Source organism: Amycolatopsis dongchuanensis, from assembly GCF_039542405.1.
Lineage (GTDB): Bacteria > Actinomycetota > Actinomycetes > Mycobacteriales > Pseudonocardiaceae > Amycolatopsis_E > Amycolatopsis_E sacchari.
The window spans coordinates 1-57,671 of the sequence record NZ_BAABIB010000152.1 but is presented as its reverse complement, the minus strand read 5'-3'; the positions used below and the strand labels follow the sequence as shown (position 1 = coordinate 57,671).

General features: G+C 70.1%; 43 protein-coding genes and 1 pseudogene (1 of these 44 running past the window's edge). 20 read left to right on the top strand and 24 right to left on the bottom strand.

Features of this window, described 5'->3' with window-relative positions:
* The 3 genes from ABFX51_RS35630 to ABFX51_RS35620 all read left to right on the top strand — a co-directional run.
* Window positions 1–462, top strand: the 3' end of a protein-coding gene (locus ABFX51_RS35630) for an FAD-binding oxidoreductase (protein WP_346056403.1). 912 nt of this gene lie to the left of the window's left edge; only the last 462 of its 1,374 coding nucleotides appear in the window; the start codon falls outside the window, past its left edge; it ends in the stop codon at window positions 460–462.
* Between the two features lie 201 nt (window positions 463–663).
* Window positions 664–2,217 carry an acetolactate synthase large subunit gene (locus ABFX51_RS35625; RefSeq protein WP_346056402.1) on the top strand — a complete coding sequence of 518 codons (1,554 nt, stop codon included), beginning with the start codon at window positions 664–666 and terminating at the stop codon, window positions 2,215–2,217.
* A gap of 122 nt (window positions 2,218–2,339) precedes the next feature.
* On the top strand, window positions 2,340–2,744 hold the full coding sequence (locus tag ABFX51_RS35620) for a peptidase inhibitor family I36 protein (RefSeq protein WP_346056401.1): 405 nt from the start codon (window positions 2,340–2,342) through the stop codon (window positions 2,742–2,744).
* Between the two features lie 6 nt (window positions 2,745–2,750).
* Here ABFX51_RS35620 and ABFX51_RS35615 read toward each other — a convergent pair whose 3' ends face one another.
* Entirely contained in the window at window positions 2,751–3,374 is a 624-nt protein-coding gene (locus ABFX51_RS35615) for a TetR/AcrR family transcriptional regulator (protein ID WP_346056399.1), read from the bottom strand.
* An 89-nt stretch (window positions 3,375–3,463) separates the two neighbouring features.
* On the opposite strand from ABFX51_RS35615, the gene ABFX51_RS35610 reads away from it, so the two are divergent.
* Window positions 3,464–3,970 (top strand): nitroreductase/quinone reductase family protein, encoded by a 507-nt coding sequence (locus tag ABFX51_RS35610; RefSeq protein WP_346056398.1) that lies wholly within the window; start codon window positions 3,464–3,466, stop codon window positions 3,968–3,970.
* A 56-nt stretch (window positions 3,971–4,026) separates the two neighbouring features.
* Here ABFX51_RS35610 and ABFX51_RS35605 read toward each other — a convergent pair whose 3' ends face one another.
* Together ABFX51_RS35605 and ABFX51_RS35600 are read right to left on the bottom strand one after the other, a co-directional pair.
* The gene (locus ABFX51_RS35605) at window positions 4,027–6,189 is read right to left on the bottom strand and encodes a 3-hydroxyacyl-CoA dehydrogenase NAD-binding domain-containing protein (protein WP_428832528.1); all 2,163 of its coding nucleotides are present in this window, start codon (window positions 6,187–6,189) and stop codon (window positions 4,027–4,029) included.
* A gap of 2 nt (window positions 6,190–6,191) precedes the next feature.
* Window positions 6,192–7,403: an acetyl-CoA C-acetyltransferase gene (locus tag ABFX51_RS35600; RefSeq protein WP_346056394.1), complete on the bottom strand. Its 1,212-nt coding sequence runs from the start codon at window positions 7,401–7,403 to the stop codon at window positions 6,192–6,194.
* Between the two features lie 110 nt (window positions 7,404–7,513).
* Between ABFX51_RS35600 and ABFX51_RS35595 the strand changes: the two genes are divergently transcribed.
* Window positions 7,514–8,698, top strand: coding sequence for a TetR/AcrR family transcriptional regulator (locus tag ABFX51_RS35595; protein WP_346056392.1), 1,185 nt, complete (start codon window positions 7,514–7,516; stop codon window positions 8,696–8,698).
* Here the strand turns inward: ABFX51_RS35595 and ABFX51_RS35590 are convergent.
* The gene (locus ABFX51_RS35590; RefSeq protein WP_346056390.1) at window positions 8,691–9,590 is read right to left on the bottom strand and encodes a fumarylacetoacetate hydrolase family protein; all 900 of its coding nucleotides are present in this window, start codon (window positions 9,588–9,590) and stop codon (window positions 8,691–8,693) included. The two genes, ABFX51_RS35595 and ABFX51_RS35590, sit on opposite strands and share 8 nt — an antisense overlap.
* 111 nt (window positions 9,591–9,701) lie before the next feature.
* On the opposite strand from ABFX51_RS35590, the gene ABFX51_RS35585 reads away from it, so the two are divergent.
* Together ABFX51_RS35585 and ABFX51_RS35580 are read left to right on the top strand one after the other, a co-directional pair.
* Entirely contained in the window at window positions 9,702–10,991 is a 1,290-nt protein-coding gene (locus tag ABFX51_RS35585) for an acyl-CoA dehydrogenase family protein (RefSeq protein WP_346056449.1), read from the top strand.
* Between the two features lie 30 nt (window positions 10,992–11,021).
* Entirely contained in the window at window positions 11,022–12,233 is a 1,212-nt protein-coding gene (locus ABFX51_RS35580; RefSeq protein ID WP_346056388.1) for an acyl-CoA dehydrogenase family protein, read from the top strand.
* A 92-nt stretch (window positions 12,234–12,325) separates the two neighbouring features.
* Here ABFX51_RS35580 and ABFX51_RS35575 read toward each other — a convergent pair whose 3' ends face one another.
* Entirely contained in the window at window positions 12,326–12,535 is a 210-nt protein-coding gene (locus ABFX51_RS35575) for a site-specific integrase (RefSeq protein WP_428832527.1), read from the bottom strand.
* 76 nt (window positions 12,536–12,611) lie between these two features.
* On the opposite strand from ABFX51_RS35575, the pseudogene ABFX51_RS35570 reads away from it, so the two are divergent.
* Window positions 12,612–12,809 (top strand): annotated as a pseudogene (locus tag ABFX51_RS35570) (XRE family transcriptional regulator); the annotation flags it as partial.
* 8 nt (window positions 12,810–12,817) lie between these two features.
* Complete coding sequence (locus ABFX51_RS35565) at window positions 12,818–13,288, top strand: NUDIX hydrolase (protein WP_346056385.1); 471 nt, start codon at window positions 12,818–12,820, stop codon at window positions 13,286–13,288.
* A 27-nt stretch (window positions 13,289–13,315) separates the two neighbouring features.
* Here ABFX51_RS35565 and ABFX51_RS35560 read toward each other — a convergent pair whose 3' ends face one another.
* The 5 genes from ABFX51_RS35560 to ABFX51_RS35540 form a co-directional block, all read right to left on the bottom strand.
* Window positions 13,316–15,559 carry a protein kinase domain-containing protein gene (locus ABFX51_RS35560; RefSeq protein WP_346056384.1) on the bottom strand — a complete coding sequence of 748 codons (2,244 nt, stop codon included), beginning with the start codon at window positions 15,557–15,559 and terminating at the stop codon, window positions 13,316–13,318.
* A gap of 1,069 nt (window positions 15,560–16,628) precedes the next feature.
* Window positions 16,629–17,183, bottom strand: a complete 555-nt coding sequence (locus ABFX51_RS35555) for a DUF6924 domain-containing protein (protein ID WP_346056383.1) — start codon at window positions 17,181–17,183, stop codon at window positions 16,629–16,631.
* Between the two features lie 693 nt (window positions 17,184–17,876).
* Window positions 17,877–18,089: a hypothetical protein gene (locus ABFX51_RS35550; protein WP_346056382.1), complete on the bottom strand. Its 213-nt coding sequence runs from the start codon at window positions 18,087–18,089 to the stop codon at window positions 17,877–17,879.
* Window positions 18,089–19,126: an alpha/beta fold hydrolase gene (locus ABFX51_RS35545; RefSeq protein WP_245782939.1), complete on the bottom strand. Its 1,038-nt coding sequence runs from the start codon at window positions 19,124–19,126 to the stop codon at window positions 18,089–18,091. Before ABFX51_RS35545 ends, ABFX51_RS35550 begins: the two co-directional genes overlap by 1 nt.
* A gap of 2 nt (window positions 19,127–19,128) precedes the next feature.
* Window positions 19,129–19,965: an SDR family oxidoreductase gene (locus tag ABFX51_RS35540; protein WP_091504790.1), complete on the bottom strand. Its 837-nt coding sequence runs from the start codon at window positions 19,963–19,965 to the stop codon at window positions 19,129–19,131.
* 127 nt (window positions 19,966–20,092) lie between these two features.
* Between ABFX51_RS35540 and ABFX51_RS35535 the strand changes: the two genes are divergently transcribed.
* Entirely contained in the window at window positions 20,093–22,909 is a 2,817-nt protein-coding gene (locus ABFX51_RS35535) for an AfsR/SARP family transcriptional regulator (protein WP_177228556.1), read from the top strand.
* A 928-nt stretch (window positions 22,910–23,837) separates the two neighbouring features.
* Here the strand turns inward: ABFX51_RS35535 and ABFX51_RS35530 are convergent.
* The 5 genes from ABFX51_RS35530 to ABFX51_RS35510 all read right to left on the bottom strand — a co-directional run bounded on the left by ABFX51_RS35530 (window position 23,838) and on the right by ABFX51_RS35510 (window position 30,250).
* Complete coding sequence (locus ABFX51_RS35530; RefSeq protein ID WP_346056381.1) at window positions 23,838–24,992, bottom strand: acyl-CoA dehydrogenase family protein; 1,155 nt, start codon at window positions 24,990–24,992, stop codon at window positions 23,838–23,840.
* The gene (locus ABFX51_RS35525; protein WP_346056380.1) at window positions 24,989–26,920 is read right to left on the bottom strand and encodes an acetyl/propionyl/methylcrotonyl-CoA carboxylase subunit alpha; all 1,932 of its coding nucleotides are present in this window, start codon (window positions 26,918–26,920) and stop codon (window positions 24,989–24,991) included. Before ABFX51_RS35525 ends, ABFX51_RS35530 begins: the two co-directional genes overlap by 4 nt.
* Before the next feature lie 2 nt (window positions 26,921–26,922).
* Complete coding sequence (locus tag ABFX51_RS35520) at window positions 26,923–28,506, bottom strand: carboxyl transferase domain-containing protein (protein WP_091504794.1); 1,584 nt, start codon at window positions 28,504–28,506, stop codon at window positions 26,923–26,925.
* Between the two features lie 69 nt (window positions 28,507–28,575).
* Window positions 28,576–29,364 (bottom strand): SGNH/GDSL hydrolase family protein, encoded by a 789-nt coding sequence (locus ABFX51_RS35515; RefSeq protein ID WP_091504795.1) that lies wholly within the window; start codon window positions 29,362–29,364, stop codon window positions 28,576–28,578.
* A gap of 106 nt (window positions 29,365–29,470) precedes the next feature.
* Window positions 29,471–30,250: an SGNH/GDSL hydrolase family protein gene (locus ABFX51_RS35510; protein ID WP_346056379.1), complete on the bottom strand. Its 780-nt coding sequence runs from the start codon at window positions 30,248–30,250 to the stop codon at window positions 29,471–29,473.
* 135 nt (window positions 30,251–30,385) lie between these two features.
* Between ABFX51_RS35510 and ABFX51_RS35505 the strand changes: the two genes are divergently transcribed.
* Window positions 30,386–30,973 carry an SACE_7040 family transcriptional regulator gene (locus ABFX51_RS35505; RefSeq protein ID WP_091504797.1) on the top strand — a complete coding sequence of 196 codons (588 nt, stop codon included), beginning with the start codon at window positions 30,386–30,388 and terminating at the stop codon, window positions 30,971–30,973.
* 106 nt (window positions 30,974–31,079) lie between these two features.
* Window positions 31,080–31,493 carry a hypothetical protein gene (locus ABFX51_RS35500; RefSeq protein WP_245782940.1) on the top strand — a complete coding sequence of 138 codons (414 nt, stop codon included), beginning with the start codon at window positions 31,080–31,082 and terminating at the stop codon, window positions 31,491–31,493.
* 10 nt (window positions 31,494–31,503) lie between these two features.
* Here ABFX51_RS35500 and metX read toward each other — a convergent pair whose 3' ends face one another.
* Window positions 31,504–32,628 carry a homoserine O-acetyltransferase MetX gene (gene metX, locus ABFX51_RS35495; RefSeq protein WP_346056378.1) on the bottom strand — a complete coding sequence of 375 codons (1,125 nt, stop codon included), beginning with the start codon at window positions 32,626–32,628 and terminating at the stop codon, window positions 31,504–31,506.
* Window positions 32,625–33,929 (bottom strand): bifunctional o-acetylhomoserine/o-acetylserine sulfhydrylase, encoded by a 1,305-nt coding sequence (locus ABFX51_RS35490; protein WP_346056377.1) that lies wholly within the window; start codon window positions 33,927–33,929, stop codon window positions 32,625–32,627. The genes metX and ABFX51_RS35490 overlap by 4 nt, the downstream gene beginning before the upstream one ends.
* Window positions 33,930–34,061: 132 nt before the next feature.
* Between ABFX51_RS35490 and ABFX51_RS35485 the strand changes: the two genes are divergently transcribed.
* The 3 genes from ABFX51_RS35485 (at window position 34,062) to ABFX51_RS35475 (ending at window position 38,426) form a co-directional block, all read left to right on the top strand.
* Window positions 34,062–35,594, top strand: coding sequence for a PucR family transcriptional regulator (locus tag ABFX51_RS35485; protein ID WP_091504801.1), 1,533 nt, complete (start codon window positions 34,062–34,064; stop codon window positions 35,592–35,594).
* Window positions 35,595–35,613: 19 nt separating this feature from the next.
* Entirely contained in the window at window positions 35,614–36,327 is a 714-nt protein-coding gene (locus ABFX51_RS35480; RefSeq protein WP_091504802.1) for an MOSC domain-containing protein, read from the top strand.
* Between the two features lie 71 nt (window positions 36,328–36,398).
* A complete protein-coding gene (locus ABFX51_RS35475) occupies window positions 36,399–38,426 on the top strand; it encodes a hypothetical protein (RefSeq protein ID WP_091504803.1) in 2,028 nt (675 codons plus the stop codon).
* Window positions 38,427–38,428: 2 nt separating this feature from the next.
* Here the strand turns inward: ABFX51_RS35475 and ABFX51_RS35470 are convergent, their stop codons facing one another.
* A complete protein-coding gene (locus tag ABFX51_RS35470) occupies window positions 38,429–39,361 on the bottom strand; it encodes a zinc-binding dehydrogenase (RefSeq protein WP_346056376.1) in 933 nt (310 codons plus the stop codon).
* A 162-nt stretch (window positions 39,362–39,523) separates the two neighbouring features.
* On the opposite strand from ABFX51_RS35470, the gene ald reads away from it, so the two are divergent.
* The 4 genes from ald to ABFX51_RS35450 all read left to right on the top strand — a co-directional run bounded on the left by ald (window position 39,524) and on the right by ABFX51_RS35450 (window position 45,952).
* On the top strand, window positions 39,524–40,639 hold the full coding sequence (ald, locus tag ABFX51_RS35465; protein WP_346056375.1) for an alanine dehydrogenase: 1,116 nt from the start codon (window positions 39,524–39,526) through the stop codon (window positions 40,637–40,639).
* A gap of 426 nt (window positions 40,640–41,065) precedes the next feature.
* Window positions 41,066–44,800 carry an ABC transporter ATP-binding protein gene (locus ABFX51_RS35460; protein ID WP_346056373.1) on the top strand — a complete coding sequence of 1,245 codons (3,735 nt, stop codon included), beginning with the start codon at window positions 41,066–41,068 and terminating at the stop codon, window positions 44,798–44,800.
* A 74-nt stretch (window positions 44,801–44,874) separates the two neighbouring features.
* Complete coding sequence (locus tag ABFX51_RS35455; protein WP_091504805.1) at window positions 44,875–45,387, top strand: SigE family RNA polymerase sigma factor; 513 nt, start codon at window positions 44,875–44,877, stop codon at window positions 45,385–45,387.
* Complete coding sequence (locus ABFX51_RS35450; RefSeq protein WP_346056372.1) at window positions 45,377–45,952, top strand: hypothetical protein; 576 nt, start codon at window positions 45,377–45,379, stop codon at window positions 45,950–45,952. The genes ABFX51_RS35455 and ABFX51_RS35450 overlap by 11 nt, the downstream gene beginning before the upstream one ends.
* Here ABFX51_RS35450 and ABFX51_RS35445 read toward each other — a convergent pair.
* The 6 genes from ABFX51_RS35445 to ABFX51_RS35420 are packed head-to-tail and all read right to left on the bottom strand — an operon-like array spanning window position 45,936 to window position 53,335.
* Window positions 45,936–47,315, bottom strand: a complete 1,380-nt coding sequence (locus ABFX51_RS35445) for an FAD-binding oxidoreductase (protein WP_346056371.1) — start codon at window positions 47,313–47,315, stop codon at window positions 45,936–45,938. The two genes, ABFX51_RS35450 and ABFX51_RS35445, sit on opposite strands and share 17 nt — an antisense overlap.
* 22 nt (window positions 47,316–47,337) lie before the next feature.
* The gene (locus ABFX51_RS35440) at window positions 47,338–47,670 is read right to left on the bottom strand and encodes a hypothetical protein (protein WP_346056370.1); all 333 of its coding nucleotides are present in this window, start codon (window positions 47,668–47,670) and stop codon (window positions 47,338–47,340) included.
* A complete protein-coding gene (locus ABFX51_RS35435; protein ID WP_346056369.1) occupies window positions 47,670–48,053 on the bottom strand; it encodes a hypothetical protein in 384 nt (127 codons plus the stop codon). The genes ABFX51_RS35440 and ABFX51_RS35435 overlap by 1 nt, the downstream gene beginning before the upstream one ends.
* Window positions 48,050–52,483 carry a DUF6531 domain-containing protein gene (locus ABFX51_RS35430; RefSeq protein WP_346056368.1) on the bottom strand — a complete coding sequence of 1,478 codons (4,434 nt, stop codon included), beginning with the start codon at window positions 52,481–52,483 and terminating at the stop codon, window positions 48,050–48,052. Before ABFX51_RS35430 ends, ABFX51_RS35435 begins: the two co-directional genes overlap by 4 nt.
* Window positions 52,476–52,796, bottom strand: a complete 321-nt coding sequence (locus ABFX51_RS35425) for a type VII secretion target (protein WP_346056367.1) — start codon at window positions 52,794–52,796, stop codon at window positions 52,476–52,478. Before ABFX51_RS35425 ends, ABFX51_RS35430 begins: the two co-directional genes overlap by 8 nt.
* A gap of 14 nt (window positions 52,797–52,810) precedes the next feature.
* Window positions 52,811–53,335 (bottom strand): YbaB/EbfC family nucleoid-associated protein, encoded by a 525-nt coding sequence (locus ABFX51_RS35420; RefSeq protein WP_091517263.1) that lies wholly within the window; start codon window positions 53,333–53,335, stop codon window positions 52,811–52,813.
* A 238-nt stretch (window positions 53,336–53,573) separates the two neighbouring features.
* On the opposite strand from ABFX51_RS35420, the gene ABFX51_RS35415 reads away from it, so the two are divergent.
* Window positions 53,574–57,269 carry a multifunctional oxoglutarate decarboxylase/oxoglutarate dehydrogenase thiamine pyrophosphate-binding subunit/dihydrolipoyllysine-residue succinyltransferase subunit gene (locus tag ABFX51_RS35415; RefSeq protein ID WP_346056366.1) on the top strand — a complete coding sequence of 1,232 codons (3,696 nt, stop codon included), beginning with the start codon at window positions 53,574–53,576 and terminating at the stop codon, window positions 57,267–57,269.
* Window positions 57,270–57,671 lie beyond the last annotated feature (402 nt).

Sequence of the window (57,671 nt, the reverse complement as noted above, 5' to 3'; positions counted from 1 at the left end):
GGCGAGCTCGGGGCGAGCGACGTGTACGTGCTGGAAGGCGGGTCGGCGCGCAAGCTGATCGAAGCGCGGGAAAAGGCTTTCTGGACGGCGAAGGCCGCCGGGGCCGACGAGATCATCGACGTGGTCGTGCCCCGCACGGAGATGCCCGGTTTCCTCGCGGAGGTGCGGGAACTGGCGACGGCGGCCGAGGCGGGCGCGGTCGGCTGCGGGCACGCCGGGGACGGGAACCTGCACCTGGGGATCTTCTGCAAGGACCAGGAGAAGCGGTACCGGCTGCTGCACGACGTCTTCGCGGCCGCGATAGCCCGCGGCGGCGCGATCTCCGGGGAACACGGCATCGGGCAGGCGAAGAAGCGGCACTACCTGGAGCTGGAGGACCCGGCGAAGGTCGCGCTGCTCCGGCGCCTCAAACAAGCCTTCGATCCCCAAGGCATCCTCAACCCCGGCGTCCTTTTCGATTAGGTTGTCCTTTCGGAGCGGCGGAGCCGCTTCCACCACCCGAGCAACCGGCACCGCCGCGGGTTCTGAGGCGGTTCCTCGCGAGGACAGCGCCTCCGTGGTGACCTGGCGGTCATGAGGAGGCGATCCCGGAGCGAGGGGCCGCCTCAGGTTCCGCCACCCGCACCGCTACGCAAGCCGCAACAAACAGGTTTTAGGAGCAACATGAACGGCGCGCAGTCACTGATCCGGACACTGGTCGACGCGGGTGTCGACGTGTGCTTCGCCAATCCCGGCACGTCCGAGATGCACTTCGTCGCGGCGCTGGATTCCGTGCCGGAGATGCGGGGCGTGCTCGGCCTGTTCGAAGGCGTCGTCACGGGGGCGGCGGACGGGTACGCGCGCATCGCGGGGAAGCCCGCCGCCACCTTGCTGCACCTCGGGCCGGGGCTGGGCAACGGCCTGGCGAACCTGCACAACGCGCGCCGCGCGCACACGCCGGTCGTCAACGTCGCCGGTGATCACGCCACGCACCACAAGAAGTACGACGCGCCGCTGGAGTCGGACATCCTCGCGGTCGCCGGCTCGCTCCAGGGCTGGGTCCGCGAGTCGCACAGCACCGCGGACGTCGGGGCGGACGCCGCGGCCGCCGTCGCCGCGTCGATGGACCCGCCGGGCCGGGTGGCGACGCTGATCCTGCCCGCGGACGTCTCGTGGGGCGACGGCGGGACAGCCGTGGCACCCATCCCGCCACGCAAGCCGCACGCCGTGGCGCCCGGCAAGGTGCAGGCCGTGGCCGAGGTGCTGCGGTCCGGTGAGCCGGTCGCCGTGCTGATCGGTGGTCCCGCGTGCCGTGAGGCCGGGTTGCGCGCGGTCAGCCGCATCACCGCGGCGACGGGGGCGAAGGCCTTCATCGAGACGTTCCCCGCGCGGCTGGAGCGGGGCGCGGGTCTGCCGACCATCGAGCGGCTGGGGTACCTCGCCGAGCAGGCGACCCACCAGCTCAGCGGCATCAAGCACCTGATCGTCGCCGGCACGAAGTCCCCGGTGTCGTTCTTCGCGTACCCGGGCAAGCCCAGCGACCTCGTGCCGGAGGGCGCGCAGGTGCACACGCTCGCCGAGCTGGACCACGACGTGGTCGGCGCGCTCGAAGCACTCGCGGACGAGGTCGCGGCCGGGGTCGAGCCCGTGCTGCAGGAGGCGCGGCGGCCGGAGCTCCCGTCCGGTCCGCTGACAGCGCAGAACTGGGTCGAGGTGATCGGCGCGCTGCTGCCGGAGAACGCGATCATCTCGGACGAAACGAACACTTCCGGCGTCCTGCTGCCGAACGCCACGGCGGGCGCGCCCCGGCACGACGTGCTCACCCTGACCGGTGGCGCGATCGGGCAGGGTCTCCCGGTCGCGACGGGTGCCGCGGTGGCCGCCCCGGACCGCCCGGTGATCGCACTGCAGGCCGACGGCAGTGCGCTGTACACGATTTCGGCGCTGTGGACGCACGCAAGGGAAAACCTCGATGTCACGACGGTCATCCTGAACAACAGCGCTTACGCCATCCTGCGCATGGAGCTGCAGCGGGTGGGCGCGGAAAGCAGTGGCCCCAAGGCGAACGCGCTGCTCGATCTGTCCAAACCGGACATGGACTTCGCGAAGATCGCCGAGGGCATGGGAGTCCCCGCCACCAGGGCGACGACCGCCGAGGAACTGGCGGAGCAGTTCCGGGCCGCGCAGGCGGAGCCGGGCCCGCACTTGATCGATGCGGTCGTGCCCCCGTTGTTGTGACGGGCAGAAAGCGCTTCCCCATCATTCCGACGAGCAATCGGACAGCTCATCCGCGTGCTCGCCGGAGGTACCGTCGTCGCGTCATCTCAGTAGCACTCCACGACGACGAACGGGAGTAACTGTTGAAGATCACGACGCGGACGAGACGGATGGCCTCGGCCGGTATCGCACTGGCAACCGCGGCGGCGGCGACGGTCGCGATGGCGACGCCTGCCTCCGCCAGCTACGACCAGTGCGCCGACGGCTGGTTCTGCATGTGGGAGAACAACGCCTACACCGGCTACTTCTACGGCCTGCTCAACGCGGACTCGCCGAACTTCGGCAACGATTTCAACGACAAGATGACCTCGTACTGGAACCGCTCGCAGGACAGGTGGCTCGTCTTCTCCGACTCCAACTACAGGGGCGTCTGCATGACGATCGAACCCGGTCAGTCGAGGTCCGCGGTGCCACCGGAGATCAACGACACGGCGACGTCGGCACGGCGCTGGGTGCCCTCCGACGCGAACATGTTCTGCCAGTTCTGACCGTCCTCAGTGGACTGACACGTCATCGCCGGGAAGTGGTTCCCCGCGATCGGCACGCAGGCCGTCGAGGGAGATGTGCAGCAGCCTGCGCCACATCCGCGGGCGGCACTCGTCGGTGACCTGGACGGCGTGCCCCAGTGAGACCAGCAGGAGCAGCAGGTCGTCGGTGGTCACGCCGGGGCGCAGCAGGCCAGCGGCCTGGGCGCGGGCGCACAGTTCCTCGATGACGAGGCGAAGCTGCTGGATGCCCTCCAGGTCGGGATCCGACCAGGTCAGCGCGAGGTTCTCCACGATGGCGCGGTGACGGGCGTAGCCGGTCAGGGCCTGCTCGTAGAAGTCGGCGATCGCCGCCCAGGGGTCCTCGGCGGCGATCGCCGCCTGCCGGGCGGACTCGGCCCACCTGGAGAAGTCCTGCCGCAGGACCGTCTGGACGAGGTCCTCCTTCTTCGGGAAGTGCCGGTAGAGGGTGCCCATCCCCACCCCGCTGCGCCGGGCGATCTCGCGCACGTCCACCGCGGCGCCCTGCTCGGCCAGCACTTCGGCGGCGGCCCGCACGATCGCTTCCCGGTTGCGGATCGCGTCCACGCGCGGCGCGCGCCGCGCGGCGTTGTCCGGTTCGGCCACTGCCATGGTGACCAGCATACCGCTTTATCCGGAGCACGTGCTCCACATCTGTGCTAACGTGCGGAGCACGTGCTCCGGTTAGCAGAGGAGATGACATGTCCGATCCATCCACGATTCCCGGGGACGAGACCAAGGCCGCCTGGAACGCCCGGATCATCGCCGAGTTCCGGGCGCACGGCGGGTACGTGCCGTGGAGCACCGAGGAGGAGTTCGCCGCGGGACGTCCCATCCCGCCCCGGTTCTCCGGGTTCGACGAGCGGGGGATGCCGCTGATCCTGGTGCACCACATCGGAGCCAGAACGGGGCGCGAACGGATCAGCCCGTTGTTCTACCAACCGGTCGACAACGGGTGGGCCGTCTTCGCGACTCACGGCGGCAGCCCGAAAAACCCGGCGTGGTACCGCAACCTCGTGGCGCGCCCGCGAACCACGGTCGAGGTGGGAGCGGAAACGGTGCCGGTCGTGGCCAGGGTCGCGGAGGGCGCGGAGCGCGAGCGGATCTGGGCGAAGGAGATAGCGCTCGTCCCGAAGTTCGCCGAGTTCGAGGCGGCCTCCGGCAGGCAGATCCCCGTCGTCGTGCTGGAACGCGTCCGGGAACCCTAGTGGCAAGGGAAAAGGCGCCCTCCCCCGACCGGGAGAGAGCGCCTTTTCCCTTGCCCTTACTCGAAGATCTCGCCGTTCTCGGCCTTCTTCACGAGGCTCTCCGGCGGCTGGAAGTGGTCACCGTACCGCTCGGCCAGCTCGCGGGCCCTGGCGACGAAGCCCTTCAGCCCGCCCTCGTACTGGTTGATGTACTGGATCACCCCACCGGTCCACGCCGGGAAACCGATGCCGAAGATCGACCCGATGTTGGCGTCCTGCACCGAGGTCAGCACGCCCTCGTCGAAGCACTTCACCGTCTCCAGCGCCTCGGCGAACAGCATCCGCTCCTGCAGGTCCTTGAACGGGACCTGCGCGCTGCCCGACTTGAACGCGTCCCGCAGGCCCGGCCACAGCCCCGCTCGCTTGCCGTTCTCGTCGTAGGAGTAGAAGCCCGCGCCCGACGAGCGGCCCTTGCGGTCGAACTCGTCGATCATGCGGTCGATCACGGCCTCCGACGCGTGCGGCGTCCAGGTGCCGCCCGCGGCCTCGATCGCCGAACGCGTCTCCTGCCGGATCTTCCTCGGCAGCGTCAGGGTCAGCTCGTCCATCAGCTGCAGCGGCGGCGCCGGGTACCCGGCCTGCGCACCCGCCTGCTCGATCGACGCCGGCTCGACGCCCTCACCGACCGCCGCGACCGCCTCGTTGATGAACGTGCCGATCACCCGCGAGGTGAAGAACCCGCGGCTGTCGTTCACCACGATGGGCGTCTTCTTGATCTGCAGCGTGAAGTCGAAGACCTTGGCGAGCGTCGCGTCCGACGTCTTCTCCCCGCGGATGATCTCCACGAGCGGCATCTTGTCCACCGGCGAGAAGAAGTGGATGCCGATGAAGTCCTCCTGTCGCCGCACGCCCTGCGCGAGACCGGTGATCGGCAGCGTCGAGGTGTTGGAGCCGAGCACCGCGTCCGGGTTGACGATGTTCTCGATCTCGCCGAACACCTTGTGCTTCAGTTCCTGGCTCTCGAACACGGCCTCGATCACGAAGTCGACGCCCTTGAAGTCCTCGGGGTCGGCCGTGGGCTTGATGCGGGCCAGCAACGCGTCCGAGCGCTCCTTCGTGGTCTTGCCGCGAGAAAGCGCTTTCTCCTCCAGCTTGACCGCGTAGCCCTTGCCCTTCTCGGCCGCCTCCAGCGAGACGTCCTTGAGCACCACGTCGATCCCGGCCTTCGCCGAGACGTACGCGATCGCGGCACCCATCATGCCGGCGCCGAGCACGCCGACCTTCTTCGCCGTGTACTTCTCGTAGCCGTCGGGCCGCGAGCCACCGGAGTTGATGTGCTGCAGGTCGAAGAAGAACGCCTTCGTCATGTTCTTCGCGACCTGGCCGGTCGCCAGGCTCACGAAGTAGCGCGTCTCGATCTTCGTCGCGGTGTCGATGTCCACCTGCGCGCCCTCGACCGCCGCGGCGAGGATCGCGCGCGGGGCGGGCATCGGCGCGCCCTTGAGCTGCTTGCGCAGGTTCGCCGGGAACGCGGGCAGGTTCGCCGCGAACGACGGGTTCGACGGCGTGCCACCGGGGATCTTGAAGCCCTTGACGTCCCACGGCTGCTGCGCCCCGGGGTTGGCCTTGATCCACTCCTTGGCCTTCGGCAGCAGTTCGTCCACAGAGGACACGACCTCGTGCGCGAGGCCCAGCTCGACGGCCTTGGCCGGCTTGTGCCGCTGGCCCTGCACGAGCCAGTTCATCACCGCGTTCTGGATGCCCACCAGCCGCACGGTGCGCGCCACGCCGCCACCGCCGGGCAGCAGACCCAGCGTCACCTCGGGGAACCCGAGCACGGTCCCCTTCACGTCGGCGACGATGCGGTGGTGCGCGGCGAGCGCGAGCTCCAGGCCACCACCGAGCGCGGCGCCGTTGATGGCGGCGACCACCGGCTTGCCCAGCGTCTCCAGCCGGCGCATCTGCGCCTTCATCTCGTCGGTGCTGCGGGTGAACTCCGCCGCGTGCTCCGGCGTCGCCTGGATCAGGTCCCTGAGGTCACCACCCGCGAAGAACGTCTTCTTCGCCGAGGTGAGCACGACACCGGTGATCGAGTCCTTTTCGGACTCCAGCCGGTCGACGGTCTTCGCGAAGGACTCGCGGAAGTCGGCGTTCATCGTGTTCGCCGACTGGTTCGGGTCGTCCAGGGTCAGCACGACGATGCCGTCGGAGTCCTGGTCCCACTGAATCGTGTTGGTCATGCTCACACCCGCTCGATGATCGTCGCGATACCCATGCCGCCGCCGATGCACAGCGACAGCAGCGCGCGGCGGGCCTGGCGCCGCTCCAGTTCGTCCACCATCGTGCCGAGGATCATGGCACCGGTCGCGCCCAGCGGGTGCCCCATCGCGATGGCGCCGCCGTTGACGTTGACCTTCTCCTCCGGCAGCTTCAGGTCCTTCATCCACTTCAGCACGACCGACGCGAACGCCTCGTTCAGCTCGAACAGGTCGATGTCGTCGGTGGTCAGGCCCGCCTTCGCGAGCACCTTCTGCGTCGCGGGCGTCGGCCCCGTCAGCATGATCGTCGGGTCGGAGCCGGTGATCGCGGTGGCCACGACGCGCGCCCGCGGCGTGAGCCCGAGGTCCTTGCCGACCTGCTCGTCACCGAGCAGCACCAGCGCGGCGCCGTCGACGATGCCCGACGAGTTGCCGCCGGTGTGCACGTGGTCGATCTTCTCCACCCAGTGGTACTTCTGCAGCGCCACCGCGTCGAACCCGCCGAACTCGCCGATGCCCTCGAACGCGGGCTTGAGCTTGGCGAGGCTCTCCAGCGTGGTCCCGGGGCGGCGGTGCTCGTCGTGGTCGAGGATCGTCACGCCGTTGATGTCCTTGACCGGTACGACGGACTTGGCGAAGTAGCCGCCCGACCACGCCGCCTCGGCCTTCTCCTGCGAGCGGACCGCGAACCGGTCGACGTCCTCGCGCGAGAAGCCCTCGATGGTGGCGATCAGGTCGGCGCCGATGCCCTGCGGCACGAAGTACGTGTCGTAGTTCGTGGCGGGGTCGGTGAACATCGGGCCGCCGTCGGACCCCATCGGCACGCGCGACATCGACTCGACGCCACCGGCGAGGATCAGGCTCTCCCAGCCCGAGCGCACGCGGGCCGCGGCCTGGTTGACGGCCTCCAGCCCGGACGAGCAGAACCGGTTGAGCTGCACGCCGGCGACCGTGTCGGGCAGGCCGGCGGCCATCGCCGCGGCCCGCGCGATGTCGGCGCCCTGGTCACCGACCGGGGACACGACGCCCAGGATGATGTCCTCGATCCTGGCCGGGTCCAGACCGGGGTGGCGCGCCTTGAGCTCGTCGATCAGACCGACCACCAGGTCGATCGGCTTGGTCCCGTGCAGGGACCCGCCCTTGTTCCTGCCACGAGGCGTGCGGATGGCCTCGTAGATGTATGCCTCGTTGCTCACGCGTGCGGCCTTTCCTCGGGTTCACGCTAATCCTCATTAACATAATCCGCCTGAATCCCCAGGTGTCAACCGGTTGCCGTGTGATCCGCGCGAGCTAGAGTGGTCTCACCATGACGACCCCCAGAAGCCGTCGCGCCGCCGACCGCCGCCACCAGCTCGCCGCCTGTGCGGCCGAGCTGTTCCGCGCCCGCGGCTACCACGGGGTGGGCATCAACGACATCGCCGCGGCGGCCGGCGTGACCGGCCCCGCGCTGTACCGGCACTTCGCCGACAAGCAGGCCGTGCTCGCGTACGTGCTCCTCTCCGCCGTACGCGACATGGAGACGGAGACCACCCGGGCCCTGAGCACGCTGGGCAAGCCGGACGCCGAGCAGGTGGACCGCCTGCTCGACGGCATCGCCGCCGCATCGGTCGAGCGGCGCGACGTGGCGGCCCTGTGGCGCTGGGAGGGCAAGCACCTCTCGCCCGAGGACCAGCGGGAGATCGGCCGCCGCTCCAGCGCGATCCTCACGTCCTGGGCGAAGGTGCTGATGGAGCAGCGGCCGGAGCTGTCCGCGTCGGACGCGGAGCTGCTGTGCTGGGCGGCGCTGAGCGTGTTCGGCAGTGTCTCCGTCCACCACACGACGGTGGCCAAACGCCGGTTCGTGCAGTTGCTCACCGAGCTCGCCAAACGCGTGCTGCAGGCCGATCTGCCCGAGGCGGGTGAGGCCGCGCCACCGGTTCCGGTGAGCAACCTCGGCACGTCCTCCCGCCGCGAGCAGCTGCTCGCCGCGGCCGCCGAGCTGTTCCACCGCCGCGGCTTCCACGACGTGAGCATGGAGGACATCGGCGCGGCCGCGGGCATCGCGGGACCGAGCGTGTACCGGCACTTCCCCAGCAAGGCGAGCCTGCTCCACGCGATCGCGCGCCGGGCGGCCGACCGCCTCGCGCTCGGCACGGAGGAGGCGCTGCGCGGGAGCTCGGACGAGGCGGAGGCACTACGCCGGCTGGTGGACTCCTACGTGCGCGTGCTCACCGGATCGGCGGAGCTGAGCGTGTCGTTCTCCATCGACGGCGTGAACCTGGCCGAGCAGGAACGCGCCGAGCTCGTGCGCGTGCAGCGGGACTACGTCGCCCAGTGGGTGAACCTGCTGTGTGCCGCCCGGCCGGAACTCCCCCCGCGCGAAGCCAAGATCACCGTGCACGCGGCCCTCACGATCGCCAACGACCTCGCGCGCACGCGCCGCCTCAACGCCCGGCCCAACCTGCCCGCGGAGCTGGAGGTCCTGATGAAGACGGTGCTCGCGGTCAGCTGATCGGGTGTTCGATGGCGCCGACTCCCTCGATTTCGAGCCGGAGGGTGTCGCCCGGTCGCAGCCAGTGCCCGTTCTCCATCCCGCTGCCGCCCGGCAGCGTGCCGGTGGCGAACAGCTCCCCGGCGTACAGGTTCTCGCCGCGTGACGCGTGCGCGAGCAACTCGCCCAGCGAATAGCGGGCATCCGCGCTGCGGGGCTCCGCCACGACCTCGCCGTTGATCCGGACGGCGCCGGTGAGCTCGCGCCAGCGCACGGCGTCCGCGGTGACGGCGGTGGCCGACAGCGAGTTGACGAAGTGCTTCGCCTTCTGCGGGCCGAAACCACTGCGCATCTCCGGGATCTGCACGTCCCTGGCGCTGAAGTCGCACAGCACGACGAACGCCGCGATGGCCTGCTCGGCCTCCTCCGGCGAGGCGTCCCGCAGCGGACGGCCGAGCACGAAGCCCAGTTCGAGCTCGTAGTCCAGTGCCTGCGAGTACGGCGGGCAGGAGACCGGCGTGCCGCTCGGCACGAACGTCAGCGCGTTGCTCATGTAGTAGACGGGCTGGCGGTACCAGAGCTTGTTCGGCTGGAACGCGGGGAAAACGCGCCTGGTCAACGCCTCGTACCCGCCCGCGAGGCGCGACACGGCGGGCAGGAAGCGGCGGGCGTAGCCGCGTCCGGCGTCGACCACGTGCTGTTCGTAGATCATGAAGTCGCGGAACGACAACGGCTGGAACGGCAGCAGGACCGCGCCGTCCGCCGGGCGGAGGCGCTCGATCTCCCATTCGTCGCCGAACGGTGGCGCGTACCCGAGTGGGTTCTCGCTGGTGGGCTGCCACTCGTCCGCCGGCCCCTGGCGGGTCTGGAACTCGATGCGGCCAGGGGCGCGGTGCAGTCGTCGGATCTCCATGCGGGCCAAGCTACCGGGATCCGTGCTAACCTACTCACGAGTAGGTAACGGCCGACCAAGGAGTGCCAGGTGGCAGCGCTCAACGGAACACCGCGGCGGAAGCGGGATGTCATGGGGGCGGGGCTCGCCGCGTTGACCAAGCTTGCGGGCAGCAGGACGCTCGAACGCGCGGGACTGCGCGTGCCCGTGCAGAACCTGGTGGGCGCGGCGACGAAGAACGGGTTCCGCGCCGCGGGCGCCGCATCGCGGGCGTTCAAGTCGGCACGGGTGACCGGGAAACCGGCACGTCCGGGCAAGCCCGAGGACAAGGGCCTGTTCGACGTCACGCCCACCGACGAGCAGCAGATGATCGCCGAGACGGTGCGCGAGTTCGCCGCCGAGCAGCTGCGGCCCGCCGCGGCGGAGGCGGACGCGAAGCTCGCCCCGCCGGACGGCCTGCTCGCGCGGGCCGCCGAACTGGGTGTGACGCTCATCGGCATCCCCGAGGAGCTGGGCGGCGCGGCCACGGAGCGTTCGGTCGTGACGAGCGCGCTGATCGCCGAAGCGCTCGCGCACGGCGACCTCGGGCTGGCGGTGGCGGTGCTGGCGCCGTCGGCGGTGAGCACGGCGCTCGTCCTGTGGGGCGACGCGCAGCAGCAGGCCGACTACCTGCCCGCGTTCGTCGGGGAGAACGTGCCGGCGGCGGCGCTCGCGTTGCAGGAGCCGCGCCCGCTGTTCGACCCGTTCAAGCCCGCCGTGAAGGCGCGCCGCACGCCGTCGGGGTACCAGCTGGATGGCGTGAAGTCCCTGGTGCCGCGTGCCGCGCAGGCTGAGTTGTTCATCGTGTCGGCCGACCTCGAAGGCCGTGGACCGGCGTTGTTCGTCGTCGAGTCCTCGTCGCAGGGGTTGACGGTCGAGGCCGAGCCCGCGATGGGCCTGCGCGGCGCGGCGACCGGAAAACTGTTCCTGGACAAGGTGAAGCTGCCCGCGGGCGCGTTGCTCGGCTCGCCCGAGGTGTTCGCCGACGTGGTGCGCCTGTCGCGGCTGGGCTGGGCGGCGCTGGCGACGGGGACCGCGAAGGCCGTGCTGGACTACGTGATCCCGTACGTCAACGAGCGCACGGCGTTCGGCGAACCGATCAGCCACCGGCAGGCGGTGGCGTTCTCGGTGGCCGACATCGCGATCGAGCTGGAGGGCATGCGGCTGGTGACGCTGCGGGCCGCCGCGCGGGCCGAGCAGGGCAAGCCGTACGCGCGTGAGGTCGCGCTGGCCCGGAAACTGGCCGCGGACAAGGGGATGCGGATCGGCAGCGCCGGTGTGCAGCTCCTCGGCGGCCACGGGTTCACGAAGGAACACCCCGTGGAGCGGTGGTATCGCGACCTGCGGGCGATCGGCATCGCCGAAGGCGTCGTCCTCCTCTAGCGCTCCTCCTGTTCCCAGAAAGGCTTTGCTGTGATCAACCTCGAGCCCCCGAAGAAGGCCGGCGCGCTGATCAACCAGGCGTACCAGGCCGCTTCCCAGGTGTTGCGCCCGATTTCGCGGAAGTACGACCGCGCGGAGCACGCCTACCCGAAAGAGCTGGACATGTTCGCCGCGGTCCTCGACGGTTTGAACTCTTCCGGCGAAGGTGGTGCCGGTGCAGCAGGCGTCCGGCGAGAATCTTCCGGGAAAGACTCTTCCGGTAACCGCAACGGCGGCAACCTGAGCACGGTCCTCGGCACGATCGAGATGTGCTGGGGCGATGTGGCGTTGCTGTTGTCGATGCCGCGGCAGGGCCTGGGCAACGCGGCGATCGCGTCGGTCGCGAACGAGGAGCAGCTGGCGCGGTTCGGGAAGCTGTGGGCGGCGATGGCGATCACGGAGCCCGACTGCGGTTCGGACTCGGCGGCCATCACGACGACGGCTGTCGAGGACGGCGATTCGTACGTGCTCAACGGCGAGAAGATCTTCGTGACGTCGGGCCAGCGCGCGGACGCCGTGGTCGTGTGGGCCACTTTGGACCGGTCGAAGGGTCGCGCGGCGATCAAGTCCTTCGTGGTGGAGAAGGGCACGCCGGGCTTCGAGGTCGTGCGCCTGGAGCACAAGCTGGGCATCCGGGCGTCGGACACGGCGGTGCTGCGGTTCGACAACTGCCGCGTGCCGAAGGAGAACCTGCTGGGCTCGCCGGAGATCGACACCAAGAAGGGTTTCGCGGGGGTCATGCAGACCTTCGACAACACCCGTCCCTTGGTGGCAGCCATGGCGGTCGGCCTCGCCCGCGCCGCGCTGGAGGAGACTGCGCGGATCCTGTCCGAGGCGGGCGTGGAGATCGACTACGACAAGCCGGCGAACCTCCAGCACGCCGCGGCGGCGGCGTACCTGGAGCTGGAGGCCGACTACGAGGCGGCGTACCTGCTGACGCTCGAATCGGCGTGGATGGCGGATAACCGCAAACCGAACTCACTGCAGGCCTCGATGGCGAAGGCCAAGGCGGGCCGTTCGGTCGTGGACATCACCCTGAAGTGCGTCGAACTGGCGGGGGCGTTCGGGTACACGGAGGAGTCCCTGCTGGAGAAGTGGGCCCGGGATTCGAAGATCCTGGACATTTTTGAGGGGACGCAGCAGATCCAGCAGTTGATCGTGGCGCGGCGGGTGCTGGGGAAGACGAGCGCGGAGCTGAAGTAGCTGGTGACGCAAGGGAAACCGCCCGGTCGCTTGCCCTTCTCGGGGCTGTGCGACCGGGCGGCTTTCGCGTCGGCGGGGGCGCGGTTTCATGATCAGGCCGCCTCGAGGCCGTCATCGAGGGCAGGCCGTCCGAACACCGCGTCGACGGTCTCACGCGCCCGCTGGTGGCTCGACGGGACGAGGTGCGTGTACGTCCGGAGCTTGAAGCCCGGGTCCGTGTGGCCAAGGTAGTCGGCCAGCTCCGTAATCGACACCGCACGGGCCAGGAGCGTCGAGGCGTAGAAGTGACGGAGCGCATGCATCCGTCCCCGCGGCCATCGGTACTTGATCGCGGCTGTCCGGAACGTTTCGCGCCAAACGACCTTCGTGAACAGGTCTCGGTTCCACAACACGACGCTCTACAACTCGATCTTCCGGTTCGACGACGAGATGATCATCAACACGCACGTGTACGGGTTCCAGGGAGCCCACGCCCCATCCCTCCACCTGCGGAGACTGTCCGCCGGGAACCTCTTCGAGACGTACTCGGAGAGCTTCGAGTCAGTCTGGAACCTCGCCAAGCCCGCCACCTTCTAGGAGGCAGCATGACCCGAGTCGACTACTACAACGACCCGAACGCCCCCAAGGCCAACAGCATCGCAGTAGCGGTCTCGTCGTTCATACAGGACGACCAAGACCGAATCCTGATGATCCGGCGCACCGACAACGATCTGTATTCCATCCCCGGGGGTCAACTGGAGCTGGGCGAGACGTTGGCCGAAGCAGTGGTCAGGGAAGTCCGCGAGGAGACAGGCATCGAGTGCGAGGTCCCGCGAGTGATCGGTTTGTACTCCAACCCTAAGCGTGTCATCGCCTACGACGACGGTGAGGTCCGCCAGGAGTTCTCCATCTGCTTCGAGGCCATCCCGACGAAGGGGCAACTGCGCACCAGCTCTGAAAGCAAGGAAGTCTCCTGGGTCGAGCAGGCAAGGCTAGAACACCTAAACGTCCACCAGTCGATTCGCTTGCGGATGCAGCACGCCGTGGAAGGACGTTCCACTCCGTACTTTACCTAACCGCCATCGGTTCTAAATTCGAACCAACTAGAGACTCTCTATCGCAGATACCGCCGTGAGGATCACTTCATGAACCTCTGCAGCCCCCTGCACCGTCATAGGAACGTCGGATACTCGGACAAAGACTTGATATCGTCCACTCGATCCAAAATGACGTGACGCCCGAGGGAAGCGCTTCAGAGCACGATCAAGCCGCGTATTTAGCGCCATCCTGCCGCTGACCCCTGATTTATAGTTCGACACCGGGAAGTTTCCAACGACTGAGAATTCGATTTCGATCTGGCCAACCTCTACGCCCTTTTTCAGATGCATTTCAGCCAAACGTACTATCAGCTCCAGTTGGCCCGACAGACTGTTGCAGCGCGCGGTCCTTCCCGTAGAAGAATACTTCCCCAAGCCGGCATACAGTCGGGCAACTCTCTCGCAGAACCGTTCTTCTTCTAGATTGTCATTAACAGATGAAGCCAAAATGTATGTCTCAGCACTCGACAGAGCGGCAGCAAACTCCACCATCGTCCCAGGACGCTCCGAGGGCTTTCGCTTTGTTGACGCCACGTACAAATCCATCAAGATAGTTGAAGCTCGCTCTTCTACCCATTCATTAAGGTGCCTCAGTAGTGTCTTCCGATTCCGATCAAAGTCATGACTACTGGGATCCTTCCCCGTGACAACATAGAATAAAAGCTGCCCCATGGAATAGATGTCCACGGTTTCAGCGCGGGCGGATGCCGCGTTGGGTTCATGCAGCTGCTCTGGAGCTGCATAATTGATCACTCCACCAACGCCAGCATTTGTAGTTATTGTCCGATTTGTTTCATGGTAAGCGAGGTCGAAGTCGGTTAGGTAGGGCTCCGCAACCATAGCTTCATTGACATGAATGATTATGTTCTCAGGTTTAATATCCCTATGTTTCACACCATTGACGTGAGCATGTTCAACCACTTCAGCGATATCCAGCAGAAGTCGAATGCATGCCTCTGAGTCTTCGCGATCAAGACCATGGCGTCGAAGATTTTTACCCTCAATATAATCCATTCCGAATGCGTACGGAGCAACAATAAGCTCGCGCACACGAACAATACGAGGATGCTCGAGGCGCTTCATTCCGAGATACCCGTTTCGGAATCGCTGGACCATAATCTCATCGTCAAGGTGATCATTATGGAATACCTTGAGCGCCCAGGGTTCACCATTTTCTTGGTCTACCCGGAATACCGTTCCATAACCCCCTCGTCCCAATGTGGCGACTACCCTCCCCCCAGCGATAACTTGGTTTTCCTCCACAACCGTGAGGTTTCGACGAAAGGCATCAAATCGCTCACTTAACTTTTTCCATTCTTCCCGACGCTCAATATCAGGCAAGCGGCGGCGGGTATCTTGAAACCATGCCAGCCGGGGCTCGAGCTGCTGAGCGCACTTGAGTGCCCCCCTCTCCAATCGATGTGACCTATCGGCAAATAGTTCACGTTGCTCGAGACTTGCGTATTCGTCTGCAAAAGCAGCCGCTTTCGCTATGTTGCGTTGGATTTCACTAACCGGTATCGGGGGGCCTTTTCTTGCCTCGAATCCACTACCGAGAATTACCGTGCCAGCCACATCACCCTTGAAAACAGGGACTTGCAGTGAAGCTGGTATACTCTTCGACACATACTCGTAAAGATTAAGCAAGCTCACGTTCCCGCTGAAGTCGACCGCATCTCCAAGAAGTCCTTCAACCAACGACCTAGTAAATACACCCTGAGCCGGAACGCCGTTCTCCTTGGCGGTCTCCTCAGGGCGACACGCCGCCAACACGCATCTACTTTCGTTGATTCCCGAAACTTCGCGGTCTATATCCTCGGCCATAATCGGACGCGAATTGGTCCACGTGAATGCCGATCCTGAATGACAACAGTCAAGCACCGCCAGTGCATGACTGTAGATCTTACTAGCCGATTCCATAAGTTGCGCAAGATGCGCGAGCGATATTCCAGGATCATACGGCTTACCGTCAATAGTGATCAGGTGACCTGAGTTTCCTAGAACTTGACCGTGCCCAGCGAAGTAAATGACTAAGAATTCGCGTGCAGCGGGGCCCTCTTCGACATAAGCGAGCTCCGAAATCGTTTCAAGAATATTGGAACGTGTCGCCGTCTCGTCGATTAACAGTTTGCAGTCGAATCCGTACTGCTCAAGACTCAAGCACTCCGCCACGTCCGTCGCATCATGCACGCAGCCACTGAGCGGACACTGGGGATACTTGTCTGTTCCGACAATGACAGCATGCCTCATCTGAACCCACCTACTCAGCCGACCGGAGGGGTGCAACTGGTTCGTACCGCCTGGAGTTGCCACAACGCGAGAGATGTCGCGACACGACAAAAGTACGTTACGAGTGCTTCACGGATGCAGGCAGAATGTAACTTTGCCGAGACCCACCAGAGAACACAGCCTAAGCTCGCGACGATTGCCAGCAAAAGACAGGTTTAACAAGAAGTTAGAACATTACGGGCAACTTGAAGGCAGAGGTAACGATCGGAGGCAAGCACATGACATTTCGTCGAAGGTTGACGGCTCAGAGACCGATCAACACATGCACATGATGTTACTTTATGTCCAATAGAAGCTACGGCCCGCCGCAGTTGCCCCGCTGCGGTAAAGACGTACAACTCGCTACGAGTTCCCAGAAAACTTGCCGAACTTAGCTCTATGGGATCAAGGGCGAGCCGCCGCTGGCGGCGGGCCTGTCGCCTACGTAGCCCCTCGCCTGGGCCGCCGCACCCGCTTCCGACACGGCGGGCTGCCGCTCCGCTCCGCCCGCCGGGCGGAGCGGCCGCCAGTGGGTCACCTGGCGCAGAGCCGCGCGGCGGCGGCACACGGGTCCCCAGAGCCAACGTTGGCCTCCTCTGCGAGCGGTCGTGACATACGGGTCGTTCGTGACTCGATCTCCGTTACGCCTCGTCGTGAGGGACGTCCATGTCGACGCCTGATCTTGACAACGGCCGGTAGTACCGCGTGAAGACGATGAAGCGTGTCTTGACCCGGCACCACGGGCTTCGTATCGGGATGCAGGGTTGGGTGTGGCTGGTCCACCAGGCTTTCTGCAGGCCGTCAGAAGCCAGGGAGCAGCGACAGATGAGGAGAACTAACGAGACGCATCAGTGCAGCTCAGAGGCCGTTTACGACGAAGTGAGCGAGGTCGACGAAACTCGGCTGAGAAATCTTGGACATTTTTGAGGGGACGCAGCAGATCCAGCAGCTGATCGTGGCTCGGCGGGTGCTGGGGAAGACGTCGGCGGAGCTGAAGTAGCTGGTGCGCCGCTTGGTCGCTGCGAACAACGGCGGCCGGGCGGTGCCGCGTTCATGCCTCCGGCGGCACGCTCCGCTGCGCCGGCTCCGCCCGCTGCCCGGCCTGCTGAGCCTCCGCCCGCCCACCCGCCTGCGCGGGCTCCCCAACCGATCCGCTCCGGCCCAGGGCGACGGCACGGCTACTGCCGACCGACGAAAAGCCACCGAGCGCCGCCAGTGCCTGGCGGTGCCGGTCCGAGAGCCGGTAGACCCCGGACGGGCCCGCGGAGGTGACGTAGTCGTCGAAGGTCCGATTCTGGATGCTCAGGTTGCTGATCATCGACCGCGCCGCGTCGGGGGTGGCGCGCAGCGTTCGGCCCGGTTCCTCCACCACGTCGACCAGCAGCACCGTGCGCTCGCCAGCGGAAAAGTCGTCGGCGAGCACGAGTGCCGGGTAGAGCCTGCCGTCAGGGACCAGTGCCACCAGGTCCGCCACGGACAAGCCCCGGTACGCGGGATCGTCCACCACGACCACCCAGTCGTCCCCGATTTCGTCCCGCAACGCCTGCCACGCCCCGTCGTCGCTGAAGTCGGTGCGGACGAGCGGGGTGCGATCGTTTGCAGGCAAAGCAGCCACGAAAACCTCCTGAAGCCGTCGAAGGGGCGCCAGGATATCGAGCCCGCCGCAGCCACGGGGAGGCCCAGTCGGCCGTATTCGGTGAAGATCTCGTCGAGGACCCGCCGGGCCTCCACGTCCGCCTGCTCGCACGCGACCAGCGTCTTCCACAGCGCCCACCCGCGCCCACGCGCCCACGTCGACGGATCGACCGACAGGCGGTCGCGGAACGCCCGCCGGGCTTCACCGGTCAGCAGCGTCCAGGCGATGGCCAGATCGCACGACGGGTCACGGACACCGCAGGCCCCGAAATCGACGTGCCCTGCCAGCGCCAACAAAGCACGCTCGACCCGGGCGTCATAGGTGTGCAGGCTGGCCCCGCGGAACCAGTTGTGCTTACCCGGCTGAGGACCGTCGGCAGCGACAGCCTGCAGGGCGACGAGGAAATCGGCGAGATCGAGCGCGAAGCCGACCGCATCCGGAACGCGGTCCAGGCGCGCCGTTTCCCCGGGGAGCCAGCGGCCGCGCTGGGCAGGCGCACCACCATCGCGTCGCCGAGGTGGAAGGTGAAGTTGTCCCACCCGCCGTCCGGCACGGGCCGGACCGGCAGCCCGGCCCACTGCGGAAACTGCCCGGCGACCAGCCGCCGCACCTGCCCGGCATCGACGCTGACCCGCTGGGGCAGTGGGCCGAGAGCCCCCGAACTCAGCGCTCCTCCGCCTCCTCGCGAGGAGAGCGCAGCCGGTCGCTGGAGGTGTCCCAGGCGATCGGCGACATCCGGATCAGGCCCCGCGCCCGCCGGTCACCCCAGCGCGGCATCAGCACCTTCCGCTCACCGCCACGCCGCCGGTCCCGCAGGTCCACGACCAGCGCGATCCCGAGCAGCACCACGACCACCGCCCCCAAGCCGAGCGCCATCACGAGCCTCCCAGGAAAGCGTCGAGGTGAGCCCACGTGGTCGTCCGGGCCCGGCGCCCCGTGAGCACCCCCAAGTGTCCTCCCGGGGCCACCACGAAGTCCACCGAAGGCGCCGACGGCAGCAGGTCCGTCAGCCGCTCCACGGCCCGCCGCGGGGCGATCGTGTCCGACTCGCCCGCGACCACGAGCACCGGCACGCGCACGCCGCTCAGCGAGATGATCCGGCCGTTCAGGTCCAGTTCCCCGTCCGCGAGGTCGTTCGCGCGAAAGAACCGGTGGTACAGCTGGCCGAACGTCCGCCCCGGGTACGCGAGCATGTTGTCCATCAGGTGCTCCACGGCCTCGAGCTGCGCCAGGAAATCCCGGTCGTCGAGGTTGCGCAGGATCGCCAGCGGCTTCGTGATCTCCTTGTCTATCCCCGTCGCCCAGAACACGCGACCGACCACATAGGACGGTGCGCCGCCCAGCAGCCGGTAGAACGGCGTGAGCAGGTGCCCGCCCGTCGCCGCCACGAGCGGGCGGAACGGGGCGATCAGCGGGATCGCGGTGAAGTCCACCGGCGAGGCGATCGTGGCGATCGACGCGATCGGCAGCGACGGCCGGTCCGCCGCCGTGAGCAGCGAGAACAAGCCGCCGAGGCACCACGCGACCACCCGCACGTCCTGCCCGCCGGAGTCCTCGCTGACCTTCCGGATCGCCGTCGGCAGCACCTCGTCGATCCAGTGCTCCACGCCGAGCCGCCGGTCGGAGAACGCCACCGTGCCGTAGTCGACGAGGTACGTCCGCCGCCCCTGCTCGACCAGGTGCTCGGCGAGGCTGCACCCGCGCCGCAGGTCGAAGCACAACGCGGGCGCGGCCAGCGGCGGCACCAGCAGCACCGGCGGCCCGTCCCCGCCACCGTGCATCCGGTACACCGACCGGTTCGGCCCCTGGTCGATCAGCGTGCGCGGCACGGGGCGCAGGTCCGCCACCCCGCCCCGCAGCTTCCCCGCCACGTTCGCCGCCGCGGCCGCCAGGCTCACCGGAGACAGACTCAGACTCAAGACCGCCGCACCCTCGCCTCGTACTCGGCGCGCGCACCCGCGTGCGCGCGCAGGAACACCCTGTCCGCACCGACCGCCCGGAGGAACCACTCCGACGCCGCCCTCGGCACGAGCCGCCCGAGCCGGCCCGTCCAGTCCAGCGAACGCGGTACGTACACGTCGAACCGCGGCCGGCGCACGACGTCCACGATCGCACGCGCCACGTCCTCCGGCCGCAGCGACTTGAACAACTTCGTCTCGACCAGCCCGTCGGCCAGGTGGGTGCGCACCACCGCGGGCATCACGCACGCGATGTCCACACCGGACCCCCGCAGCTCGAGCCGCACCGCCTCGGACAACCCCACGACCGCGTGCTTCGTCGCGCAATACGTTGCGGCGCCGGGAAAACCGGCCTTGCCCGCCATCGACGCGACGTTCACGATCAGCCCCGCGGCACGCGGCCGCATCCGCTTGACCGCCTCGCGCGTCCCGTGGATGACGCCGTGCAGGTTGATCTCCAGCTGCCGCGTGGTCGCGTCGTCGTCCTCCTGCTCCAGCGGCGCGAGCAGCATGATCCCGGCGTTGTTGATCAGCACGTCGATCGGCCCGAGCCGTCGCTCGACCTCGTCGAGGAACTCGCCGAACGCGCGCCCGTCGGTCACGTCGAGTGGCAGGGCCAGCGTGTCACCACCCAGCTCGGCGGCGGTTTTCTCCGCGCCCACCTGGTCGATGTCGCCGATCGCCACGCGCGCGCCCAGCCGGACCAGCGCTCTGGCCGTGGTCGCGCCGATCCCCTGCGCACCTCCGGTGATCACGATGACCTTGCCCCGCAGCTCCGTTGCCATGGCGCTCATCCTGCCGGGCAGGAGACAGATTTTCCAGCAGTGTCACAGCGGGCCGCGGCCTCCGGGACGCGTGTGGCCCGCCTCCGACCTGCGCACGTATGGTCTTGGTGAACGCGATTCAAGGGAGATCACGACCGTGGCCAAGGCAGCGTGGCGCTTCCGCCTGCTCGGCCGGTTCTCCGTCTGCGCCGACGGGGAGCCGGTGCGCATCCGCTCGCGCCTGCACCAGACGCTCCTCGCCACGCTGCTCGCCCACCCCGACCAGGTCGTGCCCGCCGACGACCTCGTCGACGCCATCTGGCACCGCCGCCCGAAGAACGCCAGCAACAGCCTGCACGTGCTCGTCAAACGGCTGCGGGCCGCGCTCGGCGACCCGGACCGCGTTCGCGCCGAACCGGGTGGCTACCGGATCGTCGTCGCGGAGGACGAACTCGACCTGCTCGAGTTCACCACCCTCCTGGCGAAGGCGAGGGAGGCCGGAGATCCGGCCGCGGAACGCGCCCTGCTCGCCGAGGCGCTCGGCCTGTGGAGTGACGAGCCCGTCCCGCTGCCGCTGAGCGAGGCCGACCGCCGCGAGCTGGAGGAGCTGCGACTGACCGCGCTCAGCCGCGCCATCGCGCTCGACCTGGAGGCCGGCCGCGCGGCCGAGGCGATCCCCGAACTGCGGAGGCTCACCCAGCGCCACCCGCTGCGCGAGAGCTTCTGGGCCCAGCTCATGCGGGCCCTGCACCAGATCGGCGCGCAGGCGGAGGCGCTCGCGGTCTACGCCGAAGCGCGTGCCGTGCTGGCCGAGGAGCTGGGTGTGGAACCGGGTGCGGAGCTGCGGGACCTGCACGCCGCGGCGCTCTCCGGGGACTCCTCCGGCGAATGGGCGCCGGTGTGCCAGCTCCCGTCCCGCGCGGAAGACTTCGTCGGCCGCGAGGACGTGCTCGAACGGCTCGAACAGCTGCTGGAACCGGCCGAGGCGGCGCGGGTCGTGGTGGTGTGGGGGCAGCCCGGCGTAGGCAAGAGCACGCTCGCCGTCGAGGCCGCGCACCGGCTGCGTGAGCGCTACCCGGACGGGCAGTGGTTCGCGGCGCTCTACGACCGGCACGCCGGCCGGACCTCCGCGCACGAGCTGCTGGAACAGTTGCTGCTGGCCAGCGGCGTGCCCGCCGGGCAGATCCCGGCGCAGACCGGTGCCAGGGCGGCGGCGCTGCGGGCCCGGCTCGCCGACCGCCGGGTGCTGCTCGTGCTGGACGACGTGGCGGAATCCGCGCAGATCGCGCCCGCGCTGCCCGGCACCGGGCGGTGCGCCGTGCTCGTCACGTCCCGGCGGTCCCTGCTCGACCTGCCGAACGCCCGGCGCGTCCGGGTCGACCCCCTGCGCGGGGACGGCGGGATCGACCTGCTGACGCGGATGATCGGCGGCGCGCGGATCGCGGCGGAACGGGCGCACGCCGAGGAGCTGGTGCGGCTGTGCGGCGCGCTGCCGCTGGCGTTGCGCATCGCGGGTGCCAGGTTGTCGCTGCGGCCCGAGGCGCCGCTGGCCGCGCTGGCGCAGCGGCTGCGGGACGAACGGACCCGGCTCGACGAGCTGGCGGTCGAGGGGATGGAGGTGCGGGCGAGCCTGTCCCTCACCTACCGCGGTTTGAGCCCGGTGGCGCAGACCGCGTTGCGGCGCACGGCTTTGTTGCCGCGCACGGGTTTTCCGGCGTGGGCGCTCGGCGCGGTCACCGACGGCGGCGACGGGGACCGGCTGGTCGAGGCGCTCACCGCGTCGGCGCTGCTGGAACCGCGGGGCGGCGACCGGTACCGCACGCACGACCTCGTGGCGTTGTACGCGCGGGACCTGGCCGCGGAGGAGGATTCCCGGCCGGCGCTGCGGCGGTTGCTCGACGTGCTGCTGTCGCGGGGCGAGGAGGTCTACCGCGAGGCGGCGCGCTGGACCGAGGAGCTGCAGCCCTACCAGCCGCCCGGCACGACGCCCGTCCGGCTGGACCTGCCGCCCCTGGAGTGCCCGGCGGGGTGGGCGAGCGCGGAGCGGGACCTCCTGCTGGCGGCGATCGACCAGGCGTGCTCGGTGGGCTGGCACGCGGACGCGGCACGGCTGGCGGACCTGGTGATCCCCGCGCTGCACCTCGGGGGCGGGTTCGACCAGCTGGCGGCGGCGCGGCAGCGGATCGCCGAGGCGGCGCGGGCCGCGGGGGACGAGCTGGTGGCGTGGCGGGCGGACTACGGCAGGGCGGAGGCTTCGCTGGCGGAGGACGTGGCCGAGTCGGAACGCACGTTCGTCGCGTGCGCGGAGGCGTTCGACCGGCTGGGCGCGACGACCGAACTCGTGTACAGCCTCACCGGAGTGGCGTTCTGCCGGATGATGCGCAACGAGCCGGACCTGGAGACGGCGGAGCGGGCGGTGCGGATCGCCGAGACGGGTGAGGACCGGATCGCGTACTGCACGGCGAGCCGGACGCTGGCGCAGACGTTGCAGCAGCACGACCGCGTGCGCGAGGCGATGTGGGTGCTGAAGAAGACGACGCAGGAGGCGTTGAAACTGGACGTGCCGTCGTTGACGGCTGGGCTGTTCCGGGAGATGGCCAGGACCGCGCTGTTGCTGGGCGACACGGAGGCGGCGGCGTCGGCGTGTGCGGAGGCGGCGCCCCTGCTCAGCGGCAACCCGCACGACGAGGGCTGGCTGCTGCAGCTGCGCAGCCGTGTCGAGACGGCGCAGGGCAGGTTCGCCGAGGCGGCCGCCACGGCCCGGCGCTCACACGAGATCTTCACCGACCTGGGTGACCGCCGCGCGGCGGCGAGCTCACTCATCTGGCTGGCGGACGCCCTCTGGCACGGCGGCGAACGCACGGAGGCGGCGGCACTGGCCCGCCAGGCGCGGGACGCACTGGCGGCCATGGGCTCGACGATCCTGGCGCCCCAGGCGGAGCACATCCTCAACCGCGTGGGGCGCAGCGCCTGACGGGGTCGGAGTGGGGTGGGGTTGGAGTGGGGGTTGGGGCTGGTTCGTGAGGTCGGGTGGGGGCGATGGCCGGGTGGCGGTCGCGAGGCGGTCTCCGGGTGGGAGGTTCGTGGGCTGGAGGGTCGGGGCTGGGGCGAGGCGGGTGGCGGCGCACGGGGTGGGCCGCGCGGCGGTCGCGGCACGGCCCGGCGGTAACGGCACGCGTGGGCGAGCTTCCGCGAAGTAGCCTCCGACAGCTGGACTGGAAGGCCCACCGTCGGCGTGCGCGGACGCGGCGCTTCCGGCGACGCACTCTGGACAGAGGAAAGGGTGTGACAGTTCCCCGCTAGATGCCCCGCTCGGATGAGCCCGATGCACCTGGATGGAGGGTAAGCGCCGAACTGTCAGTGACGTGTCAGTGCCGCCCTGCCATCATCCCTACAGGGCTGGACCGCGAATGGGGGTCGGCCCAGCGACGTTGCGTCGGGCGGCGGCAGCCCCGTGCCGCCGCCGGACTCAACAGCCTCTTCAGACCGGTCATCTCAGCGGCCCTCGCAGCAGCCACCCGGGCGACCGCGAACCTCACGGCCATCCGCGACAGCCGCGGCCCAGCCATCGCGCCACCCAACCGCAGACCGCCTCGTCGTGAGGCCCCTGCCGCCCAGCCCGGCCGCCGCCCGCCCAGCAGCAGGCCGCCGGGCCGTGGGGCCCCTGCCGCCCGGCTCGGCCACCGGATCCCGGCCGCCTCACCAACCGGGCCACCCGCCAACCGACCCCGGCACCCGCCGTCCAGTCCCGCGCCGCCCGGTCCCGACTGCCGCAAGCCATGGGCCACTCCGCGACCGAGCACCGGGCACCGGGCACCGGGCACCGGGCACCGGGCACCGGGCACCGGGCCAGGGGAGCGCCCCCAGCCCCCAGCCGTCAGCGCAGGCCCGGCCCCCGGCCGTCAGCGGAGGCCCAGCTCCCTGGCGATCAGCATCCGCTGGATCTCGCTCGTGCCTTCGCCGATTTCCAGGATCTTCGCGTCGCGGTAGAACCTGCCTACCGGGTACTCGTTCATGAAGCCGTAGCCGCCGAAGATCTGCGTTGCGTCGCGGGCGTTGTCCATCGCCGCGTTCGACGACACCAGTTTCGCGATCGACGCCTCCTTCTTGAACGGCTCGCCGCGCAGCATCTTCGCCGCCGCCTGGTAGTACGCCAGGCGCGCCGTGTGCGCCCGCGTCTCCATGTCCGCGATCTTGAACTGGATCGCCTGGTACGTCCCGATCGCCGCACCGAACGCCTGGCGCTCCCGCACGTACCGCAGGCACTCGTCGACACAACCCTGCGCAAGGCCCACGCTCAACGCGGCGATCGCCACCCGGCCTTCGTCCAAAATGGACAGAAATTGTGCGTACCCCCTGCCACGCTCACCGACGAGGTTCTCCGCGGGCACCCGACAGTCCGAAAAGGACAGACCGTGCGTGTCGGACGCGTTCCAGCCCACCTTGGAGTACTTCTGCTCCACCGTGAACCCAGGCGTACCCGACGGCACGATGATCGCCGAGATCTCCTTGCCACCGTCCGGTTTCGTGCCCGTCACCGCGGTCACCGTGACCAGCCGCGTGATGTCCGTGCCCGAGTTGGTGATGAACGACTTGCTGCCGTTGATCACCCACGAATCCCCGTCCAGCCGCGCCGTCGTGCGCGTGGCACCCGCGTCCGAACCGCCGCCCGGCTCGGTCAGCCCGAACCCGCCGAGCGCCTCCCCCGCGCACAACGCGGGCAGCCACTTCTCCTTCTGCGCCTGGCTGCCGAACCGGTGGATCGGCATCGCCCCCAGCGACACCCCGGCTTCGAGCGTCACCGCCAGCGAAGAGTCCACCCGGCCGAGCTCCTCCAGCGCGAGGCACAGCGCGAAGTAGTCACCGCCCATCCCGCCGAACTCCTCCGGGAACGGCAGCCCGAACAACCCCATCCGGCCCATCTGCGCGACCAGGTCGTACGGGAACTCCTCGCGCTCGTAGAAGCCGCCGATCACCGGAGCCACCTCGCTGCGCGCGAAGTCCTCCACCGTCTTCCGCAGCGACTCGTACTCTTCGTCCAGCCTGAAGTCGATCATTTCTCCGCCTCCGGGGTCACCACGGCCAGCACCTCGTCCAGCGCGACCTGTTGGCCCGCCTGGACACGCACCTCACGCACCACCCCGTCCACCGGCGCGACCAGGGTGTGCTCCATCTTCATCGCCTCGACCACGAGCAGCGGCGCGCCCGCCGCGACCCGCTCGCCGGGCGCCACCTTCACCACCAGGACCGTGCCGGGCATCGGGCTGACGACCGGGCCGCCCTCGTTCGACTCTCCGCGCGTCGCCAGCAGGTTGGGCCGCTCGCCGACCGCCACCGCGAAACCGTCACGCGCCAGCCATTCCCCCGCACGCCGGTACCGCCGGAACTCGCCCGCGTAGTGCACGTCGAGCCGGTTTCCCTCGCGCCGCGCGGAAACCCGCACCGGCTCCCCGTCGCCGACGACGACCGTCGCCGCGTCCGGCGAGCCCTCGACCCGCACCAGCGCCTCGGTCTCCCCGGCCTTGAGGCGCATCGTCACGCCCCCGCCGCCGCCCAGCCGCCAGCCGCTCGGCACGTCCCACGGGTCCACGACATCGCCCGAGGGCTGCAGGTCGAGCACCCGGTCCAGCGCGGCGGCGACGAAGAACTCCTCCGGCACCTCCGAGGGCACAAGCGACTCCAGCCGCCGCTCGACCAGGCCGGTGTCGATCTGTCCACTTCGGACGTCCGGGTCCGCGAGCAGCGCACGCAGGAACGCGACGTTCGTGGTCAGGCCCAGCACCGCCGTGTCCGCCAGCGCGCGGTCGAGCCGGTGCAGCGCCGCCGCGCGGTCCGGCCCCCACGCGACCACCTTCGCCAGCATCGGGTCGTAGTTCGAGCTGACGACCGTGCCAGGGCTCAGCCACGAGTCGACACGCACGTCGGTGGGCTCGTGCAGGTCGAGCACGGTGCCGCCGGTCGGGATGAAGCCCCTGGCCGCGTCCTCGGCGTAGACGCGGACCTCCACCGCGTGCCCGTCGAGCCGGATGTCCTCCTGCGTCAGGGAAAGCGCTTCCCCGGCGGCGACGCGCACCTGCCACTCGACGAGGTCGAGCCCGGTCACCAGCTCGGTGACCGGGTGCTCGACCTGCAGCCGCGTGTTCATCTCCATGAAGAAGAACTCGTCCGGCGCGTGTGCCGACACGATGAACTCGACCGTGCCCGCGCCGGTGTACCCCACGGACCGCGCCGCCTCCACCGCGGCCGCGCCCATCCTCGCGCGGGTCGCCTCGTCGAGCAGCACCGACGGCGCCTCCTCGACGATCTTCTGGTGCCGCCGCTGGAGGCTGCACTCGCGCTCGCCGAGGTGCAGCACAGTGCCGTGCGTGTCGGCGAGCACCTGGATCTCGATGTGCCGCGGGGTGGTGACGAAGCGTTCGAGCAGCAGCCGGTCGTCCCCGAACGCCGAACGCGCCTCGCGCTGCGCCGACTCCACCGCCGCCGCGAGGTCCGCCGGGTCGGTCACCAGCCGCATGCCCTTGCCGCCACCGCCCGCGGACGGCTTGAGCAGCAGCGGGTAACCGACCTCGGCGGCGGCCGCGGCGAGGTCGTCCACATCGGACACGCCGGGCACCACCGGCACCCCGGCGGCCGACACCGTGGCCTTCGCCGCGATCTTGTCACCCATCGCCTCGATCGCGTCGGCGGGCGGGCCGATGAACACCAGCCCGGCCTCGGCGCAGGCGCGCGCGAACCGCGCGTTCTCCGCCAGGAAGCCGTAGCCGGGGTGCACCGCCTGCGCACCGGTGCGCCGCGCGGCTGCCACCATGTCCGAAATGGACAGGTAGTCCGAGACGCGCACCGCGGTGTCGGCCTCCCGCACCGCGCGCGTGCCGGCGTCCGCGTCCGTGTACACCGCGACCGAGCGGATTCCCATGCGCCGCAGGGTGTTCATCACCCGCACCGCGATCTCGCCGCGGTTCGCGACCAGCACCGTGTCGAACATGATCACATCCTGAATACGCCGTAGCCGACGGGTTCCAGCGGCGCGTTCGCCGCGACGGACAACGCGAGCCCCAGCACCGTGCGGGTGTCCGCCGGGTCGATCACGCCGTCGTCCCACAGCCGCGCGGTCGAGTAGTACGGGTTGCCCTGTTCCTCGTACTGCGCCCGGATGCGGTCCTTGAACTCCTCCTCGTCCCCGCCGTCACGCCGGACGGCCGAGAGCACCTGCGCCGCCTGCTCCCCGCCCATCACGGAAATCCGGGCGTTGGGCCACATCCACAGGAACCGGGGCGAGTACGCCCGCCCGCACATCGAGTAGTTCCCGGCGCCGAACGACCCGCCGATGATCACGGTCAGCTTCGGCACCCGCGCGCACGCCACGGCGGTCACCATCTTCGCGCCGTGCTTGGCGATGCCGCCCGCCTCGTACGCCTTGCCGACCATGAACCCGCTGATGTTCTGCAGGAACACCAACGGGATCGAACGCCTGTCGCACAGCTCGATGAAGTGCGCGCCCTTCATCGCCGACTCGGCGAACAACACGCCGTTGTTCGCGACGATGCCGACCGGGTGCCCGTGGATGCGGGCGAACCCGGTGACGAGGGTCGCCCCGTACTCCTTCTTGAACTCGGCGAACCGGCTGCCGTCGACGATCCGCGCGATCACCTCGCGCACGTCGTACGGCGTGCGCGAATCCACCGGCACCGCGCCGTAGAGCTGCTTCGGGTCCACCACCGGCTCCTCGACCGGCGCGACGTCCCACGGGCGCGGCGCGCGCGGGCCGAGCGTGGAGACGATCGACCGGACGATCCGCAGCGCGTGCCCGTCGTCGTCGGCGAGGTGGTCGGTGACGCCGGACTGCCGGGCGTGCACGTCCCCGCCGCCCAGCTCCTCCGCCGTGACGACCTCACCGGTCGCCGCCTTCACCAGCGGCGGGCCGCCGAGGAAGATCGTGCCCTGGTTCCGCACGATCACCGCTTCGTCGCTCATCGCCGGGACGTACGCGCCGCCGGCGGTGCACGAGCCGAGCACCGCGGCGATCTGCGGGATGCCGCGTGCGGACATCGTCGCCTGGTTGTAGAAGATGCGGCCGAAGTGCTCGCGGTCGGGGAACACCTCGTCCTGCCGGGGCAGGAACGCGCCGCCGGAGTCGACGAGGTAGAGGCACGGCAGGTTGTTGTGCAGCGCCACTTCCTGCGCCCGCAGGTGCTTCTTGACGGTCATCGGGTAGTAGGTGCCGCCCTTGACCGTGGCGTCGTTCGCGACGATCACGCACTCGCGGCCCGACACGCGGCCGATCCCGGTGATGATCCCGGCGGCCGGCGCCTCGTCGTCGTAGAGGCCGTTCGCGGCGAGCGGGGACAGCTCCAGGAAGGGGGAACCGGGGTCGAGCAGCGCGTCGACCCTGTCCCGCGGCAGCAGCTTGCCGCGCTCGACGTGCCGGGCGCGGGCCTTCTCCGGGCCGCCGAGCCGCGCGGCCGCGAGCCGCTTGTGCAGGTCCTCGACCAGTTCGGCGTGCGCCGTCGCGTTGCGCGCGTAACTCTCGCTCCGCGGATCCACCGCGGTGGTCAACGTCGGTGTGTCCATGCCAGCCCAGGTTAGTCGTCGTTAACTGCTGCCCCGATGTTAACGACGACTAACCCGGCTGTCCAGCGGTCAGAACGCGGCGGTGAACGTCGGGTAGTAGCCGCTCGCCTGACCGGTCGCGGTCGGGTGGTACGACTCGTCGATCGGCAGGGTCACGCTGTGCAGCCACGCCGAACCGGAGCAGATCTCGTGCCCGGTGAAGGCAGGCCGGACGTCGGCGAAGGTGAAGCCGGCGTTGGCCGCCTCCTTCTCGATCACCGTGTCCAGCGCGTCGGCCCCGCCGTTGATGTAGCCGCGGGAGGTGTCCGACAGCCCGACCGAGCAGGACCCGCCGATCTTGTAGAAGTGCGGGTAGCCGAGCACCACGACCTTGGCGTTCGGCGCCTTGCTCCGGATGGTCCGGTACACGGTGTCGAGCAGGCCCGGCAGCGTGGTGTTGACGTAGTCGGTGGCGTTCGCGATCGCGGTCTTGCAGCCCGAGTCCCCGCCGAGGATGCAGTCCTGCATCACGCTGCTGAACCCGGCGTCGTTGCCGCCCACGCTGATCGACACGAGCGTCGTGCTCGCGCTCAGCGCACCCACCTGGTTGTTGAGCACGTCCGAGGTCTTCGCCCCCGAGCACGCCTGGAAGCTCAGCGACGCACCGCTGCTGCTCGCGTAGAGCGACGGGTACGCCTTCGAACTGCGCTTGCAGCTGCTCGAGTCGATGTAGGACCCGGCGCCGACTCCCGAGGAGTAGGAATCGCCGAGCGCGACGTAGTTGATCGTGGCGGCCTGGGCGGCCGTGGTGAGTCCCAGCGTGGCCAGTACCACGGCGACGATGACGGTGACGGTTCTGCGGGCTGCGGGGACGGACATGGGTCGAACGCCCTTCTCTGAAGTGACAGACCTCCTTTAGATGTAGCAGGGTTGTTTCCCACAGGGACCCGCAATTAGTTGGAAAGTGGTAACGAGACGGCGAACGTCAGAGTGCGCCGGTGAACGCCGGGTAGTAGCCGCTCGCCTGGCCGGTGACGTTCGGGTGGAACGACTCGTCGAGCGGGAAAACCACGTTGTTGAGCCAAGCCTCGCTCGCGCAGGCTTCGTGTCCGGTGAAGGCGGGACGCACGTCGGCGAACGCGAAACCGGCGTTGGCGGCCGCCTTGCCGATCACCGCATCGAGTTCGTCGGCGGCACCGTTGATCAGCCCGCGGGAGCCGTCGGACGGGGCGAACGCGCACGACGTGCCGAGCTGGTAGATGTGCGGGTAGCCGAGCACCACGACCTTCGCCTGCGGCGCCTTCACGCGGATGGCCGAGTAGAGGCCATCGAGCTGACCCGGCAACGTGTTGTGCACGTAGTCCACGGCCTTGTCCACCGCGGCCTGGCACGCGGCGTCGCCGCCGAGCACGCACTCCTGCATCACGTCGGTGAACCCGGCGTCACTGCCGCCGACGCTGATCGAGACGAGCGCCGTGCTCGCGCTCAGCGCGTCGAGCTGCTTGGCCGTCACGTCGGTGGTGGTGGCACCCGTGCAGGCCTGGAAGTTCAGCTTCGCACCGCTGTTCTGCGCGTACAGCTCCGGGTACGCGACCGAGCTGCGCTTGCAGTCGGCGTTCGTGTAGGAGCCGGCGCCGACCCCGGCGGAGTAGGAGTCGCCGAGCGCGACGTAGTCGACCGTGTCCGCCTGTGCGGCCGTGGTGAACCCGAGCGCGACCAGTACGGCGGCGGTGAGCGCGGCGAACGTTCTGCGTGCGGTGGTCATGGAGCTCCTTTCGTGGAAGAGGGCCCACGCTGGCACCCGGCTCCCGCCTACCGGCGGGTTTCTGCCCTGACGTCCCCGCGAATCCGCCCCGGGCAGACGTTAGCGGTCGCTAACTTGACCCGATAGCATGAAGGAATGTCCAGCTCCACCCCCCTGGTCAACGGCGAGAAGGCGAGCCGCCGCGAGCAGATCCTGACCGCCGCGGCCGAACTGTTCGCGCGGCACGGGTTCCACGGGGTGGGCATCGACGACATCGGCGCCGCCGTCGGCATCTCCGGTCCCGCGCTGTACCGCCACTTCCGCAGCAAGGACGCGATGCTGGGCGAGATGCTCAGCTCGATCAGCCACTACCTGCTCGACGGCGGCACCGCGCGGGCGGAGCGGGCCGAGGACCCGGAGCACGTGCTCGCCGAACTGGTCGACTTCCACGTGGACTTCGCGTTGAGCCAGCCGTCGTTGATCACCGTGCAGGAGCGCAACCTGGCGAACCTGACCGACGAGGACCGCAAACAGGTGCGCGCGTTGCAGCGCCGCTACGTCGAGGTGTGGGTGAAGGCGATCAGGGACGCGGTGCCCGGCGTCAGCGAGCGCCGCGCGCGCTCGGCCGCACACGCCGTGTTCGGTCTGATCAACTCGACGCCGTACAACCGCTATCTGGCTGACGAAGAACTCGCCGCGCTGCTGCGCCGGCTCGCGCTCGGTGCACTGCGCGCACTCGCGTGAGTCACCCGTTCTTCGCACTGGCGCGAACCCCCGATCTCTGGTGTTTGATAGGCGGGTGAGCAGCGAGCAGAAGATCGTGGCGAAGGCACAGCGTGCACTCGTCGCGATGCGGCTCGGCCGGGACGACGACGCGCTCGACGAGGTGGCGCCGTCCTCCACGGCCGAGATGCGCGAACTGGTGCTGTTGCTGTTCGGCGAGTGCAGCACGATGGTGTCCGCGCTGGGCGACGGCGGCAGCGCGCCGGTGAAGGTGCAGGTGTTCGACGAGGCGGGCGAAGAGGTCCCGATCGACGAAGCCGACCCGCCGGTGCGGACGGCTGTGCGCACGCTGCTCGCGGAGGTGCACGGCAACACCGAGGCCGCCGAGGAGCAGGTGGAGATCGCCCTGTCGAGCGCGGCGCCGGACGAGGTGAACAGCCTGGTGCTGCAGGCACTGCGCTGGACCATCCGGCTGTCCGCCGAGTGCCTCGACCGGGACCTGCCGGTCACCGACTGGGTGCACGAGGCACTGGCGGACTGAGCCGGGTGTCCTAACCCAGCAGGGACTTCACCAGCGCGGAGAGCTGCGGCGTCTCGATGAGGAACGAGTCGTGCCCGTACGGGGACGAGATCACCGCCGCCTCACCGGCCGTCGCGATCCCCGCCGCGAGGTCGCGGGACTGGTACGGCGGGTACAGCCGGTCGCTGTCCACGCCCGCCACCACCGTCCGCGCCGTCACGCGGGACAGCGCCTGCCCGACGCCGCCGCGGTCCCTGCCGACGTCGTGGTCGTTCATCGACTCGGTCAGCAGCAGGTAGCTGTTCGCGTCGAAGCGGCGGACCAGCTTGTCCGCGTGGTGGTCCAAATAGGACTCCACGGCGTACCGGTCGTCGCCGGGGGCCTGCCGGTGCCGGCCGAACCGCTGGGACAGCTCGGGTTCGCTGCGGTACGTCACGTGCGCGATCCGCCGGGCGATGCCCAGCCCCACGTGCGGGCCCTCGCCGGGGGCGGCGTCGTAGTAGTCGCCGCCGCGCCAGCCCGGGTCCGACCGGATCGCGTGCAGCTGCGGCGCCGCCCACGCGATCTGCTCCGCCGAGGCGGCGGCCGTGGAGGCGACCACGAGCAACGCGTCCACGCGCGCGGGCAGGCCCACCGCCCACTCCAGCGCACGCATGCCGCCCATCGACCCGCCGAGCACGAGCGCCCACCGCTCGATCCCCAGGGCGTCGGCGAGCGCGGCCTCGGCCACCACCTGGTCGCGCACGGTCAGCCGCGGAAACCTGCTGCCCCACGGCTTCCCGTCCGGATCCGGCGACGACGGACCCGTCGTGCCCTGGCAGCCACCCAGGATGTTGGGCACGACGACGAACACCTCGTCGGTGTCCAGCGCCCGGCCAGGCCCGATCAGCCCGTCCCACCAGCCCGGCGACGGGTGCCCTGGCCCGGCCGGCCCCGCCGCGTGCGAATCCCCGGTGAGGGCGTGCTCGATCAACACGGCGTTGGACGCGTCCGAGTTCAGCTTTCCCCAGGTCTCGTAGGCGACGCGGTACCCGGGCAGGCTGCCGCCCGCCTCCAGCCGCAACTCCCCTGGCACCGTCAGGAACTGCCGACGCCCGGGTGGATCGCCCTCCCGCCACGCACCCGTGGCGGGAGGGAGGTCCCGCGCTGGGCTCACAGAGCCGCCTTGGCCGCCCGGAAACCGGCCTCCAGGTCGGCCTTGAGGTCCTCGATGCCCTCGATGCCGACCGCGAGCCGCACCAGGCCCGGCGTGACACCGCTGGACAGCTGCTCCTCGGGGTTGAGCTGGCTGTGCGTCGTGCTCGCCGGGTGCACGATCAGGCTGCGCACGTCGCCGATGTTGACCAGCTGGCTGTGCAGCTCGGTGCCGTCCACGAACTTGCGGCCCGCTTCGACGCCGCCACGCAGCTCGAACGACAGCACCGCGCCCGCGCCCTTGGGCAGGTACTTCTGCGCGAGCTGGTAGTGCGGGCTCGACGGCAGTCCGGCGTAGTAGACCTTCTCGACCTCGTCACGCTGCTCCAGCCACTCGGCCAGCGCCTGCGCGTTCGCGACGTGGCGCTCCAGCCGCAGCGACAGCGTCTCGATGCCCTGGATGATGAGGAAGCTGTTGAGCGGCGAGATCGCGGCACCGGTGTCCCGCAGCACCTGCACGCGGGCCTTCGCGGCGAACGCGCCGGGGCCGAGCGCCTCCCAGTACCGCAGGCCGTGGTAGCTGGGGTCGGGCTCGTTGAAACCGGGGAAGCGCTGCGGGTCGGCACCGAAGTCGAAGGTGCCGCCGTCGACGAGCACGCCGGCGATGGTCGTGCCGTGGCCGCCCAGGTACTTGGTCGCCGAGTGGATCACGACGTCGGCGCCGTGCTCGATCGGGCGCAGCAGGTACGGGGTGGGCACGGTGTTGTCGACGAACAGCGGGACGCCCGCCTCGTGCGCCACGTCGGCGACCGCGCGGATGTCCAGCACGTCGCCACCCGGGTTCGCCAGTGTCTCGCCGAAGAACAGCTTCGTGTTCGGGCGGACCGCGGCGCGCCACTGGTCGAGGTCGTTCTGGTCCTCGACGAAGCTGACCTCGATGCCCAGCTTCGGCAGGGTGTAGTGGAAGAGGTTGTACGTGCCGCCGTAGAGCTTCGGGCTCGACACGAGGTGGTCACCCGCCTGCGCCACGGTCAGCACCGCGGCGGTGAGGGCCGCGGAACCCGACGCGAACGCGAGCCCGGCGACACCGCCTTCCAGCGCGGCGACGCGCTGCTCCAGCACGTCCTGCGTCGGGTTCATGATCCGTGTGTAGATGTTGCCGGGCTCGGCGAGGCTGAACAGGTCGGCGCCGTGCTGGGTGTCCCGGAACACGTAGGACGTGGTCTGGTAGATCGGCGTCGCGCGGGCGCCGGTCGCGCTGTCCGGGTTCGCACCCGAGTGGATCTGTTTGGTCTCGAAGGACCAGGCGTCGTTGCTCGTCATGGTCTCCGACGCTAGCCATTCCGGCCGTCCCCGACCAACCGGTTCCAGTGGCTGGGCACCCTTGTGGGCAGTGCTCCCGGCGTGCTGGGCAACCTGGCCTCCGGCGGCCCGAACGCGCCGTATGCTGCGCGAATGGTGTCCGTTCGCGAGGTCGTCGAGCGCGTCGGCCCCACCCTGCTGCGTGACGTGTGGGTCCCGGAGGCGTGTCCCGCGGTGGCGGACGTGGTGATCGCCGAGCCGGGGGTCGCGACGTCGGTCGCGGCAGGCGATCTCGTGCTCGGGGTGGCCGCCGCCGACGTCGAGGACGCGGTCGCGCTCGTGGCGCACAGCGCCGGGCGCAAGGCCGCCGCCGTGTTGCTCAAACCCCCGCTGGCGGGCAAGCAGGCCGTGCGGCGCGCGGCGAAGGACGCGGAGATCGCGCTCGTCGAGGTGCGGGCGGCGACGGCGTGGGCGCAACTGGTGTGGCTGCTGCGGACCGTGCTCGACGCGGCCGACTCCGAGGCGATCGACGACAGCGACGCCGGCGCGGGCGACCTGTTCCGGCTCGCCGACGTCATCGCGTCGGTGGTGGACGCGCCGGTGACGATCGAGGACGTCAACTCGCGCGTGCTCGCCTACTCCGCCAGGCAGGACCTCACCGACCCCGCACGCGTGTCCACGATCATGGGCCGCCGCATCCCCGACGACGTGCTCGCCCGGTTCCGCTCGCGTGGCGTGTTCCGCGAGCTGTCCCGCGGGCGGCAGACGGTTTTCGTGCCCGCGCAGAAGGACGGCACCCTGCCGCGGCTGATCGTGCCGATCCGGATGGGCGGCGAGCTGCTCGGCTCGATGTGGGCCGTCGTGCGGGGCCCGGTCCCGGAGGAACGCGCGGCCGCGTTCGCCCACACCGCCCCGATCGTCGCGCTGCACCTGCTGCGCCGCCGCGCGCACGAGGACGCGCGGCGCCGTGCGTCGGCGGGGGTGTTGCGGGCGTTACTGGAGGGGAAGGTGGGCCCGCGCAAGGCGATCGAGGAGCTGGACCTCGGCGAGGGCCCGCACCGCGTCGTCGTGGTCGACACGCCCGGCGGCGACAGCGCGGACGGCGAGGGGCTGCGGCTGGCGCTGCTGGAGCGGATCTCCCACGGCATCGGCCGCCGTCCGGTCGCGACCGAGCTCGGCGGGCTGCTGTACGCCGTAGTGCCCGACGGGCACGGGCCGGGCTCGTGGGCCGAGCTGCGGAAGGCGCTGGCGGACCTGCGGCTGGCGGCAGGCAGCGCCGTGGACGTCGGCGAGCTGACCCGGTCGCGCGCCGAGGCGGAGGAGACGCTGGGGCTGCTGCGAGCGGGGCTGCTGCGGGACAACGCCGGCAGCTACGACGAGGTGTGGACCGCGCTGGTCCTGCACCGCACGGCCGCCGCGGCCGCCGCCGCGCGCGTCACGGAGTTCGGGCCGCTGGAGTCCCTGCGCGAGCACGACCGCGTCCACCGCACCGAATACCTCGCCACGCTGTACGAGTGGCTGCGGTTCCCCGGCGACCCCCGCGCGGCGGCCGCGGCGCTGCGGATCCACCCCAACACCCTGCGCTACCGCATGCGGCGGCTGCTCGAACTCGTACCCCTGGACCTCGACGATCCCGACGTCCGGCTGGCGCTGCTCACGCAGCTCGTGGTCCTGCGCTGGTCCTGAGCCCGGATACGATGAACGGGTGTTCTCCGGTTCCGTGGCCCAGCTCAACCGCTGGCCGGTCAAATCCCTGCGGGGCGAGCAGCCCTCCGCCGCCCTGTTCGACCACCGCGGCATGGCGGGCGACCGCGCGCACGCGCTGATCGACCTCCGCGAGAAGCGCGCCGGCCGCGTGCTCACGGTCCGGCAGAACCCCGAGCTGCTGTCGTGGCGCAGCGAGTACCGCGGCGACGTCGGGGAACCGCCCACGCTGTACGGCCCGGACGGCGCGGAGTGGTCGTGGACCGATCCCGGGCTGCCCGCCGCGCTGACCGGATCCCTCGGCATGCCACTGGAACTGCGCACGGCGGACGGGCAGCAGGACCGCGGTCCGACGGTGCTCGTGACGGTCGAGGCGTCGCGGGCGGCGCTGGAGGACGAGCTGGGCGCGCCCGTCGCGCTGGAACGCTTCCGCCCCAACGTGCACCTGACGCTCGACGCCCCCGCCTTCGCCGAGGAGGACTGGGGCGAGGGCACGGCGATCACCATCGGCGACGTGGTGCTGGAGGCCGTCGGCGAGCGCTCCGGCCCGTGCATCCGGTGTGCCGTGCCCAGCTGGGACCCGCAGGGCCGCGAACGCTGGCCGAAGCTGCAGACCTGGCTGATCGAGCAGCACGACAACAAGTTCGGCCTGATCATGCGGGTGACCCAGCCGGGCACGATTTCCACCGGGGACGCCGTCCGCGTGGACTTCTGAGCGAAGGTCCGCCCAGGGCCGAACGAGTGAACGCTGTTCAACTCCTCGCCCGTTCTGGTCACACTGGGGCTGTGCCGTCGCCGTCCGAGCAGCAGCCCACCGCCCAGCCGCCCCACGCGCCGGCCGGGAACAAGATCCACGGCGACATCCACGGCTCGGTCGCGCAGACGGGCGAAGTCCACGGCGACATCACCGTCCAGACCATCGTGCAGGAGATCAAGTCCCCCGACGGCGAACTCTTCGAGTGGCAGGTCAACGAGGACGAGCTCGCCGAGGTCGCCGGGCAGTTCGTGGAGCCGGACGGCTACGCGCAGGCCGCGAAGATCCTCGCGGAACGGTCGGTCGTGGTGCTGCACAACACCGGCACCGGGAGGAACTTCGCCGGCCTCCGCCTGCTCGCCGGCAGCAGGCGGATCGTCCGCCTCAACAGCGGACGACGGCTGGGCGGCATCAAAGAGGACGAACTGCACGCCGACGACGGCTACCTCTGGCACGCGACCGGCCCCGGGGCCGCGGTGCTGACGGAGTTCGACCTCACCAAGGCCGCTGGGCTCGCCAGGACCCGGCACTGCCGGCTGGTGATCATCGTCGACCAGCCCGGCGACGTGCCGCATTCCGCCAACGCCCAGGCCGTTCCCCTCAAACCGCCCGACCCCGTGCAGGTGGCGCTGGCCCGGATGCGGCACCGCGCACCCGGCCGCTTCGAGGAGGCCCGGGCGGTCTTCGACCGTGTGCTCGCCGGGAAACTCACGGTCGGCGATCCACCGCACAAGGCCGCGCACGCCGCGGACATGGCCATCACGCTCACGACGGAAGGCGGCGACGAGGCGGAGTTCGCCAGGAAACTCGACGAGGACGTGGACCGCGCGGTCAAGGACATCATCCACGACGGGTGGGCTTCGGAGGAGTTCACCATGCTCATGGCGGTCGCGCTGCTGGAGGGCAAACCCTTCGACGAGGTCGCCGAACACGCGGTGCGGCTCGACCGCCTCGCCCGCGCGGCGGAGCTGCCGCAGGACCGGACGCCCCGTCCGCGGCGGGTGTTCAGCAAGCCCAAGGACCGGCTGTTGCGGGACATCCGCGCGACCACCGACCTGCGGAGCCACTCCAGCCACCCCGGCCTGCGCGAACAGACCGTGCGGTTCGAGCGGCCGGACTGGGCGAACGCGGTCCTGCGGCGGTTCTGGCAGCAGTACCACCTCGACCACAAGATCCTGCTCGACTGGATGTGCGGTTCGGACGAGCCGGAGGCCGCGGTGCAGGCGTTGTGCACCATCATCACCGAGGTCCCGGCCCACAAACCCCTGCGGCCCGTGGAATACCTGGCAGGGCACAACGGTCTGCGGCAACGCCACCTCGCCGGGAAGACGCTCACCCGCCTCGCCGGCAAACACAACCTCCGCGGTCTGGTGGAGGACATCCTGGACTCCTGGATCGCGGGCACGTCGGTCAACCGGAAGTACACGGCCGCGCTCGTCTGCGGCGCCTTCTTCGAGACAGACCGGGAACGCGCACTGGAACGGCTGGCCGAGATCGCCCGCACCGACTCCGCCAGGGCGGGCGACGCGGTCATCGCGGCCGTTCTGGTCTCGCTCGCCGACAACGCGAACGCCCCCGTCATCCTGCGCACGGTGCAGGATTGGCTCGCGGACAAGAAATCCCTCCGCACCCGCGACGGTCTGCGCCGGGTCGCGCTCGAACTGGCCATGTGGCTGCTCGGTGTCTGGACCGAGGACGACGTCCCGCTCGTCGACGCGGCGGAGCTGAGCCTGCGGCACCCCGAGGAGATGCGGGCCCTCGCCTGGACGATCGCCATGGACCGCTCCTACGGGCCGGGCTACCTCCGCAGGCTCGTCTCGCTCTGCGACCAGGGCACGCTCCGCGGAACCAGTGCGAAGGCACGGGCCGACCGCGCCGAGTTCCTCCGCCTGGCGCGGCTGCTCTGCCCCGATCTGCGCTGGCGATCCCGGCTGGAGACGACGTTGTTGTGGGGCCTGTGCCACCCCACTCGCCGCCGCCAGATGAGGTACCTGTTCCGGGCGGCGAGCAGGGTGAGCCGGGTCGACGAGGGCGCGGAACGCCCCGCCGACTCCGGTTGAGTTCAGACCACCAGCAGCGTCTTTCCCACCGTGGCGCGGTTTTCGATGGCCCGGTGCGCGTCGGCCGCCTGCTCCAGCGGGAAGCGCTGCCCGATGAGCGGGGTCAGCTTCCCGGCGGCGCCGTCCGCGAGCGCGGCTTCGGTGAAGGCACGCATTTCGTCCGGCTGGTACGAAAGGCCGCGGTGGAGCGTGACGCCCTTCGCGGCCGCGTCGTCGTCGGAGACGGGGGTCCACGCGCCGCTCGCCAGGCCGTACATCACGAGCCGGCCGCCGCGGCGCAGCAGCGAGAACGCCGTCGCGCCGGTTTCGCCGCCCACGCCGTCGAAAACGACGTCGACCTCCCCGGCTTCCTCCGCCCAGCCGGGCCGGGAGTAGTCGACCGCCACGTCCGCCCCCAGCTCCCGCGCCACATCGACCTTGCCCGGTCCCGTCGCGGCGACCACCGTGGCACCCGCGTTCTTCGCCAGCTGCACGAGCAGGCTGCCGACACCGCCCGCCGCCGCTTCGACGAGGACCCGCTGCCCCGGCTCCAGCGCGGCGGTGTGGGCCAGCGCCTTGGCCGTGCGGCCGTCCGCCAGCAGGGCGACCGCGGCGTCGAGCGCGAGCCCGTCGGGCACCAGGAACGGGTCACGCGCGGGCACGGCGACGCGTTCGGCGTAACCCCCGGTGCCGCCGGTCGAAGTCACCACCTGCCTGCCCACGAGGTTCCCGTCCGCCCCGGCCGTCACCACGCCGCCGACGCCGTTGCCGGGGATGACCGGTGGCCGCACCCCGAACGGGTTCATCCCGCCGGCGCGGAACTGCGTCTCGACGAAGGTGGTGTTGGCGAACGCCACCGTGATCAGCACCTGCCCCGGCTCCGGCACCGGATCGGGCGCCTCGCCCGCCCGCAGCACCTCTGGACCACCGAACTCCCTCAACCACACCGCTCTCATGACCTCCACCCTGCATCCTCCAGTTAGGTGGAGGTCAACTCCGCTGTCGTGCGGGAACCATCCCCTGGCGCGAGGATTGTCGCGGGCGGACGATGACACCGCGGGCCGGGTGCAGCACCGTGGTCAGCACCGACGCCGCAGGAGCGAAAGCAGGAGGATCCCGTGCGTATCGCCGTCCCCCGTGAGATCAAGAAGCACGAGTACCGGGTGGCGCTGACCCCGGCGGGCGTGCACGAGCTGACCCGCCGCGGTCACGAGGTGTTCGTCGAGACGGAGGCCGGGGTGGGCTCCGCCATCAGTGACGACGACTACACCGCGGCCGGCGCGAAGGTCCTCGCGACCGCGGACGAGGTGTGGGCCGAGGGCGAACTGGTGCTCAAGGTGAAGGAGCCCATCGCCGAGGAGTACCCGCGCCTGCGGTCGGGCCAGGTCCTGTTCACCTACCTGCACCTGGCGGCGGACCGCCCGCTGACGCAGGCGCTGCTGGACTCGGGCACCACGGCGATCGCGTACGAAACGGTCCAGACCGACAACGGCGCGCTCCCGTTGCTGGCCCCGATGTCGGAGGTGGCGGGCCGCCTCGCCCCGCAGGTGGGTGCCTACGCGCTGATGAAGCCCTCGGGTGGCCGGGGTGTGCTGCCAGGCGGGGTGCCCGGGGTGCGCCCGGCGAAGGTCGTCGTGATCGGCGGTGGCGTGGCGGGCCTGAACGCCGCTCGCGTCGCGCTGGGGCTGGGATCCGATGTGGAGGTCCTCGACACCAATGTGGACCGTCTGCGTCAGATCGACCAGGAGTTCGGTGGCCGGATCCGCACGGTGACGTCGACGGCGTTCGCGATCCAGGAGTCGGTGGTCCAGGCGGACATGGTGGTCGGCGCGGTGCTGATCCCGGGCGCGAAGGCCCCGAAGCTGGTCTCGAACGACCTGGTGGCGCGGATGAAGCCGGGCAGTGTGCTGGTGGACATCGCGATCGACCAGGGCGGCTGTTTCGCCGACTCGCACCCCACCACGCACGACGACCCGACCTACCAGGTGCACGGTTCGCTCTTCTACTGCGTGGCCAACATGCCGGGCGCGGTCCCCACCACGTCGACGCAGGCCCTGACGAACGTCACGCTCCCCTACGCGCTGGCACTGGCGGACCAAGGCTGGCACCAGGCCCTGACGACGAACACCGCACTGGCCAAAGGCCTGAACACCCACCAAGGCCACCTGACAAACGCCCCAGTAGCCACAGCCCACACCCTCCCCCACACCCCACTAACAGATTTCCTGCAATAAAACGCCGTTCAACCGTCGGCCAGGCACACGACGCGCCCAGCGGTATGGGGGTCCAGGGGGCGAAGCCCCCTGGCGGGGGTTTGGGGGTCCGACCCCCAAAAAGGTCGCGACGTTGAGCGCCAGATGGGAAGCGCGACAGCGCGAACAGGGGCGGCCCGCTCAACCAGCCTGGGGGTCACTGGGAGCGGGCCGCCAACAACAGCTTAGGTGGTCGGCGGCGAGTTCGCTGCACGGGGTCGGCGTTTTGGCGGAAATACTTCTTCACACCCCGCGGCGGGACGTCGTGATTCCCCGACGAAGTGCGGTTTTGCGTGCGACGGCGGCCGGCGGCGGTGCCGGTTTTCACCCGTTCGCCGGAGTCGTCGCGGGCCTGTCCGATGTGGAGCCGCCGCCACGGGGCGGCGAGCACGCATAGTCTGGAGCCTTGTGACCGTTGCTCCTCCTGAACCGAAGACCGGCTGGATCCGCAGACTGGGTGCCGCGTGCTGGCGGCACCCCTGGCTGGTTGTGCTGTCGCTCACCGCGGCCGTGGTGAGCGTCGGCTTCCAGGCGGTGAGCCCGCTGTTCGTGCGGGCGGCGGTGGACGACGCCGTGAGCGGGCACACGGGGAACCTGGGGCTGCTGGCCGGCGGGCTCGTCGGGGTGCAGGTGCTGATGTTCGCGACGGCGTTCGTGCGCCGGTACGTGGGCGGGCGGCTGGCGCTGGACGTGCAGCACGACCTGCGGCGCGCGGTGTTCGGCGCGGTGTCGCGTTTGGACGGTGGCAAGCAGGATTCGCTGCGCACGGGGCAGGTGGTGTCGCGCGCGATCACGGACCTGCAGCTGGTGGTGTCGCTGCTGATGATGGTCCCGCTGTCGGCGGGTTCGGTGGTGTTCGCGGTGTTCTCGCTGGCCGCGATGCTGTGGATGTCGCCGCTGTTGACGGTGATCGCGCTGGTGGTGGTGCCCGCGGTGGCGTTCGTGGCGGCGCGGTCGCGGAAGCGGTTGTTCCCGGCGACGTGGTCGGCGCAGCAGCGGGCGGCGGACGTGGCGCAGCACGTCGAGGAGACCGTCACCGGGGTGCGCGTGGTCAAGGGCTTCGGCCAGGAGGCGCGGGAGGTTTCGCGGCTGGAGAGGGCGGCGAAACGGCTGTTCGCGGAGCGGTTGCGGGCGGCGAGGCTGTCGGCGGTGCCGACGGCGACGACGTCGGCGTTGCCCGCGGCGGGTCAGGTCGCCGTGCTCGCGCTGGGCGGCATCCTCGCGCTGCGGGGCGAGGTCACGCTCGGAACTTTTCTCGCGTTCGCCAGTTACGTGTCGGGCCTGGTGGGCCCGGCGCGGATGCTGTCCTCGGTGGTGGTGCAGGCGCAGCTGACGCGCGCGGGCGCGGACCGCGTGTACGAGCTGATCGACGCCCAGCCCGAGGTCCGCGACAAGCCGGACGCGCGGCCGTTGCCGGACGGCCCGCTCGGCGTGGAGCTGGCGGACGTGAAGTTCGGCTACACCCGTGCCGAACCGGTGCTCGACGGCCTGACGCTGGCGGCGAAACCGGGTGAGACGCTGGCGCTGGTGGGCACGGCCGGGTCCGGCAAGTCCACGATCTCGCTGCTGCTGCCCCGGTTCTACGACGTGCACTCGGGTTCGGTCCGGCTCGGCGGGTACGACGTGCGGGACGTGCGCCTGGCCGACCTGCGCCGGGCGATCGGCGTGGTGTTCGAGGAGGCGTTCCTGTTCTCCTCCTCCGTGCGCGACAACATCGCCTACGGGCGCCCGGACGCCGGCGACGAGGAGGTCATCGCCGCGGCGAAGGCAGCCGAGGCGCACGAGTTCATCGAGCAGCTGCCCCAGGGCTACGCCACGCTCGTCGGCGAGCGCGGGCTGACGTTGTCCGGCGGGCAGCGGCAGCGGCTCGGGCTGGCCAGGGCGTTGCTGACCGATCCGCGGGTGCTGATCCTCGACGACGCGACCTCGGCGGTGGACACCGTGACCGAGGCCGCGATCCACGACACGCTGCGTGCCGTCACCGCGAGCCGCACGACGTTGCTCATCGCGCACCGGCGGTCGACGCTCGCGCTGGCGGACCGCATCGCCGTGCTGGACGCGGGCCGCGTCGTCGACGTGGGTACGGCGGAGGAGCTGGAGGAGCGCTGCGAACTGTTCCGGGAGCTGGTGTCCGGGCCCGGTGAGGGTGTGGACCAGAAGCACCGCCGCGAATGCGTGCGCCACCCGGACACCGGGATCACCCCGGAGCTGTGGCCCGAGCCCGCCGAGCAGGACGACGCCGCGCAGCTCGCGGACGCGGCCCAGCAACGGACCGCCGCCGCGCCTTCGGGCGGTGGGATGGGCGGTATGCGCGGCGCGTTCGACGTGCCGCCGACGGAGGAACTCCTCGAAGGCGTCCGGAAACTGCCGCCCGCCACGGACGTCCCGGCCCTGGACGCCGACGAGGTCACGAAGCCGGATCCGCGGTTCCGGCTCGCCGGGCTGCTGCGGCCCGTACGGGCTCTGCTCACCGCGGTGGTCGTGCTCGTCGGGCTGGACGCGGCCGCCTCGATCGCGCTGCCCGCGCTGTACCAGCAGGGGGTGGACCACGGCGTGCGGCCGGGCGTGGAGTCGGTGATCTGGCTGACGGCGGCCATCGGCGCCGTGATCATCGCGCTGGACTGGCTCGTCATCGCCACGCAGACCCGGCTCACCGCGAAGGCGGGCGAGACCGTGCTGTACTCGCTGCGCGTGCGCAGCTACGCGCACCTGCAGCGGCTCGGGCTCGACTACTACGAGCGCGAGCTGTCCGGGAAGATCATGACCCGGATGACGACGGACGTGGACGCGCTGTCGACGTTCCTGCAGACCGGGGTCGCGCAGGCGGTGATCAGCGCGCTCACCCTGGTCGGCATCTCGGCGGCGCTGCTCGTCACCGACGCTTCGCTGGCGCTGTACGCGTTGTCGGTGCTGCCGATCCTGGTCGTCGCGACGGTCGTCTTCCGCAAGCTCGCGACCGCCGCGTACAACGAGGCGCGCGAGCGCGTCAGCGTCGTCAACGCCGACATGCAGGAGAACGTGAGCGGGCTTCGTGTCGCGCAGGCGTACAGCCGCGAGGAGCGCTCGGCGGAGGACTTCGCCTCCCGCAGCGACGCCTACCGCCGGTCGCGGCTGCGGGCGCAGCGGTACGTCGCGACGTACTTCCCGTTCGTCACCATGCTTTCCGGGGTCGCGGAGGCGGTGGTGCTGGTGGCGGGCGCGAACCGGGTCGCGGACGGCACGCTGCCGGTCGGGGTGCTGCTCGGGTTCCTGTTGTACCTCAACCTGTTCTTCTCGCCCATCCAGCAGCTGTCGTCGGTGTTCGACGGGTACCAGCAGGCGAAGGTGGGCCTGCGCCGCATCGGCGAACTGCTGCGCACGCCCACGTCCGTCCCGCCGCCCGAGCACCCCGTGCCCGTGCCGGAGCGGTTGCGTGGCGAGGTCACGTTCGACGCCGTGGACTTCGCCTACGCGGGCACGGAAACCCGGGCGCTGGCGGACATCTCGCTCAAGGTGGCGCCGGGTGAGACGGTCGCGCTGGTGGGCGCCACGGGTGCCGGCAAGTCGACCGCGGTGAAGCTCGTCGCGCGGTTCTACGACGCGACGAGCGGCAAGGTCGGCATCGACGGCGTGGACGTGCGGGACTACGACCTGCCCGGGCTGCGGCACCGGATGGGTGTCGTGCCGCAGGAGGCGCACTTGTTCTCCGGCACGGTCGCCGACAACGTGCGGTACGGCCGCCCGTCGGCGAGCGACGCGGAGGTGGAGGCCGCCGTGCGCGCGGTCGGGGCGCTCGACGGGGTGGCCGCTCTGCCGTCGGGTTTCCGGCAATCGGTCGGCGAACGCGGGAAGTCGTTGTCGGCGGGGCAACGGCAGCTGATCGCGCTGGCGCGGGCCGAGCTGGTGGACCCGGACGTCCTGCTGCTCGACGAGGCGACCGCGGCACTCGACCCGTCCACGGAGGGCGCGGTCCTGCGGGCGACGGAGAACCTGGCCCGCCGCCGCACGACCTTCGTGGTGGCCCACCGCCTCGCGACGGCCGCCCGCGCCGACCGCATCGTCGTGCTCGACCACGGCCGCGTCGTCGAGCAGGGCACCCACGAGGAACTCCTCGCGGCAGGCGGGCACTACGCCCAACTGTGGCGGACGGGCAACCACGGGTAGTTCTCCCGCACACCGTGCAACCCCCGCCGCCGGTTCCGCGTCTGTGCGGTGACATCGGCGGCGGGGGGACTTCCGTGGCACAACAGGACGACTTCGCCGAGTTCTACACGGCCTCCTTCGAATGGGCCAGACGCGTCGCGTACGCCCTGTGCGGCGACTGGAGCCAGGCCGAGGAACTCGCGCAGGCGGCGTTCGTGCGGGTGTACGCGCAGTGGCGCCGCATCCGGCACGAGACCGGGAAGGCCTACCTGCGCACGGTGCTGACCAGGACCTTCCTGGACACCCGCCGCCGGGGCCGGGAACGCGAACACCCCGTCGCCGAACCACCGCCGGGGGAACCGGGGCCGAACGAGATCGCCCGCAGTGACGACCGGGCCGCGCTGCGGCAGGCGTTGCTGGCGGTGCCGCCCCGGCAACGCGCCGTCCTGGTGCTGCGGTTCGTGTACGACCTGACGGTCGAGGACGTCGCCGAGACGCTGAACTGTTCCGAAGGCACGGTGAAGAGCCAGACCGCACGCGGCCTCACGGCGCTCCGGCGCGAGTACGCGCGACAGGCCGAGACCCTCGAGGACCAAAATGTGGGCTGACGAGCAAGAGCTGGGCCTGGCGTTGAAGGAGGCCGTCGCCGGGGAGGGACCGCCGCCCGGTGACCACCTGCAGGACGTCCTGCGCCGCGGCCGCCGCCGCGTCCTGCTGCGCCGCGGCGGCACGATCGCCGCGTGCGTGCTCCTCGTCTGCGGGCTGTGTGCGGGCGGGTTCGCCCTGCGGGGGTTCACCGCCGGCCCGCCCCCGGTCGGCGAGGTACCGCGCCCACCCGTCGTGACGGCCCCGCCCACGACGACGACTTCCAGCGTGGACACGGGCAGCACGACCACGAACTCCGCCCCCGCGGTCGGCACCGGAAGCGCGCCGCCGTCCAGCACGGCGGGGCACACCAGCGTCCGGTCCAGCGACGTCGGCGTCACGAGCACGCCGTCGACCAGCCGGTCCTCCCGGCCGCGGTGCACCGACGTGATCGACTACGGCTCGGACCCGCGCAGCAACGCCGAAATCAACAGCATCGGCGAGGAGACGGGGAACTGCCCGAGCCCGATCTGGCTACCGCCGTCGTCCCCGTCGTACGAGTCGTCCTCGGCTACGTCGTCGTCGTGAAGACCTTGCCGGGGTTGAGGATTCCCAGCGGGTCGAGCGCTGTCTTGACCGCGTGGTGCAGGTCCAGCACCGCGGGGCTCACCTCGCGGCGCAGCCCGCCGCGCTTGAGCAGGCCGACGCCGTGCTCGCCGGTCACGGTGCCGCCGAGCTCGATGGCGTCGGCGATGATGTCCTCGAACGCCGCCTGCGCACGGCGTTTCGCGTCCTCGTCGCCGATCGGCGTGATCAGCAGCGGGTGCAGGTTGCCGTCACCGGCGTGCGCGATGTTCGCGATGAGCGTGTCGTGCGCGGCGGCCGTCTTTTCGATGCGCGCCAGCATTTCCGGCACCAGCGCCTTGGGTACGCACACGTCCTCGGTCAGCACCGGGCCGAGCCGCTCCAGCGCCGGGTACGCCAGGCGCCGCGCGTCGAACAGCGCTTCGGCCTCCTGCTCGTCGGAGGACAGCGCGGCCCACGTGGCGCCGGCCTCCTCGAAGCAACGCAGCACCGTGCGCGCCTCGTCTTCGCCCGCCTGGCCCGGCGTGTCGACGCGGCCGAGCAGCACCACGTTCGCTTCGGTGGACAGGCCCATGTTCTTCCACGCGTCGACCGCTTCGAGGCACCGCTTGTCGACCAGCTCCAGCGCCGACGGGATCACCCCGGACGCCGACACCGCGCTGACGGCCTCGCCCGCCGCGACGACGGAGTCGAAGTACCCGGCGATGGTGCGCTCGGCGGGGCGTTTCGGCCGCAGCCGCACGGTGATCTCGGTGATGATGCCGAGCGTGCCCTCGGAGCCGACCATCAGCCCGCACAGGTCGTACCCGGCGACGCCCTTGGCCGTGCGGCGCCCGAGCCGGACCACTTCGCCGCGCCCGGTGACGACCTCCAGCGCCAGCACGTAGTCCCGCGTCACGCCGTACTTCACGCAGCACAGGCCGCCCGCGTTGGTCGCGACGTTGCCGCCGATGGTCGACCACGGCGCGCTCGCGGGATCCGGCGGATACCACAGGTCCTGCACCGCGCAGGCGGCGCGCAAGTCGTCGTTCACCACGCCCGGCTGCACGACGGCGAGCCGTTCGGCGGGGTTGATCTCCAGCACCTGGTCCATCGCCTCGAAGGACAGCACGATGCAGCCCTCGATCGCGTTGGCGCCACCGGAAAGCCCGGTCCCGGCGCCGCGCGGCACGACGGGCACGCGGTGCTCGCCCGCGAACCGGACGACCGCCTGGACCTCCTCCGTGCCGCGGGGCCGCACCACCGCGAGGGCCTTGCCGTACTCGGCCCACTCGGCGTGGTCCTGCAGGTACCCCTCGACCACGTCCGGGTCGTCCAGCACGTGCTCGGCGGGCACCACCGTCCGCAGCTGCGCCACCAGGTCCATCGCCACCTCCCGGAGGTCCAGGCTACGCGGATGGCGCCTCCGCTCCGCCCCGATCTCCGCCAGGTGAGACGTGCCGCACGTACTCCTCCACGCGCCCGGCGACCGCCTGCACCCGCTCGACCAGCTCCGGGCCCGACAACTCGCCGGGATCGCGCAGTTCCGGCTGCGGCACGTAGTCCTCGACGGCGAAGAACACTTCGTCGAGCAGCCGCTCGAGCGGCAACGGCACGCGCTCGCCCGCCTCGAGCGCACGGCGTCGCGCCGCGAGCCAGCGGCCCGCGAACTCCTCCGGGCCGAGATCCCCCGCCACGAGCCGCCGGATCAGCTCCACCTGCTCGGCCAAGCCAGGAGCCATCACACCGTCCGGACGAACCAGCCGTCACGGAAGTCGAGCACCAGCCGGTCGCCGACGCCGTACGCCTCACCCACCGCGAGGGCCGCCGCGGCGCGGACCGCGCTCTCCTCGATGTCCTTCAGGTCCAGCTGCGCGTGCACGACCTCCACCCGCTCGCCGACGTCCACCCCCAGCGAGCGCACGAGTTCGACCCCGTCACGCGCCCCGGCGAGCGCGGCCTCGACGAACTCCGCGTCCTCGCGGGGTTGCAGGGAGGTCCGGTCCTCCGGCGGCGCGGTCCAGACCACCTCGGCCGGCCCCGGTACGACGCGCACCCGGACCTGGCCGAAGTAGCCGACGCCGCCCTTCTGCCGCTGCAGGCGGAACTCGCCGTAGCGGGTCATCCGGAACTCCTCGTGCTCTGGAACAGGTGGTAGACGCTGCTCCGGAAGTAGTGCTCTGGCCCGAACCTACCGGTGACGCGCCGGATGTGGTCGTAGTCGTGGTTGCCTTCGGACAGCCACAGCTCGGTGGCGGCGTCGTCGTCCATCGTGCTCATGTCCGCCGAGCGCAGCCGGTCGAAGTCCTCGCCGCGGATGCGGTGCTCGACGATCTCCATCGTGGGCGCGCCCTCCCGGCGGCTGATCACGTCGAGGTACCGCTCCGCCTGTTCCCTCGTCTCCCACGCGTAAAGCCCCTCGCCCAGCTCCGCGCGCGGCCTGCCGTTCGAGTCCACCCCGGACGGCCAGGGCTCGCCCCCGTTGTCGATCAGCCGGTCGGCGTCCTGCCTGCTCTGCACGCTGTAGAACGTCTGGCACGGCGTGAGGCCGCTCGGGTCGATGGCGGCGGTCGGGTTCGGCACGTACGCCTGCGGGTTCGGCGCGGGCGCCAGCCCCAGCGGGTCGATCGCGGTGTAGCGGCCGGTGGCCGGGTCGTAGTACCGGAAGTGGTTGTAGTGCAGGCCTGATTCGCGGTCGTAGTACTGCCCGGGGAACCGGAGCGGGGTGTCCGCGCCGTCCCCGCCGCCCGGCAGGTCCAGCCCCCACAGCGTGGACCGCCGGCGCCACGCGAGCGCGCCGTCGGGGGTGACCAGCTCGGTCGGGCTGCCGACGAGGTCGGTGACGATGGAGTAGAACTCCCGGTCGAACCACTGCTGGTCGCGCGCGCTCCGCTCGACCTGCGAGACGGGGCGGAACGTGCCCGGCTCCCAGTTCCAGGTCGTGGCCGTGCCGTCGGAGTGGATCTGCTCGGCGAGCACCATGCCGTCCCAGCAGAAGTCGATCCGCTCCGCCACCACGCCACCGGCGAGCCGCAGCTTCGCGATCCGCCTGCCGAGGGGGTCGTACAGGTAGCGCCAGCGCGTGCCGTCCGGCGTGACCACCTCGACCAGCCGGTCGTCGGCGTTCCAGGTGTAGTGCCACGTCTCCGGTTTCGCGGACAACCGCTTGCGGGAGCGCATGATCACGCGGCCCTGCGCGTCGTACCGGTAGCGCACGTTGCCCGCCTGCGTGACGGCACAACCCGAGTACTGGCGCGACCCCTGCGCGTCACCGGACGGGTCCGGCCAGCTGGCGGAGGTGACGTTGCCCGCCGCGTCGTAGGCGTAGCGCTCGGTCCAGCCCGTGCCCGTCACCGCGGTGATCCTGGCCGCCGGGTCGAGCGTGAACGACCGGTTGCCCGCGAGGAGGTCGTCGATCCCGGCCAGGTGCCCGTCGGGCCGGTAGTGGTAGCGGCGCTGCTGGATGACCCGCGACTGGTGCCGCGCGCTGCCCACCACGGACACGGTCTGGCTCCCCAGCCGCCCGCCCGGCTCCCAGGACTGCGCGATCACGGTGCCGCTGTCGAGGAGGCGCTCGGTCTCCCGCCCCGCGCCGTCGTAGCCGAACGTCATGGTGTGCCCGGCGGTGCGCAGGGCGTCGGGCCGCCCGCCGATCCCGTACTGCCACACGGTTTCGGCACCGGTCGGCGTGCGCCGCAGTGTGCGACGGCCGATCCGGTCGTACTCGGACGTGACCACCCGGCCGTTGCTGCCTTCGGCGAGCACCCGGCCCACGGCATCGCGGACGAGCACGAGGTCCGCGTCCGCGTTGCGCGCCCGGACGAGGCGGCCCACCGGGTCGTGTTCGAAGGTCTCGACCACGTCCCCGTAGCCGCGTTCGACGACGTTGCCCAGCGGGTCCCGCCGGTAGGTGATCTCCTCCTGGTTGCCGTTCGTGCGTGCGACGAGCTGGCCCGCCGCGTCGTGCCGGTAGCGCACGGTGCGCCCGTTGAAATCGGTTTCCGAGACGAGGCGGCCGGCGGCGTCGTACTCGTAGCGCCAGACCTGGCCTCGGGAATCCGTGACCGACTTCAGCCGCAGCGCCGGGTCGTAGGCGAAGGTGAGGCTGCTGCCGTCGGGCCGGAGGTGCGCGGCGGGCAGGTCGAAGTGCGTGCTGCGGATCCGGGTGACCTGACCCAGCGCGTCGACGTACTCGACCTGGTTGCCCTCACCGTCGTACCGCCACCGCTCGACGCCGCCGTCGGCGTTCACGCGCGAAAGCAGGCGGCCCTCGACGGTCCACGTCATCGTCGTCGTCGCGCCGGTGGGGTCGGTGATCTCGACGATCCGCCCGAACTGGTCGCGCCGGTAGCGGGTGACGCTGCCGTGCACGTCGATCTCGGCGACCGGCAGGCCGGCGGCGTCGGTCTCCGTGCGGTGCACGCGGCCCAGCTCGTCGGTCACCTTGACGAGCTGCCCCGTGCCGTCGTACTCGCAGTGCGTGGTGGCCCCGGTGGGGTCGGTGACCGACGTGACGCGTCCCGCCGCGTCGTACGTCCGCCGCCACACCGCGCCGTCCGGGTCGATCGTGACGACCGGCCGCCCCGCTTCGCCGTACTCGGCGAGTGCCTGGGTGCCGTCGGGGCGGGTGATGGTGGTGAGGTTGCCTTCCTCGTCGTAGCGGTACGTCGTCGTGCGGCCCAGTGGATCGGTGCGGGACAGCAGGCGGTCGAACTCGTCCCACTCCTGCGTGGTCCGGTGGCCCAGCGGGTCGGTTTCGGCGACGACCTGCCGCCGCTCGTTCACCTCGTAGACGGTGGTGTGGCCCAGCGCGTCGGTGAAGCGGGTGACGCCGTCCTCGTACTCGAACGTGCCGTCGAGGAAGCCGCCCGAGCCCTCGTTCGCCACGCAGCGGCCACGTTCGTCGTAGCGGTAGCGGTACCACTCGCCGTTGCGGTCGGTCCACTGCGTGATCCGCCCCGCGAGGTCGTAGTCGAACCGCAGCGGCGCGCCGGACGAGTTGAGCACCTCGGTCAGGCGCCCGGCGTCGTCGTAGCGGTAGCGCACCACCGGGATGTCCTCGCCGTGCGGGTTGCGCAGGGACAGCGCGGTGATCAGCCCGGCCGACGTGTCGACGGCCAGCTCGTAACCACCCGAGTGCCGGACCGCGGTGAGCGTCCCGGCGGCGTCACGGTCGAAGGTGATCCGGTTTCCGTTGCGGTCGGCCACCTCCCGCAGCAGCCCGGTGCCGGGAGCGAAATGCAGCCGCTGCCCCGATTCCCGCCGCTCCACGGTGAACCCGCCGTCTTCGCTCCGCGACAGCGGCCAGCGCGGCCCCAGTTCGGGCAGCACCACACCGTCGGCGGGCGGCGCCGGGTACACCAGCAGCATCCCGTCCTCGGCGACGTACACGACGCCCGCCGAATCGACCTCCACGCGCTGGTCCACCGTCGACGCCCAGCTGCGCCCGAACGACCGGCCCGCGCGGTACGACGAGACGTGGGTGCGGCGCAGCACCAGCGGCAGCACGGCGGGCAGCTCCACGTCGGTCTGCCCCAGCACCATCTCGCCGGTCGCGACGTCGATCGGGTCGTTCTCGCAGACCCGCGCGTTCTCCGGCGTCTTCGTGTCCGCCGGATCCGTGGGACGGCTCGACGGCGTGTCGGCGGAACCGGGCGTCGTGCCGTCGCCGGCGTGGGTGCCCGGCAGGTCGGCGTCCGGGGTGTGTGGTGTGTGTGGCGCGTCCGGGGCGTGCAACTCCGGCGTGTCGATCGACTTCGCCCCCGAGGGCAACGTCGCCCCATCCGCACGACGGGCGAACTTGCGGCCCAGCTTCGACAACTTCTCGATGATCTCACCGAGCTTGTCCACGATCTTGCGGATCTTCGGCGTCACGTTCCCGATCGTCTTGACCAGCTTCCGGATCAGATCCGACACCTTGCTGATCGCGTTCGTGATCGCCGTCGTCGCCTGCGCCGCCACCAACGGCGTCGCGAACCCCAGCGTGCACGCCTCCTCCAGCACCCACGAGATCAACTTGCCCACCAGCTCGGCCACCAGATCCCGCACGGTCTCCCGCACCATCGCCACGACCTGGCCCATCACCATCACACCCGTGGAGATGCCATCCGCCAGCGTCGCCGCCCCCGCGATCGCGTCACTCTGCTCCGCCACATGCGCCCGATACGCATCCCCACCCTCACCCGTCCAGCCTGCGGTGCCGTTGACCGTCTCATTCGACAGATCACCCGCGACCGCGCCGACCTCCTGCGCCACATTCGCCCACGTGTCCGCGAACGACTGGATCACCGGCGGATCCCCCGCCAACCAGTCCAGCGCCTCCTTCAACGGCTGCACGTGCTCGATCAACCACGACGCCCCGTACTGCGCCAACGTGCCGATCGGATCCACCACCATGGACAGCGCTTCCATGCCCACACCCAGCGCGCCCATACCGAACTCGACCCACGACCCGTCCTTCACCCCATTGGCCAGATCGACCGCCGACTCCGCGATCCCGATCCCCGTGACCGCCGTCGTCTGCGACTGCGCCTGCGCGACGAGCGGGTTAGCCATTCAGGGGCTCGCCGAGGGTCTTGATGGCGTCACCGGTGGTCTGGTCCTGGCCCTCGTAGGTCTGGACCGTGTCCCGCACCTTCGTCGCGGTCTCGGCGACGGACTCCTGCGCGCTCTGCAGCGCCCGCACACCGAGCTGCTCGAAGGGGTCCAGCAGCAACGCGAAGGGCTGGCAGATGACGCCGTACGCGCTGTTGTCCATGCTGACCTGCTGCGCCGCCTGCACGGCGGTGCTCAGCCGGTCGGCGAGGGCGTCCACCTTCCCGGCGTGCGTCGTCAGCTCGTCGGTGAGTACCTCGTAACCCTCCGCCATGGGAACTCCCCCTTCTAGTCGCGCCGCAGGAAGGTCTGGTCGCCGAAGTCGTCGTCACCGTCGTCGCGGGGCCTGGGCTTCGGGCGCGGTGGCGGCGGTGGGGGTGGGGTGGCGTCGTCGGCCTCGGTCTCGATGCGCAGCTGCCTGCCGGGCGCCGGGGGCGGCGGCTCCTCCTCGGGCGGCGGCGGGAAGTTCTCCTCCGCGGTGGCCACGAGGTGCCTGCTCGTTTCGTCGTCCCCCACGGTTTCCGCGAGGATTTCCCGGATCCGCTGGGGATAGCGGGACTGCGCCTGCTGCATGGCGGTGAGCACGGCGGCCGCGATCTCGTCGGGGCTGAGCTTGCGCACGGCGTCCGTCATCGCGACGCCCGTGGGGATCCCGTTGCTGCCGACGGTGACGCTGACCGCGCCGCCCGCCGCCGAGCCGGTGATCGAGATGCCCTGGACCTCCTGCTGCATCCGCTGGTAGCGGGCCGCCTTCTCCTTGGCGTCGCGCTCCCAGTCGTCGACCATGCGCTCCACGTCGCCGAGGTCAGCCACCACCGGTCCCCTTTCGTCTTCCTTACCGACGCAGCCGGGCTGTGCCAGGTTCCCGCAGGCGGGAGCAGGCGTCCAGTAGCAGGCGCAGCGCCGCCTGCATCGATCAAGTGAGCAATCCCAAACCCCGGTGCCACGGGAATGCACCACTTCGATCACAACCCGGATCGCCGGGGGGTTAGCCTGGTAGGCGCATCAAGCGGACAACCAAGATCGAGATGGATAGAGGCGAGTCCCTGCCGTGTCCAGCAGCAGCCCTGCGTCACAGTTCGGCCCCAACGAATGGCTCGTCGAGGAGATGTACGACCAGTTCCTCGCCGACCCCTCTTCAGTAGACGCCGCCTGGCATGACTTCTTCTCCGACTTCAAGCCGACGCAGACGCCGGAGACCAAGCCGGACACCGCCGCCGCGCCGCAGGCCACGCAGGCCCCGCAGCCGTCCAACGGCCAGGCGAAGCAGGCACCCGCGAAGCCCGCCGCCAAGGCCGAGGCCCCCGCGAAGCCGCAGGCCGCCCCGGCCAAGCCCGCCGCCAAGCCGCAGCCCGCCGCCGCGAAGCCGCAGGCCACCGCGGCCGCCGCGAAGAGCGAGCCGGAGACCAAGCAGCTGCGTGGCGCCGCCGCCGCGATCGCCAAGAACATGGACGCCTCGCTGAGCGTCCCGACCGCGACGAGTGTGCGCGCCGTCCCGGCGAAGCTGATGGCGGACAACCGCATCGTCATCAACAACCACCTCAAGCGCACCCGCGGCGGGAAGATCTCGTTCACGCACCTCATCGGGTACGCGATGGTCCGCGCGCTGCGCGACTTCCCGAACATGAACCGGCACTACGAGCTGATCGACGGGAAGCCGTTCGCCGTCACGCCGGAGCACGTGAACCTCGGCCTCGCCATCGACATGAAGGGCAAGGACGGCGCCCGCACCCTCGTGGTGGCCTCCATCAAGAACACGGAGAACATGTCGTTCCTCCAGTTCTGGCAGGCCTACGAGGACATCGTCAAGAAGGCGCGCAACAACAAGCTCACCGCCGACGACTTCTCCGGCACCACGATCTCGCTGACCAACCCAGGCGGCATCGGCACGAACCACTCCGTGCCGCGGCTGCAGGCGGGCCAGGGCGCGATCATCGGTGTCGGCGCGATGCAGTACCCGGCGCACTTCGAGGGCACCAGCGAGAAGACCCTGGTCGAGCTGGGCATCAGCAAGATCATGACGCTGACCTCGACGTACGACCACCGCATCATCCAGGGCGCGGAGTCGGGCGAGTTCCTCAAGCGCATCCACGAGCTGCTGCTCGGCGAGGACGGCTTCTACGACGACATCTTCACGTCGCTGCGGCTGCCGTACGAGCCGATCCGCTGGGTGGAGGACATCCCCGAGGGCGAGATCGACAAGACCGCCCGCGTGCTGGAGCTGATCGACGCCTACCGGATGCGCGGCCACCTGATGGCCGACACCGACCCGCTGAACTACCGCCAGCGCCGCCACGAGGACCTCGACGTCCTGTCGCACGGCCTGACGCTGTGGGACCTGGACCGCGAGTTCGCCGTGGGCGGGTTCGCCGGCCAGCAGCGGATGAAGCTGCGTGACGTGCTGGGCGTGCTGCGTGACTCGTACTGCCGCACGGTGGGTGTCGAGTACACCCACATCCTGGACCCGGAGGAGCGCCGCTGGATCCAGGACCGCGTGGAGGTGCCGCACGCGAAGCCGGACCCCAACGTCCAGAAGTACATCCTGTCGAAGCTCAACGCCGCGGAGGCGTTCGAGACCTTCCTGCAGACCAAGTACGTCGGCCAGAAGCGGTTCTCGCTGGAGGGCGGCGAGACGGTGATCCCGCTGCTGGACACCGTGCTGGACAAGGCCGCCGAGCACGAGCTGGACGAGGTCGTCATCGGCATGCCGCACCGCGGCCGCCTGAACGTGCTGGCGAACATCGTCGGCAAGCCGATCTCGCAGATCTTCCGCGAGTTCGAGGGCAACCTGGACCCGGGGCAGGCGCACGGTTCCGGTGACGTGAAGTACCACCTGGGCGCGGAGGGCAAGTACTTCCGCATGTTCGGCGACGGCGAGACGAAGGTGTCGCTGGCTTCGAACCCGTCGCACCTGGAGACCGTGGACCCTGTGCTGGAGGGCATCGTCCGCGCGAAGCAGGACATCCTCGACAAGGGCGACCAGGACGGCCAGGGCTTCACCGTGCTGCCGGTGCTGCTGCACGGTGACGCGGCGTTCGCGGGCCAGGGTGTGGTGGCGGAGACGCTGAACCTGGCGCTGCTGCGCGGGTACCGCACCGGTGGCACCGTGCACATCATCATCAACAACCAGGTCGGTTTCACCACCGCGCCGGAGCACGCGCGGTCCTCGCAGTACGCGACGGACGTGGCGAAGATGATCGGGGCCCCGATCTTCCACGTGAACGGGGACGACCCGGAGGCGGCGCACTGGGTGGCGAAGCTGGCGGTCGAGTACCGGCAGGCGTTCAACAAGGACGTCGTCATCGACATGATCTGCTACCGCCGCCGCGGCCACAACGAGGGCGACGACCCGTCGATGACGCAGCCGGCGATGTACGACATCATCGACACGAAGCGCTCGGTGCGGAAGACCTACACCGAGGCGCTGATCGGCCGCGGCGACATCTCGGTCGAAGAGGCCGAGGCCGCGCTGCGTGACTTCTCCAGCCAGCTGGAGCACGTCTTCAACGAGGTGCGTGAGCTGGAGAAGCACCCGGCGAAGGCGAGCCCGTCGGTCGAGGAGGAGCAGCAGGTCCCGGCCAAGGTGCCGACGGCCGTGTCGCGTGAGGTGATCGAGCGCATCGGGGACGCGTTCCTGAACGTGCCCGACGGCTTCAACCCGCACCCGCGGGTCAAGCCGGTGCTGGAGCGCCGCGCGAAGATGGCGCGCGAGGGCGGTATCGACTGGGCCTTCGGCGAGCTGCTGGCGTTCGGTTCGCTGGCGATCGAGGGCCGGCTGGTCCGGCTGTCCGGGCAGGACTCGCGGCGTGGCACGTTCACGCAGCGGCACTCGGTGCTGATCGACCGCAAGAACGGCAGGGAGTACGCGCCGCTGCAGAACCTGGGCGAGAACCAGGGCCGCGTGATGATCTACGACTCGGCGCTGTCCGAGTACGCGGCCGTCGGGTTCGAGTACGGCTACTCGGTGGCGAACCCGGACGCGCTGGTGTTGTGGGAGGCGCAGTTCGGCGACTTCGTCAACGGCGCGCAGACGGTGATCGACGAGTACATCTCGTCCGGTGAGGCCAAGTGGGGCCAGCTGTCCGACGTCGTGCTGCTGCTGCCGCACGGGCACGAAGGCCAGGGTCCGGACCACACGTCGGGCCGCATCGAGCGCTTCCTGCAGCTGTGCGCGGAGGGTTCGATGACGGTGGCGGTGCCGTCCACCCCGGCGAACTACTTCCACCTGCTGCGCCGGCACGCGCTCGACGGGATCCGTCGTCCGATGATCGTCTTCACCCCGAAGTCCATGCTGCGCAACAAGGCGGCCACGTCGTCCGTCGAGGACTTCACCGGCCAGTCGAAGTTCCTGTCCGTGATCGACGACGCGCAGGTGGACCCGGCGAAGGTCCGGAAGGTGCTGTTGACATCGGGCAAGCTCTACTGGGAGCTGGTCGCGGAACGCGCCAAGCGTGAAGCGAACGACGTCGCCATCGTGCGGATCGAGCAGTACTACCCGCTGCCGATCAAGAAGCTGCGTGCGGCGCTGGAGCGGTACACGGGTTCGCCGCAGGTGACCTGGGTCCAGGAGGAGCCGGAGAACCAGGGCGGTTGGCCGTTCTTCGGCCTGCACCTGCCGCGCAAGCTGCCGGAGCTGCTCTCGGGCCTCGACGTGGTCTCCCGCCGCCCGATGGCCGCCCCGAGCGCCGGTTCGTCCAAGGTGCACGAGGTCGAGCAGAAGGCCCTGATCGCCAGGGCATTCGACTGATCCGAAGGCAAAAGGCGCCCTCACCCCACAGGGAGGAGGGCGCCTTCTTCTTTTGCCCCCACAACACAACCGTCACCCGGCAACGCAAACGCGAGCGGCGCCACCGCCCACACCCACCCCCACACCGATCCCCAGCCTCATTAGCGGTTGGCTCACCGTGTCAAGGGTGGCGAAGCCATCGCGAAGCGACGCCGAAGGCGCCCTTGACGCGGTGAGCCAACCGTTAAACGATCAAGGATCGGGGCGGGGGTGGGGCCGCTCAGCAGGCGCGCCAGCGCCGGGGACCCAGGCACCAAAAGACAAAAGATTAAAAGAATGCCTCGCCGGCGGGCAATACCGCTAAGTTAGAGCTTGTCTCACTTGGTGAGTTTCTTGTAGCAGGTGATGGCGGCTCCGAGGGTG

Bases quoted from the DNA above. Each gene is read 5' to 3' on its own strand.
- ABFX51_RS35625 (WP_346056402.1), top strand. From the start codon at position 664: ATGAACGGCGCGCAGTCACTGATCCGGACACTGGTCGACGCGGGTGTC.
- ABFX51_RS35615 (WP_346056399.1), bottom strand. From the start codon at position 3,374: ATGGCAGTGGCCGAACCGGACAACGCCGCGCGGCGCGCGCCGCGCGTG.
- ABFX51_RS35610 (WP_346056398.1), top strand. From the start codon at position 3,464: ATGTCCGATCCATCCACGATTCCCGGGGACGAGACCAAGGCCGCCTGG.
- ABFX51_RS35605 (WP_428832528.1), bottom strand. From the start codon at position 6,189: ATGACCAACACGATTCAGTGGGACCAGGACTCCGACGGCATCGTCGTG.
- ABFX51_RS35595 (WP_346056392.1), top strand. From the start codon at position 7,514: ATGACGACCCCCAGAAGCCGTCGCGCCGCCGACCGCCGCCACCAGCTC.
- ABFX51_RS35590 (WP_346056390.1), bottom strand. From the start codon at position 9,590: ATGGAGATCCGACGACTGCACCGCGCCCCTGGCCGCATCGAGTTCCAG.
- ABFX51_RS35585 (WP_346056449.1), top strand. From the start codon at position 9,702: ATGGGGGCGGGGCTCGCCGCGTTGACCAAGCTTGCGGGCAGCAGGACG.
- ABFX51_RS35575 (WP_428832527.1), bottom strand. From the start codon at position 12,535: ATGCATGCGCTCCGTCACTTCTACGCCTCGACGCTCCTGGCCCGTGCG.
- ABFX51_RS35565 (WP_346056385.1), top strand. From the start codon at position 12,818: ATGACCCGAGTCGACTACTACAACGACCCGAACGCCCCCAAGGCCAAC.
- ABFX51_RS35560 (WP_346056384.1), bottom strand. From the start codon at position 15,559: ATGAGGCATGCTGTCATTGTCGGAACAGACAAGTATCCCCAGTGTCCG.
- ABFX51_RS35550 (WP_346056382.1), bottom strand. From the start codon at position 18,089: ATGGCGCTCGGCTTGGGGGCGGTGGTCGTGGTGCTGCTCGGGATCGCG.
- ABFX51_RS35540 (WP_091504790.1), bottom strand. From the start codon at position 19,965: ATGAGCGCCATGGCAACGGAGCTGCGGGGCAAGGTCATCGTGATCACC.
- ABFX51_RS35530 (WP_346056381.1), bottom strand. From the start codon at position 24,992: ATGATCGACTTCAGGCTGGACGAAGAGTACGAGTCGCTGCGGAAGACG.
- ABFX51_RS35525 (WP_346056380.1), bottom strand. From the start codon at position 26,920: ATGTTCGACACGGTGCTGGTCGCGAACCGCGGCGAGATCGCGGTGCGG.
- ABFX51_RS35520 (WP_091504794.1), bottom strand. From the start codon at position 28,506: ATGGACACACCGACGTTGACCACCGCGGTGGATCCGCGGAGCGAGAGT.
- ABFX51_RS35515 (WP_091504795.1), bottom strand. From the start codon at position 29,364: ATGTCCGTCCCCGCAGCCCGCAGAACCGTCACCGTCATCGTCGCCGTG.
- ABFX51_RS35510 (WP_346056379.1), bottom strand. From the start codon at position 30,250: ATGACCACCGCACGCAGAACGTTCGCCGCGCTCACCGCCGCCGTACTG.
- ABFX51_RS35505 (WP_091504797.1), top strand. From the start codon at position 30,386: ATGTCCAGCTCCACCCCCCTGGTCAACGGCGAGAAGGCGAGCCGCCGC.
- ABFX51_RS35500 (WP_245782940.1), top strand. From the start codon at position 31,080: ATGCGGCTCGGCCGGGACGACGACGCGCTCGACGAGGTGGCGCCGTCC.
- ABFX51_RS35490 (WP_346056377.1), bottom strand. From the start codon at position 33,929: ATGACGAGCAACGACGCCTGGTCCTTCGAGACCAAACAGATCCACTCG.
- ABFX51_RS35485 (WP_091504801.1), top strand. From the start codon at position 34,062: ATGGTGTCCGTTCGCGAGGTCGTCGAGCGCGTCGGCCCCACCCTGCTG.
- ABFX51_RS35470 (WP_346056376.1), bottom strand. From the start codon at position 39,361: ATGAGAGCGGTGTGGTTGAGGGAGTTCGGTGGTCCAGAGGTGCTGCGG.
- ABFX51_RS35450 (WP_346056372.1), top strand. From the start codon at position 45,377: ATGTGGGCTGACGAGCAAGAGCTGGGCCTGGCGTTGAAGGAGGCCGTC.
- ABFX51_RS35445 (WP_346056371.1), bottom strand. From the start codon at position 47,315: ATGGACCTGGTGGCGCAGCTGCGGACGGTGGTGCCCGCCGAGCACGTG.
- ABFX51_RS35440 (WP_346056370.1), bottom strand. From the start codon at position 47,670: ATGGCTCCTGGCTTGGCCGAGCAGGTGGAGCTGATCCGGCGGCTCGTG.
- ABFX51_RS35435 (WP_346056369.1), bottom strand. From the start codon at position 48,053: ATGACCCGCTACGGCGAGTTCCGCCTGCAGCGGCAGAAGGGCGGCGTC.
- ABFX51_RS35430 (WP_346056368.1), bottom strand. From the start codon at position 52,483: ATGGCTAACCCGCTCGTCGCGCAGGCGCAGTCGCAGACGACGGCGGTC.
- ABFX51_RS35425 (WP_346056367.1), bottom strand. From the start codon at position 52,796: ATGGCGGAGGGTTACGAGGTACTCACCGACGAGCTGACGACGCACGCC.